The sequence below is a fragment of the Streptosporangium sp. LJ11 genome (assembly GCF_051918945.1).
Classification (GTDB): Bacteria; Actinomycetota; Actinomycetes; order Streptosporangiales; family Streptosporangiaceae; genus Streptosporangium.
In genome coordinates this window covers 1-55411 of the sequence record NZ_JBPXMB010000022.1, presented here as the reverse complement: position 1 = coordinate 55411, position 55411 = coordinate 1, and the positions used below count along the sequence as shown (strand labels likewise).

The 55411-nt window shown below is 70.6% G+C and carries 57 protein-coding genes (1 of these 57 cut by a window edge); 33 read left to right on the top strand and 24 right to left on the bottom strand.

Going from position 1 to position 55411, the window contains the following annotated elements:
- Positions 1 to 213, bottom strand: the 5' portion of a protein-coding gene (locus tag ACTOQ3_RS29540; RefSeq protein ID WP_440086709.1) for a dienelactone hydrolase family protein. It extends 501 nt beyond the left edge of the window; the window shows 213 of its 714 coding nt (coding positions 1–213); it begins with the start codon at positions 211 to 213; its stop codon lies off the left edge, out of view.
- A gap of 128 nt (positions 214 to 341) precedes the next feature.
- A complete protein-coding gene (locus ACTOQ3_RS29535; protein ID WP_362695205.1) occupies positions 342 to 1100 on the bottom strand; it encodes an IclR family transcriptional regulator in 759 nt (252 codons plus the stop codon).
- Positions 1101 to 1174: 74 nt separating this feature from the next.
- On the opposite strand from ACTOQ3_RS29535, the gene ACTOQ3_RS29530 reads away from it, so the two are divergent.
- The 9 genes from ACTOQ3_RS29530 (at position 1175) to kynU (ending at position 9625) form a co-directional block, all read left to right on the top strand.
- Positions 1175 to 2629 carry a 2-hydroxymuconic semialdehyde dehydrogenase gene (locus ACTOQ3_RS29530; RefSeq protein ID WP_440086708.1) on the top strand — a complete coding sequence of 485 codons (1455 nt, stop codon included), beginning with the start codon at positions 1175 to 1177 and terminating at the stop codon, positions 2627 to 2629.
- The gene (locus ACTOQ3_RS29525; RefSeq protein ID WP_440086707.1) at positions 2622 to 3419 is read left to right on the top strand and encodes a 2-keto-4-pentenoate hydratase; all 798 of its coding nucleotides are present in this window, start codon (positions 2622 to 2624) and stop codon (positions 3417 to 3419) included. Before ACTOQ3_RS29530 ends, ACTOQ3_RS29525 begins: the two co-directional genes overlap by 8 nt.
- Positions 3420 to 3495: 76 nt before the next feature.
- Positions 3496 to 4488, top strand: coding sequence for an acetaldehyde dehydrogenase (acetylating) (locus ACTOQ3_RS29520; protein ID WP_440086706.1), 993 nt, complete (start codon positions 3496 to 3498; stop codon positions 4486 to 4488).
- Complete coding sequence (gene dmpG, locus ACTOQ3_RS29515; protein ID WP_440086705.1) at positions 4485 to 5573, top strand: 4-hydroxy-2-oxovalerate aldolase; 1089 nt, start codon at positions 4485 to 4487, stop codon at positions 5571 to 5573. Before ACTOQ3_RS29520 ends, dmpG begins: the two co-directional genes overlap by 4 nt.
- Positions 5570 to 6409, top strand: a complete 840-nt coding sequence (locus ACTOQ3_RS29510) for a 2-keto-4-pentenoate hydratase (protein WP_440086704.1) — start codon at positions 5570 to 5572, stop codon at positions 6407 to 6409. Before dmpG ends, ACTOQ3_RS29510 begins: the two co-directional genes overlap by 4 nt.
- Positions 6406 to 6828, top strand: coding sequence for a RidA family protein (locus tag ACTOQ3_RS29505; protein ID WP_440086703.1), 423 nt, complete (start codon positions 6406 to 6408; stop codon positions 6826 to 6828). Before ACTOQ3_RS29510 ends, ACTOQ3_RS29505 begins: the two co-directional genes overlap by 4 nt.
- Positions 6825 to 7340 (top strand): 3-hydroxyanthranilate 3,4-dioxygenase, encoded by a 516-nt coding sequence (locus ACTOQ3_RS29500; RefSeq protein WP_440086702.1) that lies wholly within the window; start codon positions 6825 to 6827, stop codon positions 7338 to 7340. The genes ACTOQ3_RS29505 and ACTOQ3_RS29500 overlap by 4 nt, the downstream gene beginning before the upstream one ends.
- A gap of 3 nt (positions 7341 to 7343) precedes the next feature.
- Positions 7344 to 8378: an amidohydrolase family protein gene (locus ACTOQ3_RS29495; RefSeq protein WP_440086701.1), complete on the top strand. Its 1035-nt coding sequence runs from the start codon at positions 7344 to 7346 to the stop codon at positions 8376 to 8378.
- Between the two features lie 14 nt (positions 8379 to 8392).
- Positions 8393 to 9625, top strand: coding sequence for a kynureninase (kynU, locus tag ACTOQ3_RS29490; protein WP_440086700.1), 1233 nt, complete (start codon positions 8393 to 8395; stop codon positions 9623 to 9625).
- A gap of 88 nt (positions 9626 to 9713) precedes the next feature.
- Here the strand turns inward: kynU and ACTOQ3_RS29485 are convergent, their stop codons facing one another.
- The 4 genes from ACTOQ3_RS29485 to pcaD form a co-directional block, all read right to left on the bottom strand.
- The gene (locus ACTOQ3_RS29485) at positions 9714 to 10592 is read right to left on the bottom strand and encodes a hypothetical protein (RefSeq protein WP_440086699.1); all 879 of its coding nucleotides are present in this window, start codon (positions 10590 to 10592) and stop codon (positions 9714 to 9716) included.
- 186 nt (positions 10593 to 10778) lie between these two features.
- Positions 10779 to 11198, bottom strand: coding sequence for an MmcQ/YjbR family DNA-binding protein (locus tag ACTOQ3_RS29480; RefSeq protein WP_440086698.1), 420 nt, complete (start codon positions 11196 to 11198; stop codon positions 10779 to 10781).
- Between the two features lie 80 nt (positions 11199 to 11278).
- Entirely contained in the window at positions 11279 to 13012 is a 1734-nt protein-coding gene (locus ACTOQ3_RS29475; RefSeq protein ID WP_440086697.1) for a pyruvate dehydrogenase, read from the bottom strand.
- A gap of 62 nt (positions 13013 to 13074) precedes the next feature.
- Complete coding sequence (gene pcaD, locus ACTOQ3_RS29470) at positions 13075 to 13815, bottom strand: 3-oxoadipate enol-lactonase (protein WP_440086696.1); 741 nt, start codon at positions 13813 to 13815, stop codon at positions 13075 to 13077.
- A 155-nt stretch (positions 13816 to 13970) separates the two neighbouring features.
- Between pcaD and ACTOQ3_RS29465 the strand changes: the two genes are divergently transcribed.
- The 7 genes from ACTOQ3_RS29465 to ACTOQ3_RS29435 all read left to right on the top strand — a co-directional run bounded on the left by ACTOQ3_RS29465 (position 13971) and on the right by ACTOQ3_RS29435 (position 21642).
- A complete protein-coding gene (locus ACTOQ3_RS29465) occupies positions 13971 to 14783 on the top strand; it encodes a class I SAM-dependent methyltransferase (RefSeq protein ID WP_440086695.1) in 813 nt (270 codons plus the stop codon).
- A gap of 199 nt (positions 14784 to 14982) precedes the next feature.
- Positions 14983 to 16083, top strand: coding sequence for a YihY/virulence factor BrkB family protein (locus ACTOQ3_RS29460; RefSeq protein WP_440086694.1), 1101 nt, complete (start codon positions 14983 to 14985; stop codon positions 16081 to 16083).
- A gap of 134 nt (positions 16084 to 16217) precedes the next feature.
- Positions 16218 to 17591 carry an MFS transporter gene (locus tag ACTOQ3_RS29455; protein ID WP_440086693.1) on the top strand — a complete coding sequence of 458 codons (1374 nt, stop codon included), beginning with the start codon at positions 16218 to 16220 and terminating at the stop codon, positions 17589 to 17591.
- A 348-nt stretch (positions 17592 to 17939) separates the two neighbouring features.
- Positions 17940 to 20300, top strand: coding sequence for a sensor histidine kinase (locus ACTOQ3_RS29450; protein WP_440086692.1), 2361 nt, complete (start codon positions 17940 to 17942; stop codon positions 20298 to 20300).
- Entirely contained in the window at positions 20281 to 20706 is a 426-nt protein-coding gene (locus ACTOQ3_RS29445) for a roadblock/LC7 domain-containing protein (protein WP_362695154.1), read from the top strand. The genes ACTOQ3_RS29450 and ACTOQ3_RS29445 overlap by 20 nt, the downstream gene beginning before the upstream one ends.
- Before the next feature lie 20 nt (positions 20707 to 20726).
- Entirely contained in the window at positions 20727 to 21053 is a 327-nt protein-coding gene (locus ACTOQ3_RS29440) for a DUF742 domain-containing protein (RefSeq protein WP_440071312.1), read from the top strand.
- Positions 21034 to 21642 (top strand): GTP-binding protein, encoded by a 609-nt coding sequence (locus ACTOQ3_RS29435; protein ID WP_440086691.1) that lies wholly within the window; start codon positions 21034 to 21036, stop codon positions 21640 to 21642. Before ACTOQ3_RS29440 ends, ACTOQ3_RS29435 begins: the two co-directional genes overlap by 20 nt.
- On the opposite strand, the gene ACTOQ3_RS29430 is transcribed toward ACTOQ3_RS29435, so the two are convergent.
- Complete coding sequence (locus ACTOQ3_RS29430; RefSeq protein WP_440086690.1) at positions 21627 to 22424, bottom strand: TetR/AcrR family transcriptional regulator; 798 nt, start codon at positions 22422 to 22424, stop codon at positions 21627 to 21629. The two genes, ACTOQ3_RS29435 and ACTOQ3_RS29430, sit on opposite strands and share 16 nt — an antisense overlap.
- Before the next feature lie 157 nt (positions 22425 to 22581).
- Between ACTOQ3_RS29430 and ACTOQ3_RS29425 the strand changes: the two genes are divergently transcribed.
- Together ACTOQ3_RS29425 and ACTOQ3_RS29420 are read left to right on the top strand one after the other, a co-directional pair.
- Complete coding sequence (locus tag ACTOQ3_RS29425; protein WP_440086689.1) at positions 22582 to 23826, top strand: acyl-CoA dehydrogenase family protein; 1245 nt, start codon at positions 22582 to 22584, stop codon at positions 23824 to 23826.
- Positions 23823 to 24680 carry an SDR family oxidoreductase gene (locus ACTOQ3_RS29420; RefSeq protein WP_440086688.1) on the top strand — a complete coding sequence of 286 codons (858 nt, stop codon included), beginning with the start codon at positions 23823 to 23825 and terminating at the stop codon, positions 24678 to 24680. The genes ACTOQ3_RS29425 and ACTOQ3_RS29420 overlap by 4 nt, the downstream gene beginning before the upstream one ends.
- A 97-nt stretch (positions 24681 to 24777) precedes the next feature.
- Here ACTOQ3_RS29420 and ACTOQ3_RS29415 read toward each other — a convergent pair whose 3' ends face one another.
- On the bottom strand, positions 24778 to 24942 hold the full coding sequence (locus tag ACTOQ3_RS29415) for a hypothetical protein (RefSeq protein WP_440086687.1): 165 nt from the start codon (positions 24940 to 24942) through the stop codon (positions 24778 to 24780).
- Positions 24943 to 25023: 81 nt separating this feature from the next.
- Between ACTOQ3_RS29415 and sigJ the strand changes: the two genes are divergently transcribed.
- A complete protein-coding gene (sigJ, locus tag ACTOQ3_RS29410) occupies positions 25024 to 26073 on the top strand; it encodes an RNA polymerase sigma factor SigJ (RefSeq protein WP_440086686.1) in 1050 nt (349 codons plus the stop codon).
- A 114-nt stretch (positions 26074 to 26187) separates the two neighbouring features.
- Positions 26188 to 26541, top strand: a complete 354-nt coding sequence (locus tag ACTOQ3_RS29405) for a hypothetical protein (RefSeq protein ID WP_440086685.1) — start codon at positions 26188 to 26190, stop codon at positions 26539 to 26541.
- Between the two features lie 227 nt (positions 26542 to 26768).
- Here ACTOQ3_RS29405 and ACTOQ3_RS29400 read toward each other — a convergent pair whose 3' ends face one another.
- Genes ACTOQ3_RS29400 through ACTOQ3_RS29385 form a run of 4 tightly spaced genes read right to left on the bottom strand, consistent with a single transcriptional unit; the run spans position 26769 to position 28720 of the window.
- Positions 26769 to 27086 (bottom strand): hypothetical protein, encoded by a 318-nt coding sequence (locus ACTOQ3_RS29400; protein WP_440086684.1) that lies wholly within the window; start codon positions 27084 to 27086, stop codon positions 26769 to 26771.
- 2 nt (positions 27087 to 27088) lie between these two features.
- A complete protein-coding gene (locus tag ACTOQ3_RS29395) occupies positions 27089 to 27283 on the bottom strand; it encodes a hypothetical protein (protein WP_440086683.1) in 195 nt (64 codons plus the stop codon).
- A 4-nt stretch (positions 27284 to 27287) separates the two neighbouring features.
- The gene (locus ACTOQ3_RS29390; protein ID WP_440086682.1) at positions 27288 to 27503 is read right to left on the bottom strand and encodes a ferredoxin; all 216 of its coding nucleotides are present in this window, start codon (positions 27501 to 27503) and stop codon (positions 27288 to 27290) included.
- An 8-nt stretch (positions 27504 to 27511) separates the two neighbouring features.
- Entirely contained in the window at positions 27512 to 28720 is a 1209-nt protein-coding gene (locus ACTOQ3_RS29385; RefSeq protein WP_440086681.1) for a cytochrome P450, read from the bottom strand.
- Positions 28721 to 28824: 104 nt separating this feature from the next.
- Between ACTOQ3_RS29385 and ACTOQ3_RS29380 the strand changes: the two genes are divergently transcribed.
- Positions 28825 to 29445, top strand: a complete 621-nt coding sequence (locus tag ACTOQ3_RS29380; RefSeq protein WP_440086680.1) for a TetR/AcrR family transcriptional regulator — start codon at positions 28825 to 28827, stop codon at positions 29443 to 29445.
- A 198-nt stretch (positions 29446 to 29643) separates the two neighbouring features.
- Positions 29644 to 30930, top strand: coding sequence for an MFS transporter (locus ACTOQ3_RS29375; RefSeq protein ID WP_440086679.1), 1287 nt, complete (start codon positions 29644 to 29646; stop codon positions 30928 to 30930).
- Here ACTOQ3_RS29375 and ACTOQ3_RS29370 read toward each other — a convergent pair.
- From ACTOQ3_RS29370 to ACTOQ3_RS29350, 5 genes are all read right to left on the bottom strand, one after another.
- Positions 30927 to 32333, bottom strand: a complete 1407-nt coding sequence (locus ACTOQ3_RS29370) for a cellulose binding domain-containing protein (RefSeq protein ID WP_440086678.1) — start codon at positions 32331 to 32333, stop codon at positions 30927 to 30929. The two genes, ACTOQ3_RS29375 and ACTOQ3_RS29370, sit on opposite strands and share 4 nt — an antisense overlap.
- A gap of 40 nt (positions 32334 to 32373) precedes the next feature.
- Complete coding sequence (locus ACTOQ3_RS29365) at positions 32374 to 33669, bottom strand: beta-N-acetylhexosaminidase (RefSeq protein WP_440086677.1); 1296 nt, start codon at positions 33667 to 33669, stop codon at positions 32374 to 32376.
- 191 nt (positions 33670 to 33860) lie between these two features.
- Complete coding sequence (locus ACTOQ3_RS29360; RefSeq protein ID WP_440086676.1) at positions 33861 to 34751, bottom strand: carbohydrate ABC transporter permease; 891 nt, start codon at positions 34749 to 34751, stop codon at positions 33861 to 33863.
- Positions 34748 to 35803, bottom strand: a complete 1056-nt coding sequence (locus tag ACTOQ3_RS29355; RefSeq protein WP_440086674.1) for a carbohydrate ABC transporter permease — start codon at positions 35801 to 35803, stop codon at positions 34748 to 34750. The genes ACTOQ3_RS29360 and ACTOQ3_RS29355 overlap by 4 nt, the downstream gene beginning before the upstream one ends.
- Positions 35804 to 35886: 83 nt before the next feature.
- Complete coding sequence (locus ACTOQ3_RS29350; RefSeq protein WP_440086671.1) at positions 35887 to 37173, bottom strand: extracellular solute-binding protein; 1287 nt, start codon at positions 37171 to 37173, stop codon at positions 35887 to 35889.
- 137 nt (positions 37174 to 37310) lie between these two features.
- On the opposite strand from ACTOQ3_RS29350, the gene ACTOQ3_RS29345 reads away from it, so the two are divergent.
- Positions 37311 to 38045, top strand: a complete 735-nt coding sequence (locus ACTOQ3_RS29345) for a GntR family transcriptional regulator (RefSeq protein WP_440086670.1) — start codon at positions 37311 to 37313, stop codon at positions 38043 to 38045.
- A 56-nt stretch (positions 38046 to 38101) separates the two neighbouring features.
- Here the strand turns inward: ACTOQ3_RS29345 and ACTOQ3_RS29340 are convergent, their stop codons facing one another.
- Together ACTOQ3_RS29340 and ACTOQ3_RS29335 are read right to left on the bottom strand one after the other, a co-directional pair.
- Entirely contained in the window at positions 38102 to 39370 is a 1269-nt protein-coding gene (locus ACTOQ3_RS29340) for a TolB family protein (protein ID WP_440086668.1), read from the bottom strand.
- Positions 39367 to 39867, bottom strand: coding sequence for a SigE family RNA polymerase sigma factor (locus ACTOQ3_RS29335; RefSeq protein ID WP_440086667.1), 501 nt, complete (start codon positions 39865 to 39867; stop codon positions 39367 to 39369). The genes ACTOQ3_RS29340 and ACTOQ3_RS29335 overlap by 4 nt, the downstream gene beginning before the upstream one ends.
- 165 nt (positions 39868 to 40032) lie before the next feature.
- Here ACTOQ3_RS29335 and ACTOQ3_RS29330 point away from each other — a divergent pair, with 165 nt between their 5' ends.
- The 4 genes from ACTOQ3_RS29330 (at position 40033) to ACTOQ3_RS29315 (ending at position 43275) form a co-directional block, all read left to right on the top strand.
- Positions 40033 to 40719, top strand: coding sequence for a nucleoside/nucleotide kinase family protein (locus tag ACTOQ3_RS29330; RefSeq protein WP_440086666.1), 687 nt, complete (start codon positions 40033 to 40035; stop codon positions 40717 to 40719).
- Between the two features lie 186 nt (positions 40720 to 40905).
- Entirely contained in the window at positions 40906 to 41814 is a 909-nt protein-coding gene (locus ACTOQ3_RS29325) for an LCP family glycopolymer transferase (protein WP_440086664.1), read from the top strand.
- Positions 41815 to 41978: 164 nt separating this feature from the next.
- The gene (locus tag ACTOQ3_RS29320; RefSeq protein ID WP_440086663.1) at positions 41979 to 42218 is read left to right on the top strand and encodes a hypothetical protein; all 240 of its coding nucleotides are present in this window, start codon (positions 41979 to 41981) and stop codon (positions 42216 to 42218) included.
- A gap of 436 nt (positions 42219 to 42654) precedes the next feature.
- Entirely contained in the window at positions 42655 to 43275 is a 621-nt protein-coding gene (locus ACTOQ3_RS29315) for a TIGR04282 family arsenosugar biosynthesis glycosyltransferase (RefSeq protein ID WP_440086661.1), read from the top strand.
- A gap of 28 nt (positions 43276 to 43303) precedes the next feature.
- Here the strand turns inward: ACTOQ3_RS29315 and ACTOQ3_RS29310 are convergent, their stop codons facing one another.
- Entirely contained in the window at positions 43304 to 44590 is a 1287-nt protein-coding gene (locus ACTOQ3_RS29310) for an endonuclease Q family protein (protein WP_440086660.1), read from the bottom strand.
- 401 nt (positions 44591 to 44991) lie between these two features.
- Between ACTOQ3_RS29310 and ACTOQ3_RS29305 the strand changes: the two genes are divergently transcribed.
- Together ACTOQ3_RS29305 and ACTOQ3_RS29300 are read left to right on the top strand one after the other, a co-directional pair.
- Positions 44992 to 46215 (top strand): helix-turn-helix domain-containing protein, encoded by a 1224-nt coding sequence (locus tag ACTOQ3_RS29305; RefSeq protein ID WP_440086658.1) that lies wholly within the window; start codon positions 44992 to 44994, stop codon positions 46213 to 46215.
- 128 nt (positions 46216 to 46343) lie between these two features.
- The gene (locus ACTOQ3_RS29300) at positions 46344 to 46742 is read left to right on the top strand and encodes a hypothetical protein (RefSeq protein ID WP_440086656.1); all 399 of its coding nucleotides are present in this window, start codon (positions 46344 to 46346) and stop codon (positions 46740 to 46742) included.
- Positions 46743 to 46859: 117 nt separating this feature from the next.
- Here the strand turns inward: ACTOQ3_RS29300 and ACTOQ3_RS29295 are convergent, their stop codons facing one another.
- The 4 genes from ACTOQ3_RS29295 to ACTOQ3_RS29280 all read right to left on the bottom strand — a co-directional run bounded on the left by ACTOQ3_RS29295 (position 46860) and on the right by ACTOQ3_RS29280 (position 50398).
- Positions 46860 to 47396 carry an NUDIX hydrolase family protein gene (locus ACTOQ3_RS29295; protein ID WP_440086655.1) on the bottom strand — a complete coding sequence of 179 codons (537 nt, stop codon included), beginning with the start codon at positions 47394 to 47396 and terminating at the stop codon, positions 46860 to 46862.
- 178 nt (positions 47397 to 47574) lie between these two features.
- A complete protein-coding gene (locus tag ACTOQ3_RS29290; RefSeq protein ID WP_440086654.1) occupies positions 47575 to 48540 on the bottom strand; it encodes an acetylxylan esterase in 966 nt (321 codons plus the stop codon).
- A gap of 295 nt (positions 48541 to 48835) precedes the next feature.
- Entirely contained in the window at positions 48836 to 49354 is a 519-nt protein-coding gene (locus tag ACTOQ3_RS29285; RefSeq protein ID WP_440086652.1) for a flavin reductase family protein, read from the bottom strand.
- Positions 49355 to 49357: 3 nt separating this feature from the next.
- Entirely contained in the window at positions 49358 to 50398 is a 1041-nt protein-coding gene (locus ACTOQ3_RS29280) for an LLM class flavin-dependent oxidoreductase (protein ID WP_440086651.1), read from the bottom strand.
- 635 nt (positions 50399 to 51033) lie between these two features.
- Between ACTOQ3_RS29280 and ACTOQ3_RS29275 the strand changes: the two genes are divergently transcribed.
- The 4 genes from ACTOQ3_RS29275 to ACTOQ3_RS29260 all read left to right on the top strand — a co-directional run.
- A complete protein-coding gene (locus tag ACTOQ3_RS29275; protein WP_440086830.1) occupies positions 51034 to 52551 on the top strand; it encodes an acyl-CoA carboxylase subunit beta in 1518 nt (505 codons plus the stop codon).
- The gene (locus tag ACTOQ3_RS29270) at positions 52551 to 52739 is read left to right on the top strand and encodes an acyl-CoA carboxylase subunit epsilon (protein ID WP_440086649.1); all 189 of its coding nucleotides are present in this window, start codon (positions 52551 to 52553) and stop codon (positions 52737 to 52739) included. Before ACTOQ3_RS29275 ends, ACTOQ3_RS29270 begins: the two co-directional genes overlap by 1 nt.
- Positions 52740 to 52758: 19 nt before the next feature.
- On the top strand, positions 52759 to 53499 hold the full coding sequence (locus ACTOQ3_RS29265) for a thioesterase II family protein (protein ID WP_440086648.1): 741 nt from the start codon (positions 52759 to 52761) through the stop codon (positions 53497 to 53499).
- A 36-nt stretch (positions 53500 to 53535) separates the two neighbouring features.
- The coding region (locus ACTOQ3_RS29260) for a type I polyketide synthase (RefSeq protein WP_440086646.1) at positions 53536 to 55411 on the top strand (1876 nt) is incomplete at its 3' end.

Genomic DNA, 55411 nt, shown 5'->3' with positions numbered 1-55411 from the left:
CACCCAGTTGGGCCGGATCCGCCAGAACAGGTCGGGGGCGCCGACGACGTACCCGAGCGCGGCCAGGTCCTCGGCCACCTTCCTGATGTACGGCCCCACCCCGTAGATCTCCTGGACCAGCAGGACGACCGGACCCCGGCCGGCCGGGGGCAACCACAGATGCAGGTCGAACGAGCCGTCGGCGACGGTGACCGTCTCGGTGCGAGCTTCCACGTGTTCCTCCTGCTGACGTATGGCGACCGGCTGATGTGCGGCGACGGACGGGTGGTGAGACGAGCGAGCAGTGAATCGCATACCCGTCGAACGCGGACAGATGTGCGGGCGGGCGTACGGCCTGCCCGTCAGATGGTTCTGGCCAGGGCGCGGGAGATGCCCAGCGCGGCGGCCTTGACGGCCGGGGCCAGCCGGGTGGGCTGGAAGCGGGCCAGCGGCACCGAGACGGACAGCGCGGCCACGGCCACGCCGTCGCCGAACACCGGGGCCGCGATGCAGGCGCCGCCCAGCTGCGCCTCCTCCCGCTCGTAGGCCAGCCCCGCCGCCTGGATCTGGCCGATCGCCTCCTCCAGGCGGCGGGGGTCGACGATCGAGTGCGGGGTCAACCGGCGCAGCGGGCGGCCGAGGACCTCGTCGATCAGGTCGGGCCCGGAGTAGGCCAGCAGGGCCTTGCCGATCCCGGTGCAGGTCAGCGGGAGGCGCCCGCCGACACGTGAGGGCAGCGCGAAGGTCTCCTGGCCGCGGATCTTCTCGACGTAGACGACGTCGAGGCCGTCGCGCACGCCCAGGTGGACGGTCTCGTGGGTCGCCTCGTAAAGGTCGTGCATGAAGGGCAGCGCCGCGTGTCTCAGGTCGCGCTCCAGGGGCACGATGCTTCCGAGCTCGAAGAGGCGGCGGCCGAGATAGTAGCCGTCCGGCCGGCGGGTGACCGCGCCGATCGAGGTCAGTTCGGTGAGCAGCCGGAAGGCGGTGGTCTTGGGCAGGTGGCAGCGCTCGGCGACGTCGGCCAGGCGCAGCGGTCCTCCCGTGGGACGGAACGCGTCGAGTACGAGCCAGGATTTCTCCAGCACGGACAGCCGGTCGGGGTTCCGTTTCACGGAACGCATTCTTGCCTACGGGCCACTCACGGCTCTATACCCGTACATAGTGACCTTAAGGAGTACGTCACCGAGGAGCAGTCTTGTCTGACCAGGTGAACCACTTCATCGGTGGGGTGCCGGTCGCCGAGGGCGCGACGTTCAGCACCCATGACCCGGTGACCGGCCTGCCGGTGCGCGAGGTCCGCGAGGCGGACCGGGAGATCGTCGGCAGGGCGGTGGCCGCCGCCCGCGCGGCCCTGCCCGCGTGGGCGGCGCTGCCGGTGGCGGAGCGCGCCGCCTGGATGCGCCGCCTCGCCGACGCGATCGAGGAGCGGTTCGAGGACCTGGTGGCGGCGGAGATCGCCGACACCGGCAAGTCGGTCACCCAGACCCGCACCCTGGACATCCCGCGCGGGGCCGCGAACTTCCGGTCGTTCGCCGAGATCGCGGCCCAGCACCCGGAGGACGCGTTCCACCTGACGGACGTGCTGAGCTACACCGTCCGCAAGCCCCTCGGCGTGGTCGCGGTGATCGTGCCGTGGAACCTGCCGTTCCTGCTGGCGACCTGGAAGCTCGGTCCCGCACTCGTCGCGGGCAACACCGTCGTGGTCAAACCCTCGGAGCACACGCCGGGCTCGCTCGCGGTGCTCGCGGAGATCGCCGCGTCGATCGGCCTGCCCGCCGGCGTCCTCAACGTCGTGAACGGCTTCGGCGGCGGCTCCACCGGCCAGTTCCTGGTGGAGCACCCCGGCGTGGACGCGGTCACCTTCACCGGCGAGAGCCGTACCGGATCGACGATCATGAAGGCGGTCGCGGACCGGGTCAAACCCGTCTCGTTCGAGCTGGGCGGCAAGAACGCCGGGCTGGTCTTCGCCGACGCCGACCTGGACGCGGCCGTCGAGGGGAGCGTGCGGTCGGTCTTCACCAACGGCGGCCAGGTCTGCCTGTGCACCGAGCGGCTCTACGTGCAGCGGCCCGTCTTCGAGGAGTTCACCGCCCGGCTGGCCGCGCGCGCGGGGGAACTGCGGTTCGGCCGCCCCTCCGACGAGGACGCCACGATGATGCCGATGATCTCCGCCGAGCACCGGGACAAGGTGCTCTCCTACTACGAGCTGGCCAAGCACGAGGGCGCCGAGATCCGTGCCGGGGGCGGGGTGCCGCGCTTCGGCGACGACCGCGACGGCGGTTACTACGTCGAGCCGACCGTGCTGACCGGCCTGCCGCCCGGCTCGCGGGTGAACCGGGAGGAGATCTTCGGCCCGGTCTGCCACATCGCCCCCTTCGACACCGAGGCCGAGGCGGTCGGGCTGGCCAACGACAGCGAGTACGGCCTGGCGGCGACCGTCTGGACCTCCCACCTGAGCAGGGCCCACCGGGTCGCCAGGTCGCTGGAGGCCGGGCTGGTCTGGGTCAACACCTGGTACCTGCGTGACCTGCGCACCCCCTTCGGCGGGGTGAAGCTGTCCGGCATCGGCCGCGAGGGCGGTACGCGCTCGCTGGACTTCTACTCCGAGCCCACCACGATCACCATCAAGCTGGAGCCTGGACATGACTGAGTGGAGCGAGGCCACCGACGTGCACGCGGAGGCGGCCGACCGGCTGCTGGAGGCGGCCAGGAGCGGTAAGCCGTGCGCCCCGGTGCGCGAGACGCTGCCGAGCCGGAGCGCCGAGACCGGGTACGCCGTACAGGAGATCAACACCAGGCGGGCGCTGGACGAGGGCCGCAGGCTGGTCGGCAGGAAGATCGGGCTGACCTCCGCGGCGGTCCAGCGCCAGCTCGGCGTGGACCGGCCGGACTTCGGGATGCTCTTCGCCGACATGGCCTATCTCGACGGCCTGCCCGTGCCGACCGGCCGCTTCCTGCAGCCCAGGGTCGAGGCGGAGGTCGCGCTGGTCCTCAAGGACGACCTGGAGGGCGGCCCGTTCACGGTCGCCGACGTCATCCGGGCGGTCGACTTCGCGCTGCCGGCGATCGAGATCGTCGACAGCCGCATCGCGGGATGGGACATCACGCTCGTCGACACGATCGCCGACAACGCCTCCAGCGGCGCGTTCGTCCTCGGCAACACCCCGGTGAGCCTGCGCGGCCTGGACCTGCGCCTGGCCGGGATGACCATGAACCGGCGCGGCCAGGAGGTCTCCACCGGCGCGGGCGCGGCCTGCCTCGGGCATCCGCTCAACGCCGCGGTCTGGCTGGCCGACGCGCTGGGCGGCACGGACTTCCCGCTGCGCGCCGGGGACGTCGTGCTCACCGGCGCGCTCGGCCCGATGGTCGACGTCGAGCCGGGCGACGCCTTCGAGGCCCACATCGAGGGCCTCGGCTCGGTCAGGACGGTGTTCTCGTGACGGCCCACGCCGCGGGGGAAGGCGGTGTTCTCGTGACGGCTCGCACCGCGGGGTGCCTCGGGAAGGCGGTCCTCTCGTGAAAATCGCCATCATCGGTTCGGGGAACATCGGCACCGACCTGATGTTCAAGGCACTGCTGTCGGAGAAGGTCGAGGTCGTCGCGATGGCGGGCATCGACCCCGACTCCGACGGCCTGGCCCGCGCCCGCTCCAGGGGGATCGCCACCACCCACGAGGGCGTGGAGGGTCTGGTCGCGCTGCCCGGGTTCGCCGAGGTGGACGTCGTCCTCGACGCGACCTCCGCGGGCGCGCACCGGCACAACGACCGGGTGCTCCGGGCGCACGGCAAGCGCGTCATCGACCTCACCCCCGCCGCAATCGGCCCCTACGTGGTGCCCCCGGTCAACCTGGACGCCCACCTCGCCGAGCGGAACCTCAACATGGTCACCTGCGGCGGACAGGCCACCATCCCGATCGTCGCGGCGGTCGCCTCGCGGGTGCCCGTCCGGTACGCGGAGATCGTCGCCTCGATCTCCTCCCGGTCGGCGGGGCCCGGCACCCGGGCCAACATCGACGAGTTCACCGAGACCACCTCCCGGGCGATCGAGCGGGTCGGCGGGGCGGCGAGGGGCAAGGCGATCATCGTCCTCAACCCGGCCGAGCCGCCGCTGATCATGCGCGACACGGTCTACTGCCTGGTGGACGAGTGCGACGAGACGACCGTGGCGGAGGTGGCGGGCGCCGTGCTGGAGATGGTGGCGCGGGTCAACGACTACGTGCCCGGCTACCGGCTCAAGCAGGAGGTGCAGTTCGAGACGATCCCGGCCGGGGAGCCGCTGCCCGACGGCACCCGCGACGGCGGCGTCAAGGTGACCGTCTTCCTGGAGGTGGAGGGCGCCGTCCACTACCTGCCCGCCTACGCGGGCAACCTCGACATCATGACCTCCGCCGCGCTGCGCACGGCCGAGCGCCTGGCCGAGCCGCCGGACCGGGCCGTGGACGAGGGCCGTGCGGAGAACGCGAGCCGTTCGGGCCGGGCCGCCCGTACGGACGCGGAGGTGGGCGCGTGAAGCTGTACATGCAGGACGTGACACTACGGGACGGCATGCACGCCGTCCGGCACCGCTACACCGCCGCCCAGGCCGCCGAGATCGCCGCGGCCCTCGACGCCGCCGGGGTGGCGGCCATCGAGATCGCGCACGGCGACGGTCTCGCCGGGGGCAGCTTCAACTACGGCGCGGGCGCGCACACCGACGACGAGTGGATCGAGGCGGTCGCCGGGGTCGTGCGGCGGGCGAAGCTGACCACCCTGCTGCTGCCCGGCATCGGCACCATCCACGACCTCCGGCGTGCCCACGCCCTCGGCGTCACCTCGGTCAGGGTCGCCACCCACTGCACCGAGGCCGACATCTCCGCCCAGCACATCTCCACCGCGCGCGAGCTCGGGATGGACGTGGCCGGGTTCCTGATGATGTCCCACATGGCTCCGGCCGAGGAGCTGGCCCGGCAGGCCGCGCTCATGGAGTCGTACGGCGCCCACTGCGTCTACGTGACCGACTCCGGCGGCCGGTTGACCATGGACGGGGTCAGGGAGCGGGTCAGGGCCTACCGCTCGGTGCTCGGCGAGGGCACGGAGATCGGCATCCACGCCCACCACAACCTGGGTCTGGGCGTGGCCAACTCGGTCGTCGCGGTGGAGAACGGCACCTACCGGGTGGACGCCTCCCTCGCCGGGATGGGCGCGGGCGCGGGCAACTGCCCGATCGAGGTGTTCGCCGCGGTGGCCGACCTGATGGGCTGGGAGCACGGCTGCGACCTGCACGCCCTGATGGACGCGGCCGACGACCTGGTCAGGCCGCTGCAGGACCGGCCGGTCCGGGTGGACAGGGAGACGCTGACGCTCGGCTACGCGGGGGTCTACTCCAGCTTCCTGCGGCACGCCGAGGCGGCCTCGGCGCGGTACGGGGTCGACACCCGGACCATCCTGACCGAGGCGGGCCGCCGCCGGATGGTGGGCGGCCAGGAGGACATGATCGTGGACATCGCGCTGGACCTGGCGGGGGCGGGAGAGCAGCCGGACCCGGCGCGGGCGGAGGCGCGACCGGACCTGGCGGGGGAGCAGCCGGACCCGGCGCGAGAGGGGAGGCGGTCATGACCGACCTCCACAAGCTCGCCGCCGTCCTGGACGAGGCCGCCCGCACCGGTCACGCGGTGCCGAGGCCCGAGCAGGACTACGGGGTGGCCGACGCCTACCGGGTGCAGGAGGAGCTGATCCGGCTCCGCCTGGAGCGGGGGGACCGGCTCGCCGGGGTGAAGCTGGGCTTCACCAGCGAGGGCAAGCGCCGCCAGATGGGCGTGCGCGACGTCATCTTCGGCCGGATTCCGGAGTCGTCGGCCATCCTCGACGGTTCGTATGCCGATATGTCGATATATATCCATCCGAGAGTGGAGCCGGAGGTCGTCTACCTCGTCGGGCGGCGCATCGCGTCGCCGGGCGACGCGCTCGCGCCGGGCGCCATCGCGGCCGTCGCGACCGGCGTCGAGGTCATCGACTCGCGCTACGAGGACTTCAGGTTCTCGCTGCCCGACGTGATCGCCGACAACACCTCGGCCGCCGGGTACGCCGTCGGCCCCTGGCAGCCGTACGACCCGTCGCGCTGGAACCTGGGCGTCGTCCTGGAGATCGACGGGCGCGTGGTCCACGCCGGGTCGACCGGCGCGATCCTGGGCGACCCGCGCCGGGCCCTCGCGGAGGCCGCGCGCCTGGCCCTCCAGGCGGGGACGGTCCTGGAGCCGGGCTGGGTCCTCCTCGCCGGTGCCGCCACGCCCGCCGAGCCGCTCGTGCCCGGCGCGCGGGTACGGGCCGAGATCCAGCACCTGGGCTCGGTCTCGTTCACCGCCTCCGCACCGGAACCCGCTCCGGAGGTTCCAGGGGCTTCGAGGGCTTCGAGGGATTCGAGGGCTCCAGGGACTTCGGGGGAGGGATCATGAGCGACGGGCTCGTCGTCGCGGGGAAGGCCGCGCCGCGGGGCAGGTTCCCGCACGTCAAACGGGCGGGAGACTTCCTGTACGTGTCCGGGACCAGCTCGCGCCGGCCCGACAACACGATCGCCGGAGCCGAGGCCGACGAGTTCGGCACGGTGGCGCTCGACATCGCCGAGCAGACCAGGGCCGTGATAGAGAACATCGGCGACATCCTCCGGGCGGCCGGGGCCGACCTGAGCGATCTCGTGCAGATCACCACCTACCTGGTGAACATCAACGACTTCGGCGGGTACAACGCGGTCTACGCGGAGTACTTCGACGAGACCGGCCCGGCGCGCACCACCGTGGCCGTCCACCAACTGCCCCACCCGCACCTGCTCATCGAGATTCAGGCCGTGGCACACCGGCCGGAGGAGCGCCCGTGATCCCGCCCATCGACCTCACCACGTGGATCGACGAGCACGCCCACCTGCTCAAGCCACCGGTGGGCAACAAGATGGTCTTCGAGGACGCCGGCGACTTCATCGTCATGGTCGTCGGCGGCCCGAACGCGCGGACCGACTTCCACATCGACCCGTACGAGGAGCTCTTCTACCAGATCCGCGGCAACATGCACGTCAACGTGATGACCCCCGAGGGGCCGGAGACCGTGCACGTGCGCGAGGGCCAGATGTGGCTGCTCCCGGCGAACACGCCGCACTCGCCGCAGCGCCCCGAGGAGGGGTCGGTCGGCCTGGTGGTGGAGCGGATCAGGCCGGAGGGCGTGCTGGAGCGGTTCCTCTGGTACTGCCCTCGGTGCAGTGGCGTGGTCCACGAGGTCGAGCTGCAGGTCCGCGACATCGTGACCGACCTGCCGCCGATCTTCCAGGCGTTCTACGACGACGAGAAGGCGCGCACCTGCGAGAACTGCGGCACCGTCCACCCCGGCAGGGGATAGTCGTTGATCATCGACGTCCACACGCACCACGTCCCCAAGGGCTGGCCGGAGCTCGGCTGGCCGGGGGCGCCCCGGCTCAGGATCGACTCCGAGCGGGAGGCCGTGATCCTGCTCGGGGACCGGGAGTTCCGCCGGATCGCCGACGACTGCTGGAGTCCCTCGGTCCGCCTGGAGCGGATGGACGCCGACGGGGTGGACGTCCAGGTCGTCTCGCCGACGCCGGTCTTCTTCTCCTACGAGCGCCCGGCGGCCGAGGCCGTACGGGTCGCGAGGGTGTTCAACGACCTGGCGCTGGAGATCTGCGCCTCCGAGCGGCTGGTGCCGTTCTGCCAGGTGCCGCTCCAGGACCCCGACCTGGCCTGCGCCGAGCTGGACCGGTGCCTGGCCTCCGGCCACGCGGGCGTCGAGATCGGCAACCACGTCGGCGACCGCGACCTCGACGACGAGGGGGTCGTCCAGTTCCTCCAGCACTGCGCCTCGGTGGGCGCGCCCGTCTTCGTCCATCCCTGGGACATGGCGGGCGGCCCCCGGCTGGAGCGCTGGATGGCGCGGTGGCTGGTCGGCATGCCGGCCGAGACGCACCTGTCGGTGCTGGCCCTGATCCTGGGCGGAGTCCTCGACCGGGTGCCGGAGACGCTGCGCCTGTGCTTCGCGCACGGCGGCGGCTCGTTCGCCTTCTGGCTCGGCCGGTTCGAGAACGCCTGGCACCGCCGCAACGACCTGGTCGGGGTCTCGGAGTTCCCCCCGTCGCACTATCTCGACCGGTTCAGCGTGGACTCGGTCGTGTTCGACGAGCGGGCGCTGCGGCTGCTGGTCGACACGATGGGAGAGGACGGGGTGATGCTCGGCTCTGACTTCCCCTACCCGCTGGGCGAGTCGCCGGTGGGCTCGCTGATCCGCCGGGCGGGGTTCCTCTCCGACACCGCCCGCGCCAAGCTGCTCGGCGGCAACGCCACTCGTTTCCTCGGCCGCCAACCGGGGCGGAATGCCATGAAATCTGACATTGACGGCATTATGGGAGGGTTGCCAGGCGCCTAACCGGGAGACGATTCGTGGCCATCAGCCGTGCGGAGTGCATCGCGCTCGACGCCGCCGACCCCCTCAAGCACATCAGGGACGAGTTCGTCCTGCCCGACGGGACGATCTACCTGGTCGGCAACTCCCTCGGCGCCCCGCCGAAGACCGCGGCCGCGGCGGTGACGCGGACCGTGGAACAGGAGTGGGGAGGCCGCCTGGTCGGCGCCTGGAACACCTCCGGCTGGTTCGACCTGCCGCTGACCACGGGCGACCGACTCGCCCCGCTGATCGGCGCGGGCCCCGGCCAGGTGGCGGTGGGCGACAGCACCTCGATCTCCATCGTCAAGGCCGTGTCCGCCGCCCTGGGGCTGCGCCCCGGGCGCCGGGTCGTCATCTCGGACCTGGCCAACTTCCCCACCGACCGCTACGTGGTCGAGGGGCTGGCCGAGGCGCTGGGCGGCTACGAGATCCGCGACGTCACCGGCGTCGACGACCTCGCCGGCGCCCTCTCCGACGAGGTCGCGTGCGTGCTGCTGTCGGAGGTGGACTACCGGACCGGGGCCCGCCACGACACGGCCTCGGTCACCGCGCTGGTCCAGGCGGCGGGCGCGCTGATGATCTGGGACCTGTGCCACAGCGCCGGCGCCTACCAGGTGGACGTCTCGGCGGCCGACTTCGCGGTCGGCTGCACCTACAAGTATCTGAACGGCGGCCCGGGATCCCCGGCCTTCGTCTACGTCCACCCGCGCCACCAGGCCGAGGCGCGGCCCATGCTGACCGGCTGGCACGGCCACGCGGCGCCGTTCGCGTTCGAGCCCGGCTTCCGCCCCGCCGACGGCATCCGGCGCTTCACCGTGAGCACCCCGCACGTGATGTCCTTCGCCTCGCTCAACGCCTCGCTCGACATCTGGGAGCGCGTCGACCTGGCCGCCGTACGGGCCAAGAGCGTGGCGCTGGGATCGATCTTCATCGAGCTCGTCGAGGAGCTCTGCGCGCCGTACGGGCTGGAGCTGGTCTCGCCCCGCGACCCGGAGCGCAGGGGCAGCCAGGTCAGCTTCGGCCACCCCGACGGCTACCCGGTCATGCGCGCCCTGATCGACCGGGGCGTCCACGGCGACTTCCGGGCTCCCGACGTCCTCAGGTTCGGGTTCGCGCCGCTCTACATCCGTTTCGCGGACGTCCACGACGCTGCCGTGATCCTGACCGAGGTGCTGGAGAAGGAGCACTGGCGCGACGACCGCTACAACCACCGCCTCACCGTCACCTGAGATCACCGTCACCCGGGAGAAGGGGATCCCGCTGAGGGAAAGGCGTCCCGGCCGGGAGAAGGCGGGCGACGGCTGAGGGAAGCGGGCCTCAGCGCCTGCTCAGGCGGCGTCCCTTGTACATCGGGTGGTCGGTCTCCCAGTATCTCCAGCCCTCCACCCGCGCGGGGACGTTGGCCACTCCGGCGGCGATCTTGCGCACCCGGCAGCTGTAGATCTGCCGCCACGCCGAGAAGCCCACCCGGTAACCGAAAACGCGGTACCACATGTTTCCGTACTTGCCGTCGGTGATCTCCTGCACGTATTCGTGCCCGGTCTCGACGATGTACTCCTCGGCGAGCAACGGGTTCACCATGTTTCGCAACTGGCGGATCAGCTCGTCCCTGTCGATCTCGCCGATTCTTTCCCGCTCGATTTCCATCTCGGCGTACACGCGGTGCTGCCGGGTGACCGAAACCGTCATCGTGCCGCCGGGGCCGTCGATGAAGCGCGTACGGGGAACGAAGAAATTCCTCGGCCTGAAGGAGTGGAACCTGAAGAAGGACCTCGGCTTGCATTTCTTGCGCGCCTGCTCCAGAAGCGTGTGGCGGGGGCCGTCGTCATCGTCATCGTCATCGTCGGTGCCGAAGTCGGTGCCGGTGCCGGTGGTGGTCTCGCTGTTGGGACCGGTGTCGGTCTCGGAGTCGGTGTCGTCAGGGGCGGAATTGCTGGTGGAGGTGCTGGTGGAGGTGCTGGTCGACCTGACGGACGAGTCCGAGTCCGAGTTCGAGTCCGAGTCGGGTGGCGGGTCGCTGAGCGCGGACGCGGTGGCGGGTGAGGGGAGGGCGGGGGACGCGGGGGAAACGGGGGCGATGAGGGCCACGGAGAGGGATCCGGCCAGGGCCAGCATCGTCGGCCCTTTCGTCGGCCGGCGCCCCTTGTGCCGTTCACGCTTGGTCGCGGCACTTGTTTCAGGGGTGGGAGTGAGCATGGAGACACCATTCCCTTCAAGGCGTGGTCCGCGGCCGCGACCAATCCGCTGACCGAAAATACGGCTTTTGTCGGTACACCGAGCCACTCAGCGTGACAGTGATGATGCTTACAGTCGCGATTGAGGGTCATGTGGTGACACGCCGAGACCCCGTCCACTGAATAGGGAAAGGTGGGGGGAAGGGGGCTAGAGTGATTGCCCGCCGGTGCGCGCCGACTCGTCGCCGGGCTGCGAGGGCGCGTCGAGCCTGGCGACGAGCCTCTTGGGAGCGACGGCGCGGTAGCTCTCCTCGACCCAGTCGAGGAGCATCTCGGTCTCCGGGAGCGCGCCGGAACCCGTCAGGGGAATCGACACCCACCCCGCTCTGCCCAGCCCGTAGCCGGACGGCCTGGCGCCCTCGACCGCCAGCGCGTGACCGTTCGACTCGGGTAACTTCACCCCGATGCTCGGGCTCCACTTCTCGGTCGGCTCGTCGACGCCGAGGAAGAGGAAGATCTTCTTGTTGACCTTGACGACCGTGTCGCCCCAGGGGTGGTCCTCGTAGGCTTCCGGCAGGCGCAGCGCGAACTCGCGCAGCGTCTCGCGGATCTCACGCCAGTTGTCCATGGCGCCCATTGTGAACCTCGGCACCGACGATTCCTGCCGGATCCGGCACGGGCCGGCCCGGGTGCCCGGGACCGTGCGGTTCAGGGGCGCGGGATGCTCCGCAGGTTCGCCTTCGCCATCTCGATCATGCGCCCGACCCCGCCGTTTAGCACGATCTTGCCCGCGGCCAGGGCGAACCCCTTCACCTGCGCCCGGCTGATGTTCGGCGGCATGGCCAGCACGTCCGGGTCGGTGACCACGTCCAGGAGGAAGGGCCCGGGGGTCGCGAAGGCCGTGGCCAGGGCCTCCCGTACGTCCGCGGGATCCTCCACCCGCAGCGACCCGATCCCGGCCGCGGCGGCGATCGCCGCGTAGTCGACGGGAGCGTGGTCGGTGCCGAAGTCGGGCATCCCGTCCACCATCATCTCCAGCTTCACCATGCCGAGCGAGGAGTTGTTGAACACCACCGTCTTCACCGGCAGGTCGTGCAGCCGGACGGTGAGAAGCTCCCCGAGGAGCATGCCGAGCCCGCCGTCCCCGGAGAGCGAGACGACCTGCCGGCGCCGGTCCGTGAACTGGGCGCCGATGGCGTGAGGGAGGGCGTTGGCCATGCTCCCGTGCACGAACGAGCCGATCACGCGGCGGCGCTCGCCGGGACTGATGTAACGGGCGGCCCAGACGCTGCACATCCCGGTGTCCACGGTGAACACCGCGTCGTCGGCGGCCAGCTCGTCCACCAGGTTCGCGACGTACTCGGGGTGGATCGGGAGGTGGTGCTCGATGTCGTGGGTGTACGCCTCCACGACGTTCTCCAGCGCCTTGAGGTGTTTACCCAGCATCCTGTCGAGATGGCGGCGGTCCGTCTTCTGGGCGACATGGGGCAGCACCGCGCGGATCGTCGCGCCGACGTCGCCGTGCACGGCCAGCTCCAGCGGGGTCCTGCGGCCCAGCCGCGCCGCGTCGTGGTCGATCTGGACCGTACGCGCGCCCGGCAGGAAGTCGTCGTAGGGGAAGTCGGTCCCGGCCAGCACCACCAGGTCGGCCTCGTGCATCGCCTCGTAGCAGGCGCCGTACCCGAGCAGCCCGCTCATCCCCACGTCGTACGGGTTGTCGTACTGGATCCACTCCTTGCCGCGCAGCGCGTGCCCGACCGGGGCCAGGACGCGTCCGGCCAGCGCCATGACCTCGTCGCGGGCGTGGCGCGTCCCGGCGCCGCAGAACAGCATCACCTTCTCGGCGCGGTTCAGCGCCGCCGCCAGCTCGGCCACCTGGTCGGGGTGGGGGACGACCGTGCCGGTCCTGGTCAGGACGTCGTGCTCGCCGGTGGGGCGGGCGGCGGGCAGGTGCGCCACGTCGCCGGGAAGCACCACGACCGAGACGCCGCCGAGGCCGATCGCCTGCTGGACGGCGATACGGAGCACCCGGGGCATCTGCTCGGGAGTGCCGATCATGTCGCAGAAGTGGCTGCACTCCACGAACAGGCGCTCGGGGTGGGTCTCCTGGAAGAAGCCCGTGCCGATCTCCGAGGAGGGGATGTGCGAGGCCAGCGCGAGCACCGGTGCGCCGCTGCGGTGGGCGTCGTAGAGACCCTGGAGCAGGTGGGTGTTGCCGGGCCCGCAGCTGCCCGCGCAGACCGCCAGCCGCCCGGTGACCTGTGCCTCGGCCGCGGCGGCGAACGCCCCGGCCTCCTCGTTGCGCACGTGGATCCACTCGATGCCGCCGGCCTTCCTGACGGCGTCGACCACCGGGTTCAGGCTGTCACCCACCACCCCGTAGATCCGTTCCACCCCGGCCTGGCGGAGAACCTCGATGAACTGCTCGGCAACGGTCGCCATGGTGCCCCCCTGTTTCCGGCGTCACGGGGGTACCTCACCGTATTTCGCCGGATCACTCCGGATCACTCGTGGAGGAAGTGCCCGACGAGGTGCTCGGAGACCGCTTCCGGGCGCTCGACGTTCGCCAGGTGGGCCGCTCCGGGCAGGACGACCAGCCGGGAGCCGGCGATCCCCTCGGAGATCCGTTCCGCGTGCTCGGGCGGCGTGGCGGGGTCGTCGGCCCCGGCGAGCACGAGCGTGGGCGCCGAGATCAGGGGCAGTTCGGCGCGGAGGTCCATGGCCCCGACGGCCTCGCAGCAGGCGGCGTACCCCTCGGCGGAGACGCCGCCGAGCATCGTCGCGTAGGGTTCCCGCCCGGTGAAGGCGGGGGTGAACCACCGGGCCATGGCCGTCTCGGCGATCGACGCGGTGCCCGCCTCGCGGACCGCGCTCGCCCGCTCGGCCCAGGACTCGGGGGTGCCCAGCTTCGCCGACGTGCACAGCAGCGCGAGCCGGTCGATCCGCTCGGGCGCGTGCGCGGCCAGCCACATGCCGACCATGCCGCCGAGCGAGAGCCCCGCGAGGGACACCTTCGGCAGTTCCAGCAGGTCGAGGAGGTCCAGCACGTCACCGGCCAGGTCGGCGATCGAGCACCTCCCGGTCGCGGGGGACCGTCCGTGGCCCCGGTGGTCGAAGCGGACGACCCTGAAGTGCCCGGTCAGCGCCTCCATCTGCGGATCCCACATCTCCAGCGTGGTGCCCAGCGAGCCGGCCAGCACGACCGGCCGCCCGTCGGCGGGTCCTTCGATCTCGTGATACAGCACTGTTCACCTATCGCACATATGTTCTTTATTCGGACATACTGTAGCCGCGAGGATATGTTCTCCAGAGAAGATGGCCAGGTCCGGCCGGAGGTCTGTCACTTCCCGTGGCGCCCTACCTACCATGCGGCGAGGTAACCGCTCATGGAAGGGTCCAGATGACCGGGCAGAACTCAGCGACCGCGTCCGACTACGTGTTCGACAACGACGGGGACCACTCGTCCGACCAGCACCACTATCTCGCTCGGCTGCTGGATCCGCTGACCTTCGAGCGCCTCGCCCTGACCGGCGTCGGCGCCGGCTGGAACTGCCTGGAGGTCGGGGCCGGCGGGGGCAGCGTGGCCCTCTGGCTGGCCGATCGGGTGGCGCCGGGCGGGCGCGTGCTGGCGACCGACATCAAGCCGGGCCTGATCCCGTCCAGGCCGGGGCTGACCGTGGCCCGCCACGACATCGTCACCGACCCGCTGCCGGAGGCCGCGTTCGACCTGATCCACGCCAGGCTCGTGCTCAGCCACCTGCCGCGGCGCCGCCAGGTCCTGCGACGCCTGTGGGCCGCGCTGCGGCCCGGTGGCTGGCTGCAGCTCGACGAGATCGACATCACCCGCTGGGTGGCGCCGCCCACCTCCGGCGGGCGGGCGGGGGAGGTGTACGGGGCCTACGTCACGGCGATGGCCCGGGTGCTGAGCGCGGCCGGCAGCGATCCGACCTGGGGGGGCTCCGCCGCGCGGGACATGGCGGCGGCGGGTCTGGTCGACGTCGACCAGACCAGCTGGACCGAGGTGTGGGAGCGCGGTTCCGCCGGACTCGGCCTCCTGATCAGCAACAGCCACCACCTGGAGGACCGTCTGGTGGAGGCGGGGATGACCCTCGGGCAGCTCCGGGAGGTCCGGGAGATCATGTCGGCTCCCGATTTCAGCGCCCCCTCCTTCGAGATCCACTCGATCCTCGGCCGCAGGGCGGGCGACGACTGAGTGTCTCGCGGGACGCGCGACGGCCGGGCGTCCCGTGAGTCCCGTCGCTGCCGAACGTCGCGTGAGCCTGTGGCGGCCCGGCGTTCCGCGGGCGGTGTGGCGGCCGGGTGTCACGCGGGACACGTGACGGCAGGAGGCGGGGCGCGGGCGAGGTGCGCCGGTTGTGGTAGGTGGGAGGGCCGGGGGTAGAGACCCTGGTATGACGGTCACGGGTCTCACCGCGCGTATCGCCGGGGCGTGGACGCGTGCTCGTCATCGTCACGGCTGGCTGGACCACCTGGTGCGCGCCGGAGTGCGCTACGACGAGGTGGACGCCGGACGGCTCTCGGCGGCGCTCACCTACTATTCCTTCTTCGCCGTGTTCGCGCTGGGGCTGCTCGGCTTCGCCGTCATCGGGCAGGTCCTCGACGACCCGCAGGTGGTGCGCGCCGTCGAGGGCTACCTCTCGGAGAACTTCCCCCGCCTGGACGTACGGGCGCTGCAGAGCGCCAGGGCCACGGCGGGGGCGATCGCCTTCGTCGGCCTGCCGCTCACCGGCCTGTTCTGGATGGACGCCCTGCGCTCGGCGATCAGGGCCATCTGGCGGATCGAGGAGTATCCGGGCCGCTTCGTGATGCGCCAGGTCGTCGACCTGGGGGTGATGGCCGGTCTGGGACTGCTGCTGTCCGCCTCGCTCGCGGTGGCCTTCGTCGCGGAGACGGCGCTGAACTGGTTGTTCCTGCACACGGTGGGCGTCGACGACGCGTTGTCGCGGTGGCTGCTGTCGGCCGCCGCGTTCGTGATCGGACTGGCCGTCAACACCATGCTGGCGATCGCCCTGCTCTGCGCTCCGCCGCGCCTGCGGCTGTCGTCGCGCCGGGTCATCTGGCCCGCCCTGCTCATCACCGCGGGGCTGGAGGTGCTCAAGTCCCTGGGCCAGGTCTACCTGGAGATGACCGTGGGCAATCCCGCCTACCACGTCGTCGCCGGTGCCGTGGGGATGCTCGTCTTCCTCAAGATCCTCAACCAGCTGATCCTCTTCGCGGCGGCGCTCACCGCCACCGGCGAGGGCACCGTGATCGACCTGGCCGCCCGCCGTGCCCGTTCCGAGGCCGCCCGCGAGTCCGATGCCGTGCGCGAGTCCGAGGCCGTGCGCGAGCCCGAGGCCGCGCGGGAGGACTACCGGGTCGCGAATGACGGCTTCCGGTCCGCCGGTGTGGGTTCCCGGGACAGGCCCGAGGGTCCCGTTCCGGACGGCTCGCGGGGTCCGGCGGGCGGTCCTTCCCCGTCCTCCCTGTCCGCCCCTCGCGACGGTCCGTAGGAGAACCGGGCTCCGCGACGCGCCGAATCTCACATCTCGTATTTCGGCCATTTACCGGCGCTGTGATCTGTGCCACCCTCCATAACAAAGCTCTAGAAGCGGATTCTAGATTTTGGCTACAGGAAGGCCGGCGCATGGTCGACACGCCCACCACCCCACGACTGAAACTCGGAGCGCCTCGCAACGGAGAGGTCGACGCCGGGTCTCGTGCCCCCTACGGCTGGGCCCCCCTGGTCGTGCTCTTCATCGTCGGGCTGGTCGACCGCATCGAGTTCAACCTGCTGTCCGGAGTGCTGCCGCTCATCCAGGCCGAGTGGGGCTTCAGCGACACCGTCGCCGGTTCCATACCGACCGCCTCCGCCCTGGCGGCCGCGCTCGTCGCGCTGCCCGCCGGGTACTTCGCCGACCGGCGCAGCCGCACCCGGATCATCGCCGTCGTCGTCTTCTGCTGGGCCCTGGCCACGCTCGGCTCGGGGCTGGCCACCGGGTTCGCGATGTTCTACGCGATGCGCGTCTTCCTCGCCGCCGCCGAGAGCATCGACAATCCGGCCGCCGGCAGCCTCCTGGCCGACTACTACCCCCCGGTCACCCGGGCCCAGGCCTACGGCTGGACCCGGGTGACCGCCTACCTGGGGGGCGTCGGCACGCTGCTCGGCGGCGTGCTCGCGGAGGCGTTCGGCTGGCGCAGCGCGTTTCTGATCATGGTCGTGCCGGGCGTGCTCACCGCACTCCTCGCGTGGCGGCTCCACGAGCCCGTCAGAGGCAACCTCGACCGGCTCGTCGCCAACGCGGCCCCCGCCGGTCCCGGCACCGTCCTCGACGCCGGTTCCGGCCTCGCCACCGCCGAGGCGCCCGCTCCCAAGCCGCCGTTCGCCCGCCAGTTGCGCGAGGTCCTCACCATCCGCACCCTGCTCGCGGTCTCCATCGGCCTGATGCTGCTCAGCCTGGGCCTGGCCGGAATCTTCTACTGGCTGCCCTCGCTGCTGGTGCGCAACTTCGGCATCGGCCCCGCCGCCGCGGGTTCGCTGGGCGGTCTCATGACCATCGTCGGCGTGGTCTCGGGCACCCTGATCGGCTCGTGGCTCGGCCGGCGCTGGCACGGCACCCGCAAGGGCGGCAGGCTCCTGGCGGGCGGCGGGGGCATCACGGCCGGGTCGCTCGTCCTGGCCGTCGCGCTCACGATGGACTCCCTGGCGGCCTTCTGCGTCGTGGTCACGGCCTCCAGCGTGCTGACGTCGATGGCCATCCCCAACATGACCGCCTCGCTCGCCGACGTGATCGGCGCGGCCTCCCGCGGCCTCGGCTTCGCCGTCCTGCAGGTCCTCATCACCGCCGGCGCGGCGTTCGGACCGCTGGTCGTCGGCATCGCCTCCGACGGCACCGGCTCGCTCATCTCCGCCATGTACGTCCTCATCGTGCCCATGGTGATCGGCGGCCTGCTCACCCTGTCCGCGCGCGGCTTCTTCGAGAGCGACGCGCGGCGGGTTCTCGAAGACGCCCGCCGCTGATCCAGGCCCGCCGGCCCGGTCGCCCATCGCCGGATGGGCGACCGCCGGCCGGCGGCGAATGGTGACGGAATGATGTCAATCCGTGGCGAGGGGCGAGGGGTGCCCGCTCTCGACGGCACCCGGTGTGAGCTGGGTGATTGCCGAAAATCCTGGTTTGCACGATAAAGCGGTCACCCGGCTCACCGCGAACATTGATACCCAATATTCGCTCTGGTGGCTTGAAGCTCGATATGTCCCATGGGCATAGTGTGTCGAATCACACACGCACCAGTCGCGGCGTGCGACCGCGGGGCACTTCTCGCCCGCGGCTGTCGGCCACGCACAGGAACCGCGGATTGGACACGTCGAATGAGTTCCCCCCCTCCGATTCGCTGGAAGATCCTCCGGATCCTCCTGCTTCCCGTGCTCTCGCTGATCGTCCTGTGGGTGTTCATCGCCTACTCGACCATCGCGCAGGTCGCCGGCATCGCCCAGACCCAGAACCGCTGGCAGGTGATCGGGGCGCCGATCCGGCAGCTGATCGTCGAGATCCAGCGGGAGCGCCAGTTCTCCGCCGACGCGGCCGGCGCCACCGCCCACAGCAGGGCGCTCACCGAGCAGCGGCGGGCCACGAACACCAAGCTGGACCTGGTGCGCCAGGCGATCACGTCCGCCGAGGCCTACGAGCCCGACAACGCCCCGACGGACGTGCGGGCGCTGCTGGCGGCCATGGACGGGCTCATCCAGATACGCACCTTCGCCGACAGCGGTGCGATCAAGCCCGTCCAGGTCACCGACGGCTACAACGAGTTCGTCAGCGTCGCCAACCGGCAGTTCGGCGACTCCGACGCGATCGCCGAGGTGTCGTCCTTCCGCGTCGTCCGCGGCATGGGCGCCTACAGCACCGCCGGCGAGTACGCGAGCAGGGAGCACGCCGTGCTCACCGCCGCGATGAAGCGTGGCGAGATGACGCCCGCCGAGCACGCGGCCTTCGTCTCGGCGATGGCCAGCCGGAGAAACCACCTGGCCTACGCGGAACGGGACATGGGGCCCGAGCTGCGGGCGGGGTACGAGACGTTCGTCGAGAGTCCGGCCTACCTGCGATTCAAGGCCAACGAGGACAGGATCTTCTCCTGGAACCTCATCGGCAAGCCTCCGCTGGACGCCGGCGAGTGGAAGCGCGACGCCGAGGCCGTCATCGGCGCCGTCGCCAAGCAGAGCGTGCAGGAGCTGGCCCGCGCCGCGGCCAAGGGCGAAACGCTCAGGAACGACGCCTACCTGCGGGTCGCGCTGATCCTGGGACTGGGCCTGCTCGCGATCATCATCTCGATCATGGCCTCCTACCGGTTCGGCCGCTCCCTGATCTCCGAGCTGAAGCGGCTCCAGGCGTCGGCCGTGGAACTGGCCGAGGAGCGGTTGCCCCGGCTGGTCGAGCGGCTGCGCAGGGGCGAGGACGTGGACCCGGCGACCGAGGCCCCCGAACTGGCCCCGGCGAAGACCGCCGAGGTCGACCGCGTCGTGAACGCCTTCTCCGCCGTGCGGCGTACCGCGGTGGAGGCCGCGGTCGGCCAGGCGACGCTCCGCAAGGGCGTCGGCCAGGTCTTCCTGAACCTCGCCTGGCGCAACCAGGCGCTGCTCCACCGCCAGCTCACGCTCCTCGACACGATGGAGCGCCGCGTCGAGGAGCCGGAGACCCTGGAGGGTCTCTTCAAGATCGACCACCTGACCACCCGCATGCGGCGGCACGCGGAGAACCTGATCATCCTGTCCGACGCGGCCCCGGCCCGCAGGTGGCGCGACCCGGTGCCGATCTTCGACGTGGTGCGCAGCGCCGTGCTGGAGGTCGAGGACTACACCCGCGTCACAGTGCTCCCCATGCCGCAGGCGCCGCTGCTGGTCGGCGCCGCGGTCACCGACGTGATCCACCTGATCGCCGAGCTGGTGGAGAACGCCACCATCTTCTCGCCGCCGAACACCGTGGTGCACGTACGGAGCATGATCGCGGCCAACGGCTTCGCGCTGGAGGTCGAGGACCGGGGACTGGGACTGAGCCAGGCCAACCTCGACGAGCTCAACGCCAAGCTCGCCGATCCGCCGGAGTTCGACCTGGCCGACAGCGACCGGCTCGGCCTGTTCGTCGTGGCCAGGCTCGCCGCCCGGCACGGGATCAAGGTCGTGTTGCGCCCCTCGCCGTACGACGGCACCACCGCGATCGTGTTGCTGCCGCAGAACCTGCTCGCCACCTGCGCGTCGCTGGCCGCGGAGGCCACGCCGCACCGGGCGCGGCAGGGAGGCGCGCACGCGGGCGGGTCCGTCCGGGCGCTGAGCGCGACACCGGAGGAGTGGCCCAAGGTTCTCTCCGGCGCGCAGGACGAGGTGACGGCCAACGCCTCCGAGACCACGCAGAACTGGTTCCCCGCCCAGGAGCGGCGCGAGGTGCCCCCCGACCCCACCCCCCCGACGCCCGTGCGGCGGGCCGTGTTCGTACCGGACACCGACGACGACCTGGACGGGCTGCCGATGCGGGTACGGCAGGCTAATCTGGCCCCCCAGCTCCGCCAGACGCGTTCCCCCGAGAAGCGCGACGTCAGCGCGCGCACTCCCGAGGAGCTCTCAAACCTCATGTCGTCCATGCAACAAGGCTGGCAGCAGGGCCGCAGCCAGGCCGAGCAGGAACTGGACGTGTGGAAGCGAAAGGATGGCCACTCCGATGCCCGACCCCAGATCTGAACTGAGCTGGCTGCTCGACGACCTGACCCAGCGGGTCACCGGTATCCGGCACGCCATCGTGCTGTCCGCCGACGGCCTGGCGATGGGCGGCTCCCGGGAGCTGACCCGGGAGGACGCCGAGCATCTGTCCGCCATCTCGGCGGGAAGCCACAGCCTCGCGCTGGGCGCGGGGCGGCACTTCGGCCTCGGCGGCGTGCGGCAGACCATCATCGAGATGGAGGGCGGTTTCCTGTTCGTCACCGCGGCGGGGCAGGGGGCCAGGCTGGCCGTGCTGGCCGCGGGCGACGCCGAACTGGGCATGGTGACCTACGAGATGGCGCTGCTGGTCAAGCGCGTCGGCGAGCACCTGTCCGCGCAGCCGAGGGGAGCTGCCCCGGCGCCCGCCTGGAACGGTGCGAGGACGTGACGGGAGAGGATCCCGGGCCTTTGATCAGGCTCTTCGGGGTGACCGGCGGCAGGGCGCGCCCGGTCGGGGAGAGCTTCGATCTGGTGGCCATCGTCACGACCGTCGAGATGCCCGTCGAGCCGGTCGGGCTGGTGCCCGAGCATCTCGACGTACTGTCCACGTGCCGCCGGCCCACCCCCGTGGCGGACGTCGCCGCGCACCTCAAACTGCCGCTCAACATCACCCGCGTACTCCTCAGCGAACTGCGCCGTGAGGGCCTGGTCACCATCGACAGGCCCCGGCCGATGGGGAAGACGATCGACGAACGCATCTACAGGGAAGTGCTGCATGGAATACGCGGCCTCTGAGCCGGAGATGGCCCCGGTGGACAGCCCGGCCATGGCCATCAAGATCCTCGTCGCCGGCGGTTTCGGGGTCGGCAAGACGACCATGGTCGGCACGATCAGCGAGATCAGGCCCTTGCACACCGAGGAACTGCTGAGCGAGCGCGGCATCTACGTGGACGACACCGCGGGCGTGGAGTCCAAGATCACCACGACCGTCGCGCTGGACTTCGGCCGGATCACCATCCGCGACGGGCTCTGGCTCTACCTGTTCGGCACCCCGGGCCAGGACAGGTTCTGGTTCATGTGGGACGAGCTGTCCGTCGGCGCCCTCGGCGCGGTCGTGCTCGCCGACACCCGCCGCCTGCAGGACTGCTTCCCCGCCGTGGACTACTTCGAGCAGCGCGGGCTCCCGTTCGTCGTGGCGGTCAACTGCTTCGACGGCGCGCGGCGGCACGACCCGATCAAGGTACGGCGGGCGCTGGGCCTGGACGGCGTGGCCCCGATCGTCCTCTGCGACGTGCGCAGGCGCGATTCGGTCAAGGAAGTGCTGACCACGCTGGTCACCTACTCGGCGGGAGGTGCCTTCCAGGCGGCTCACGCGGGCGCCTGACGCCCGAGCCCTCCGCCCTCCCCGCCGAGCCCGTTCTCCTCGCCGAGCCCGGCGGTGCCGTGGGCCGTGTTCTCGGGGTTCTCCGAGACCTCCCCGGCCCTGCCGTCGCGTTCCCTGTCCCGCTCGCCGCGCCTCCTGTCGCGCTCTCCCAGGAGCCGCGCGGTCTCCTCGGAGACCTCGGTGGCCAGCACGGCCGACACGACGTCGATCAGGTGGCTGGTGAAGAGCCGGTCGTCCTTTCCCTCGGGCCCGGCGGCGCGGCGGGCCAGCTCCACGTACGTGACCCGGATCGCCATGAAGCGCTGGTGCAGCCGGCGCAGGGCGACCTCGGACAGCAGCGGGGCCACGAGCTCGCGCCAGCGGTCGATGCTCTGCCCCGGGTCCGTGCTCCGCGTGGCGGGGAGGGGCGTGCGCTGGACGAGCTGCTCCATGATCCGCAGGTAGTACCGGCCGCCGTCGGGGTCGGCCAGCTTGGCGGCCATCGGCCGGACCAGTGCGGCGGCGAGGGTGCGGCGGGCCTCGGCCTCCGGCAGGTCGCCCCGGGACTCGTACTCGTCGAGCAGCTGGTGGCGGCGCGCCTCGATCTCGGGGTGGTGCTTGGTGAGCACCGCGCCCAGCAGGCCCGCGCGGTCCCCGAAGTGGTACTGCAGCGCCGTCGAGTTGCGCTGCCCGGCGGCGCCGTTGATCTCGCGGAGTGACACGCCGTCGATCCCGCGCTCGGCGAACAGCCGCTCGGCCGCCGCGACCAGGCGCCTGCCGGTCGCTTCCGGGTTAGGGGGCATGCCGTGCTCCTGCCTTGCCGGTGAACGCACCGGTCGCTAGGGTAATAATGCATGTGTATCAAATCATGAAGCAGTTGCATCAAGGTCGCGGCACACAGCGGGGAGTCCCCGCCCGGCGGCCCTTCGGACCTGTCAGCCGCCGCAAGGGGAGGACCCCATGGCCATCGACTTCACCCTCGCCCCCGAGCACGAGGAGATCCGCCGCCGCGTGCGGGCCTTCGTGCAGGGGACCATCATCCCGGCCGTCAGCGGCTTCGACGACCTCGACGACACAGGGAAGGTCACCGCGCGCGACGAGTACATCCGCGTCATCTTCGACCTGCGGGCGAAGGCGCAGGCCGAGGGACTGTGGCTGCCGCACATGCCCAAGGAGTGGGGCGGCATGGGCCTCGGCCACGTCGAGCTGGCCATGGTGCAGTCCGAGGCGGCCAAGACCCGGCTCGGGCCGTGGGTCCTCAACTGCTCGGCGCCCGACGAGGGCAACATGCACACGCTGCTGCACTGGGGGACCGACGAGCAGCGGGAGAGGTATCTCAAGCCGCTGCTCAAGGGCCACAAGATGTCGTGCTTCGCGATGACCGAGCCGGAGGTGGCCGGTTCCGACCCCACGCTCATCCGCACCCACGCCGTCAAGGACGGCGAGGAGTGGGTCATCAACGGCCACAAGTGGTTCATCTCCAACGCCCGCCGGTCGAGCTTCGCCATCCTCATCGCCAAGACCGAACTCGACGTGCCCGAGGGCTCGCGCGGCGGCAACACGGCCTTCCTCGTCGACCTCCCGCAGGAGGGGTGGAACGACGTCCGAGAGGTCGAGACGATGCACGGCTCCACCGGCCACAGCGAGATCGTCATCACCGACCTGCGGGTGCACGACAGCCAGATCCTCGGCGGGCGCGGCAACGGCCACCGGCTCGGCCAGTACCGGCTGGGCCCGGCACGGTTGGCGCACTGCATGCGCTGGATCTCCCAGGCCGAGACGGCGCTCGACATGATGGTCGACCGCGCGCTCAACCGCTACAGCCACGGGTCGCTGCTCGCCGAGAAACAGGGCATCCAGTGGCTGATCGCCGACTCGGCCATGGAGCTGTACCAGTGCAAGCTGATGGTCCTGCACGCCGCCTCGAAGATCGACAAGGGTGAGGACTTCCGGACCGAGGTCTCGATGTCGAAGCACTTCGTGGCCAACAGCCTCAACCGGATCGTCGACCGGGCGATCCAGGTGCACGGCGCGCTCGGCTACTCGACCGACACCCCGCTGGCCAAGATGCTCCAGCACGCCCGCTGGGCCCGCTTCGCGGACGGGGCCGACGAGATCCACCAGATGCGCATCGCCGAGCGTACGATCGCGGCGTACCGGAGTACGGGCTCGACCAACGCCGCCACCGGAGGGTTGCCGCTGTGAGTACGGAGAAGACGGGCGGGTTCACCGCGGGCGGCGGCGGTGGCGGACTGCTCAGCGGGCTGGGCGCGAAGGGGCCGGAGATCTCGGCGGAGGCGTTCAACGTGGTCCGCGGCGACGATCTGGAGGGCAGGGTCGCCCTCGTCACCGGCGGCGGCAACGGCATCGGCGCGGGCGTGGCCCGGCGGCTGGCCGAGGGCGGGGCCCGCCTCGTGCTCGCCGACATCGACGACGTCGCGGGCGGGAAGCTCGCGGACGAGCTGGGCGCGACGTACGTCCACTGCGACGTGTCGCGGCTGGAGGACAACGAGGCGGCGGTGGCGACCGCGGTCGAGCGGTACGGCAGGCTCGACCTCGCCTTCCTCAACGCGGGCATCGCCACGGGCTTCGGGCTGGGAGAGGACTTCGACGTCCGGCGCTACCGCCAGGCGATGGGCGTCAACCTCGACGGCGTCGTCTTCGGGGTGCACGCCGCGATCCCGGCCCTGCGCGCGGCGGGCGGCGGCACGATCGTGGCGACCGCGAGCATGGCGGGCATCGTCGGCATCCCGTCCGACCCCGTCTACGCCGCCAACAAGCACGCCGTCGTCGGCCTCGTCCGCTCGCTCGGCGAGGACCTCCGGCCGCAGGGGATCAAGGTACAGGGCCTCTGCCCGTCGTTCGCCGACACCGCGATCCTCGGCGGGGGAAAGGCGGTGCTGGAGCAACTCGGCTTCCCGATCCTGGACGTCTCGTCCGTCGTCGACACGTTCGTCCGGCTGCTCGACAGCGACGGCACCGGCGAGTGCTGGTTCGTGATCCCGGGCCGCGAGAGCGAGCCCTTCACCTTCCGCCGCGTTCCGGGCCCGCGCGCCTGAGGCGGGCGGGCGGGTGGCCACCCGGCCCAAGACCCAGACCCGCACCCGGCACGAAGCGGCCCGATACGCCCGCGAGTACGACCGGGTGTAACCGTTTTTACCGGTCAGGGGCGGCGATCTCGATGATGTGCAGCGGGTTGTCCAGGGCGCAGGACGGCTGCACCCACTTGGCGGCGTCGAGCGTGAGAATCGGGCAGACCGCCACGTCAGCGATAGAGGCAACGTGCGCGTCCCACTGGTCGAGCTGGGTGACGGACATCATGTCGGCGAGCTTGGCGGCCCGATGGATGCCGTCGAGCGAGGCCGCCGGCCTCACATTCCGGGGGGCTGTCTCGTCGTTCCGGTGAGAACAGACATGACCGAGGGAGCCGCCGACACCGTGACCACCCCATCCGAGCCGGAAGACGACCGGCTCGATCCGAACCTGAGCGCGATCATGAGCGAGCGGCGTCAGCTGATCAATCTCTCCTACCGGCTCCTCGGCTCCCTGGCCGACGCCGAGGACGTCGTACAGGAGACCTACGCCCGCTGGTACGCCATGTCCCCGCAGCAGCGGGAGGCCATCGAATCGCCCGGCGGCTGGCTGACGAGGGTCGCCGGCCGCGTCTGCCTCGACCTGCTCGGCTCGGCGCGGGCCCGGCGCGAGAGCTACGTGGGTGAGTGGATCCCCGAGCCGCTGCCCGACCGAGGGGAGTGGACCGGCGGGCGGCCGGGCGGCACCACGGCCGACCCGGCCGACCGGGTCACCCTGGACGAGTCGATCAACATGGCCTTCCTCGTCGTGCTCGAATCGATGACCCCGGCCGAGCGCGTCGCGTTCATCCTGCACGACGTCTTCCGCTACCCCTTCGCCGAAGTGGCCGAGATCGTCGGCCGTACCCCGGCGGCCTGCCGCCGGCTGGCCTCCTCGGCCCGCCGTCGCGTTCGCGCCTCGCACGCTCCCGCGACCCCGGCGGCCCGGCGCGCCGACATCGTCAGGGCCTTCAAGCAGGCGTGGGAGGCCAAGGACATCGACGCCCTCGTCGGTCTCCTCGACCCCGACGTCACGGTGATCGCCGACGGCGGCGGCCTGGTCAGCGCCGTGCTCCACCCTCTCGAAGGCGGTGAGCAGGTCGTGCGCTACGCCGTCGACCTCGCCGGCAGGGCGCCCGACCTGACGTTCCTGGAGCGTACGGTCAACGGTCAGCCCGGTCTGGTGGCCCAGCAGGACGGCGTCGTCGTGATGGTGATGGCGTTCGACATCGCGGGCGACCGGATCAAGCACATCTGGGCGGTGCGCAATCCCGACAAGCTCCGGCCCTGGACAGCGGGGCCACAGCATCGGCGTCAGGTCCGCGACGCGCCCGGCCGGGGTCGTCGACCCGAGCACGACGAGGGAGGCCGTGTCGTGTGAGGCCGGCGCGGCGCCTCACGTTCCCGGCGGTCGTGTCGCCGGACTGCCGGGACGCCCTCCAGCACGCGGATCGTCGCCGTTTCACCCCGTCCCGCAGCCGTCAAGGAGTCACCCGTGCTGTTGCGTGTCGCGATCACCCTGCAGACCCTGGCCCTCTTCGCCGCGCCGGTCACCGCCGGACTGTTGCTGTCCTCACCCGGCGGACAGGCGTTGCACAGTGCCGCGGCGTACGGGGTGTTCACCGTGGCGGTGTTGCACCTGGTCGCCGCGATCCTGGTGTGGCGGCCGGGCGGCGGCTCGCCCAGGCCCATCCTGTACGCGGCCGGGTTCCTGGGGCTCACGCTGGCGCAGGTGGCGCTGGGCATCGCGCACATGAAGGCCCTGCACGTCCCCTTGGGCGTGCTGATGTTCGGCATGAGCGTCCTTCAGCTCAGCCAGGTCTCGTCCGGCCGCCGCAGGTCGGCATAGCTTTGTCTCGGGGTCGGGAAACGGCGGAGCCGCCGTTGACCGGCGTCACGCGGCGCTGTGGGGCGTCGCGCCAGTCGGGTCACGTCCAGGAGCTGCCCACTGCCTCCATGGGTATTCTCCGACGCGTCAACCTGGGCGATCACCTGTCATCAGCGTATGGATGCCCTGAGTGGCAGATCTGCCGAAGTCGATATGGCAGGTCTGCCGAAGCCGACGTGGCCTGCCGATCAGCGTGGACGGCTGAGGGCGGCCTCGGCCAGATCCGTCCATTTCTCGGCCGAGGAGTGGGGCACGACCACCCAGTCCTTCATCGCCCTGCCCCGCCCCGAGGGGTCGAACAGGGACGCCCCGGCCAGCTGGAGCGCGGCTGCGTGTTCGGGGGTGTCCCTGACCAGCCGGAACACCATCGCGCCGTCGCGCTGCAGGCTCGCGAACACCTTACCCGCCTGATCTTTCAGCGCGGGACTCCCCATCATCTTGGAGATCCCCACACCCAGGTCGGCCAGCTCGGCGCCGACCTGCCTGAAATCCTCTTCCGCGCTCATCGTCAGTCGGTCCCCAACTCCGTGGCTGCCTGGTCGAGCGGCTCGTCGTGGCCGGGACCCTTCCCACGTGACGCGATCGCCTCGGCCCCGCCCTCCGGCAGCACGGCGATCAGGCTAGCCGTCCTGGCGGTACCGATCAAGGCCGGATGCGGGGTGCCGAAGCCGGCCCGGCCGGCCACGACGGGCTGACCGGGCAAAGCACTACCGGGCCGGGGAGGCGTCCGGATCGCTCACCGAGATGGCGCCCGAGGGGCACAGCTGCCGGGCCCGGCGGGCGGCGGCGTGCAGCTCGGGCGGGGGCGTCTCGTCGAGGAGCACGACGGTGCCCTCGTCCTCGCTCTGGTCGAAGACCTCCGGCGCGGTGAGCACGCACATGCCCGCTCCGATGCACCGCGCCACGTCCGTGGTGACCTTCATGTCCCCTCCTACCATCTGACCGGCAGCTCCCGTACACCGTAGATGGACATCGTGTCCCGCATCGGGACCTCATCCGCCGGCACGGCGAGGCGCAGGCCGGGGAAACGGTCGAACAGCATCGGGAACGCGGTGCGCATCTCCACGCGGGCGAGCTGCTGGCCGAGGCACTGGTGCAGCCCGTGCCCGAACGTCAGGTGCCCGGTCGCGGGGTTGGTGATGTCCAGGTGGTCGGGGTCGGAGAAACGCGCGGGATCGCGGTTGGCGGCCAGGAGCGAGAGGGTTACCGGGTCTCCGGCCCTGATGAGCTGCCCCTCCACCTCGACGTCCTCCAGGGCCGCGCGGAGCGGGCCGACGTGGATGATCCCGAGGTAGCGCAGCAGCTCCTCGACCGTGTTGTCGATCAGCGAGGGGTCGGCGCGCAGCGCGGCGAGCTGGTCGGGGTGCTGGAGCAGGGCGAACGTGCCGAGGCCGAGCATGTTCGCCGTCGTCTCGTGCCCGGCGGCGAGCAGCAGGAACCCGATGTTGCTCAGCTCCTCGTCGGTCAGCTCGCCGCTCGTGATCAGCCCGCTGAGCAGGTCGTCGGCCGGGTCGGCCCGCTTGGCCTCGATGAGCCGGAGGAAGAACGCGCCGAAACGGACGATCGTCGCGCGGATGTCCTCGACGGAGGACTCCAGGTTCAGCAGCACCGCGGTGGACCGCTGGAACTCGTCGCGGTCGGCGTACGGGACGCCGAGCAGTTCGCAGATCACCAGCGAGGGGATGGGCAGCGCGAACTCCCGCACCAGGTCCTGGGGAGGTCCGGCCTTCTCCATCGCGGCGAGCCGCTCCTCGGTGATCTCCTGGATCCTGGGCTCCAGCTGCTTCATCCGCCGCACCGTGAACTGCGCGGTGAGCGGTTTGCGGTAGCGGGTGTGGTCGGGCGGGTCCATCCGGATGAACAGGCCGGGGTCGGCCGGGCGGCGCATCTCCTGCATCAGCGGAAAGGGCACCGGGACGTTCAGCAGCTCGCGCCGGGAGCTGAACCGGGGGTCGGCGAGGATCGCCCGTACGGCGGAGTAGCCGGTCACCAGCCAGCCCGTCGTGCCGTCCGGGTAGGCCATCGGGGCGACGGGCCGCTCCTCGCGCAGCGAGGCCAGGCGCTCGGGCGGTTCGAAGGGGCTGGGGCGTCCGAAGGGGAAGGTGACCGCTTCCGGGTGGGCGGGGTGGGACTGTGTCATCTCGCGCTCCTCTGCGGTGATGCGCTTCGTCCCGTCCAGAAAACTACATCAAGTGCAAAATTACAATACATGCAAAGTATGCTCAGATGTATTAAGCTGCCCGCATGAGTGAGGTCCCGGGACTGCGCGAACGCAAGAAGCTCCGCACCCGGCACGCGCTCGTCGCCGCCGCGCTGGAGCTCTTCATGGAGAAGGGCTACGAGCAGACCACCGTCTCGGAGATCGCCGCGGCCGCCGACGTCTCGACGCGCACCTTCTTCAGCTACTTCGCGAGCAAGGAAGACGTGATCTTCTCCAACACGCGCGACGGCCTCGATCGCGTGCTGAAGGTGATCGCGGAGCCCCGTCCGGGAGACCGGGCGATCGACCTGCTGACCCGCGCCGTCGCCTCCGGCTTCGCCACGCTCGCCCTCGACGAGCAGCTCCAGAGCGAGATAGGCCCGGCCAACTACCTCGTCATGACCGTCCCCTCGCTGCGGGCGCGCGGCCTGCTGCTCCTGTTCGAGAGCCAGCGGGAGCTGGCCGAGGCCCTGCAGCGGGCGTTCCCGGAGGAGCTGAGCCTCGTCGAGGCGTCGGCGCTCGTCGGCGCGGTGGTCGGCGGGGGCAAGCTCGCCGCCTTCGTCAGCATGAGCAACGGCGCCTCACCGGAGGAGATGCTGGAGTCCGGTCGCCGGGCCATCGAGTACGCCCTGTCGGCCCTTCGCGCCGCCTCGCGAGTGTCCTGACCTCGCTCTGTCGGTCTTCCGCGCCGCCTCGCGGGTGTGTCCCGAGCTCGCTCCGCAGGCCTTCCGCGCCGTCCCCCTTCGCCGTCTCGGCCTCGCCCTTCTCCCCGCGTCGCGTACGGCCACGCCGCTCCATACCTCGGACCGGCAGGTCTCCCTGGTATGCCGCCGGTGACGCTTTCGCGTCTACGCTGACGTGACATGGCGACGCTCTCTCCCACCGCGGCCCTGCTGGGAGAGAGGCGCTTCGTCCTGCTCGCCTCGGCTCGGACGATCTCCGTGCTGGGGGACGGTTTCGCCCGGGTGGCCCTGGCGTTCGGCGTGCTCGCGATCCCCGGGAGCACCCCCGCGCAGCTGTCGCTGGTGCTCGCCTGCCAGGCCGTGCCGCAGCTGCTGCTCATCCTCGTCGGCGGCGTGCTGGCCGACCGGTTCTCCCGGTCAGGCCTGATGGTGATCGCCGACGTTCTGGGCACCGCCGCGTACGGCGGGCTGGCGGTGATGCTCCTGACCGGCGACGCGCCGATCCCGGCGGTGGCGCTGCTGGCGACCTTGGCGGGGGTGGCCACCGCCCTGTTCGTACCGGCGATGACCGGCGTGGTGCCGGAGGTCGTGCCCCGGGAGAGGCTGCAGGAGGCCAACGCCCTGCTCGGGGTCGCGAGGAACGGCGCCATGGTGCTGGGGCTGGCGCTGTCCGGTGTCGCCGTCGCCCTGGTCGGCGCCGGGTGGGCCCTGGCGCTCAACGCCGTCTCGTTCCTCGTCAGCGCCGTGCTGATCCGCGCCATGCGCCTGCCCCGACGCCTCCGGGTGTCCGTGGGATCCGGCTGGTCCGACCTGCGGCACGGCTGGCGGGAGTTCGTCTCACGCCAGTGGCTGTGGGTCGTGGTGCTCCAGTACGCCTTCGTCGTCGCCGCCGTCGGGGCCAACGTCGGCGTGCTCGGTCCCCTGATCGCCGAGCGGGACCTGGAAGGAGCGGGCTCCTGGGCGCTGATCGTCACGGCCCAGGCGCTGGGAACCGTCGCGGGCGCGGGCCTCGCCGCGCGCCTGCGGCCCCGGCGCCCCATGCTCCTCGCGGTGCTGGCCACCTTTCCCACGGCGCTGCCGATGGTGCTCCTCGGGGCCGGGGCGCCGCTGTGGACGATCGTGGTCGCGATGTTCGCCGCCGGGGTGGCCGGGGACGTGTTCGGCGTGCTGTGGACCACCACCATGCAGCGCGAGGTGCCTCCCGACGCGCTCTCCCGCGTCAGCTCCTACGACTGGTTCGGGTCCCTGGCCCTGGCGCCCCTCGGCATCCTCGTCGCCGGTCCCGTCGCCGCCGCGATCGGTCCCGGCACCGCCCTTCTCGGCTGCTCCGGTCTCGTCGTGGTCGCCACGTTCGCGGCGCTGCTCTCCCCCCAGGTCCGGACTCTCCGGGCGCCGGTCACCGAGGAAGCCGTACGGCCCGCGTCTGGGGAGACCGCGGGCCGTACTCGCACTCGGGAGGGCGGTTAGGGGTTGGGGACGGTGTCGACCCAGGTGGTCGAGGCGGAGCGGTAGTTGTTGACGCGGCTCAGGACGGTGGCCGGGGCGACGACCTCGTTCTTGGAGTGGTAGAACCAGTCGACCTGCTGGATGTAGTCACGCGAGGTCGAGCTGCCGACCAGGCCGCCGCTGATGAACCAGAGGTTGAAGTTCACCGACTGGACCGTCTCCGGGTAGTAGTCGCCGCCGTGCTCGGCGAAGAGGGCGCCGTCGATGTAGTACCTGATCTGGCCGCCGGAGACCTGGAGGACCAGGTCGTGCCAGCCCGCGTAGCTCTGCCTGACCTCGGTGTGCACGTTCACCGCCTGCCAGGGCTCGTTGCGATAGGTCTCCCACGACGTGGCGTACATGATGTTGGCGGGCTCGCCCCAGCCGCCGTTGGGCAGATACTCGAAGTCCTGCTCGCTGTAGTCGGGATCCATGTCGGCGGCGAGCGGAGTGATCGTGAAGAAGGTCTGCACGATGTGGTCCCCGTCGGGGCCGCTGACCGGGGTGTCGGAGAACTTCACCCGGGCCGCGTAGGTGCCCTCCAGGAACTTGCGCTGGTGCAGCACCTCCGACTGCTGGGTGCCCGAGGCGGTGCCGTCGGTGACGGCCTTGAGCTGCAGCGCCTTGTTCGTCCCGGAGACCGTGGGGAAGGTCACGTTCTGCTTGGGCCAGCCGGCGCCGGGCACGCCGGGGCCGCCGGTGTTGGTGCGCACGGTCCAGTTGTGCGCGGAGATGTTGGGGTCGTCGGCGTTGTTGTACGTGAAGTCGTCGAACACCACCCCGCTGCCTCCGGGAGAGGGCGTGATCGTCGGGGTGGGCGTCGGCGTCGGGTCGCCGCCACCGCCCACGGGAGAGGTGCCCCAGACCAGGGCGCCGTTCTGGTGGACGGTCACCTTGGTCCAGTCGCCGTACGTCGTGCGGGCCGGGCCGAAGGAGTAGTCGTCGCTCTGGGTCAGCCGCTGCCAGTCGGAGCGGTGGAAGCGCAGCTGCAGGTCACCGGTCTGCGCCCCGACCGCGAGGTTCCCCGAGGTGAAGCCCACCTCAAGGTAGCGGTCGGCGGTGGCCGTACCGGGGGAGAGCGTGCCGAAGGTCCCGGTGACCGTGGAGCAGGAGACCACCGCCCACGAGCACGCGAAACGGTACTGCGGCGATCCGGCGTCCGCCTTGAAGTAGTAGCGGATCTTCACGCCGCTCAGCGACACGGCCGAGGTGCCGCCGTTGACCAGGTTGAACCACGGCTCGACCTGGTCGGCGGTCGCTCCGGTGGCGCTCGTCTTGTACTGGAGCCTGAGGGACTGCTGGGCGCTGGCCGGGTTGGCCGCGACGCCCACCATCGCGAGCAGCATGGCGGACACTAGTCCGCCGAGTAACAGCTTTCTGCGCACTTTCTTTCCTTTCCTGGGTGCTTCCCGGGAGGTGCCGGATCTAGGGGATGAGCGGGCCGCCGCGGACGCCCTGGGCGCTGAGCCGGGCGAGGTGCGGGCCGAGCCGCCGGAGGAAGTCGGGATAGTCGCCGGGCGAGCCCCAGGCGACCTCGGCGAAGGCGCATATCCTGGGCAGGGCCATGAACTCGACCCGTTCCGGTGTGGGCATGTACTCGGTCCACAGCTGGCACTGCACGCCCCGCGCGGCCGGGTCGGGTGCGAACGCGTAGGTGTCGGCCAGGGTGAGGACGCTCTCCTGGACGGTCGGCCGGTCCGGATCGGCCGGCTGGTCGTCGAAGGGCGCGGCCGAGGGGCGGTAGTCGAAGTAGGTCCGCGTGTGCGGCGCCAGGATGATGTCGTTGCCGCCGCGCTCGGCCTGCTCGTCGCGCCAGACCATGACGGTCGTGCCGGGAGTCGGTTCGCGCTCGGGCTCGTCCCAGCAGACCAGCTTGCGCGAGTGCTTCTCCAGGTGCGCGGCCATCCGGCCGATGAACCAGGCGCACGCGTCCCGGGGGCCCGCCAGCCCCAGCTCCGCCAGCCGCTGCCGCGCCCGGAGGCTGCGCTCCCACTCGGTGGTGGGGCACTCGTCCCCTCCGACGTGCACGTACGAGCTCGGGAAGAGCTCGCAGACCTCGTCGAGCACGTCCTGGCAGAAGCGGACGGTGGACTCCTCGAGGTTGAGGACGTGCTCGCTGATCCCCCACTCCGACCAGACCTCCACCGCGCGGGACGGGTCGTTGCCCAGGTGCGGGTAGGCGGCGATGGCGGCCTGGGCGTGGCCGGGCATCTCGATCTCGGGCACCACGGTGACGAAGCGCTCCGCCGCATACGCGACGATCTCCCGTACGTCGTCCCGCGTGTAGAAGCCGCCGCGCCGCGCGCCGACCTCGGTGAGCAGGGGGTAGCGCTCGATCTCCAGGCGCCATCCCTGGTCGTCGGTGAGGTGCAGGTGCAGCACGTTGAGCTTGTGCTCGGCGAGCAGGTCGACGAGGCGCAGGATGAACGCCTTGGGCATGAAGTGCCGGGCGACGTCCAGCATCACCCCGCGCCAGGCGAACCTCGGCCGGTCCTCGATCGTCCCGTACGGGATCAGCGGCCCCAGCTGGGAGAGGGTCCGCGTGCCGTAGAAGCGGCCGGCCGGGCCGCCGGCGGTGAGCTCGACGCCGGAGGGGGAGACGTCGAGGCGGTAGCCCTCCTCGTCGAGGGACGGGTCGTCGGGCATCAGCCGCAGGAGGTCCCGCCGGAACGCGACGGAGCCTCCGTCGACGGCCACTTCCCGTGGCCTCGGAATGATCACGTTGGTCTTCCCTTCGCGGCGTCCCGGGAGGGCACGCCTGTGGACGGTGGGAGGGAGGGCATGGCTGTGAGGGGGGGCATGGCGGTGGGGAGGGGCACGGCTGTGAGAGGGCATGGCGGCAAGAAGGCGCGGCGGTGGGAAAGCGGGGCGAGGAGCAGGGCGTGGCGGGGAGAGGGCCGGGGGAGGGCCGCTCACCCCTTGACGGCGCCGGCGATCATTCCCGAGGTGACCCTGCGCTGCAGGACGAGGAAGATCAGCAGCACCGGAAGCATGAAGAGGGTCGAGGCGGCCATGGTGGCTCCCCAGTCGGTGCCGAAGACGTTGCTGAAGGAGGAGAGCCAGACCGGCAGGGTCCGATCGTCCTGGTTCTTGATGATCAGTGCGTTGGCGAAGGCGAACTCGTTCCACGCGGTGATGAAGCCGAACAGGCAGGTGGACATCAGGCCGGGGGCGAGCAGCGGCAGGACCACCCGGCGGAAGGCGGCCGCCCGGTCGCACCCGTCCATCAGCGCCGCCTCCTCCAGTTCGGGGGGGATGGCGGCGAGGAACCCGCGCAGGGTCACGATGGTGAACGGCAGTGTCGTCATGAAGTAGATCAGGGTGAGCATCGACAGTTTGTCGAGCATGTTGGTGTCGCGGGCGATGATGAACATCGACACCAGCAGCGCCTCCCAGGGGGCCATCTGGGCGATGAAGACCATCAGGATGAACGCCTTGCGCCCGCGCCAGCGCATCCGGGCCACCGCGAACGCGGCGAGCAGCGCGACCACCAGGGCGAGAAGCACCGCGCTCGCGGTGACGGTGAGGCTGTTACGCCAGAACGTCCAGAAACCGTCCGCGCTCACCGCGGTGGCGAAGTGATCCAGGGTGGGGTTGGCGGGCCAGAAGGTCGGGGTCTGCGACTGGATGTCCCTGGTGGGCTTGAACGCGGTCAGCACCATCCAGTAGACGGGGAAGACCGAGACGGCCAGCACGGCCAGGGCCGCCAGGTTCAGCGGCGCGCGGCGCAGCAGGCGGCCCGGTGTCAGGCGGCCGGGCGGTGTGCGGCCCGGTGTCAGGCGGCCGGGCGTCAGGACTGTCACGGTTCCTCCCCTTCGTGCTTGAGCATCCGCCGGAGGTGGGTGATCAGCAGGGCGATCAGGATCAGCACGGTGAGGGTGGAGATCGCCGAGCCGAGGTCGTACTTGTGGAGCGACTGCGCGACCTGGAACGCGTAGACGGGCAGCGTGGTGGTGGCCTCTCCCGGGCCGCCCTTGCTGATCGCCCAGATCTGGGCGAAGCACTTGAACACCCAGATCACCTCCAGCGAGGCGATCAGCCCGAAGAGCGGTCGCAGGATGGGGAAGGTGACGGCGGTGAAGACCTGCCGCCCGCTCGCGCCGTCGATCCGCGCGGCCTCGTACAACTCGGAGGGGATGGTGGTCAGCCCCGCGTAGAGGGTGAGGGCGGCGAACGGCACGGACTGCCAGACGACCAGGGCGACCAGGATGGCGAAGGTGGACGTGCCGTCGGCGAACCAGGTGTAGTCCCTGAAGGACTCGAACCCCAGCGTGACCAGCAGCCAGTTGACCACCCCCAGCCGCGACTGGAACAGCCACTGGAAGATCGTGGTGGCGGCGAGGACGGGGGTGGCCCAGGTGAGCACCAGGCCGCCCAGCACGGCCAGGCGCATCCCCCGGCCCAGGCGGGCGATCATCAGGGCCACCGCGGTGGAGATGACCATGATCAGGACGACGTTGACGGCCGTCCAGACCAGGGTCCTGCGCACCACGGCCCAGAACTCCGCCCCGCCGAGCACCTCCGCGTAGTTGCCCAGGCCGACGAACTCCGCGCCGCCCCGGATGAGTTCACCGGTCCTGAAGTGCTGGAAGGAGATGACGACGCTGCGGATCAGCGGGTAGAGCAGCAGGTAGGCGGTACCCGCCAGGGTGGGCGCGATCAGCAGGTAGGGCCAGAGACCGGCGATCCGGGACGGCCGCGCCCCGGATCGCGCCGAGGACGGTCCCGGCCGCCCGGGCGGTCCCGGTCGTCCGGACTGCCCGGACTGTTCGGGCTGCTCGGGAGCGGAGGCGTCCCTGTCGCGGGCGCGCCGCCGTGTCGGGCGCCCCGCCGGGGCCTGGGGGGCAGCGGGCATGGCACTCCTCGGAGCGGGCGAGCGGTACGGACGGGTGGGGGTCCGGTGCGGTTTCCCGCGGGCCGGTGTGCGGTGGACGGGTGTCAGGACTTGGTGTTGAGGATCTCGGCGATGCCCTGGTCCACCGCGGCGGCCTCGGTGGCGGGGTCGCCTCCGGTGAGCACCCTGGTCAGATACTCCTTGATCAGGTTCTTGGCCTCGACCGCCGCCCAGTTGGGGGAGTTGGGGGTGGCGTGCCCGTTGGCGGCGCCCGCGGCCATCGCGGCTGTCGCCTCGTTGTCGCTCAGCACGCCGGCGAGGGAGACGCGGTTGGGTACATAGCTCATCTCCTTGGCCATGTCGGTCTGGAACTTCTCGCCCGCGAGCGCCTTGACCACCTCGTACGCCGCCTCGGGGTTTTTCGACGCCTCGGGGATGACCAGGTCGGAGCCGCCGGTGAACACCGCGCCCGGCTTGTCGGCGGTCTTGCCGGGGATGGGGAAGAACCCGAGCTTGCCCTTGAGGTCCGGGTTGGCCTTCTCGATCGCCACCGCGCCGCCCGGGGCGGAGATGAGCTGGGCGACGTCGCCCTTGGCGAAGACGTCGGCCTGCGGCGGCTTGGCCTCGTCGGAGTCCTTGGGGCCCTTGCCCAGCACCTGGAGCTTCCGGTAGAACTCGACCCCGGCCTGCGCCTGGGGGGTGCCGAGGCCGCCCTTCCAGGTGCCGCCCTCGTTGACGGCGAGGTCGCCGCCCTCGTCCCAGATGAATCCCGCGAGGGTGTACCAGTTCTGGCCGGGCAGATAGATGCCCTGGTCACCGCCCTTGTTGAGCTTGGCCGTGACCTCCAGCCACTCGTCCCTGGTCTTGGGCGGCGAGGTGATCGAGGCCTTGGCGAACAGGTCCTTGTTGTAGATGACCACCCGGTTCGCGGCGTACCACGGGATGCCGTACTGGCGTCCGTCGATCTTGCCGGGTTCCGCCAGGCCGGGCAGCCAGTCGGCGCCGCCCAGGTCGGTGATCTTGCCGGTGAGGTCCTTCACCCCGCCGCTGGCGGCGTACTCGGCGACCTGGGTGTTTCCGACCTCGATGACGTCCGGGGCGTCGTTGCTGGCCAGGGCGCTGGTGACCCGCTGGCCGATGCCGTCCCACTCCTGGATCTGGATGTCGAGGGCGACGCCGGGGTGGGCCGCCCGGTAGTCGGCGCGGAAGCGGTCGAGCAGGGCGTCGGAGAAGCTGTCGCGCATGACCCACACGGTCAGGTTCGTGGTGCCCTGCCCGGTGCCGGCCGAGCCGGGCGAGTCCGTGGAGGGGGACGGCTCGGAGGAGCCGCATGCGGTGAGGCCTGCGGCGAGTGTCAACACTGCCGCGGTGGCGCGGAGGCGGTACCCCATCGGTACTCCCAGAGGTCAGATATTGGTAAGTAATTGGCCTGCTTCGCATAGGGTGGCTCTTACCACTTCTGCCGTCAAGGCCTGTTTTTTCGAGGACGACAGGTAACAAATAGGTAAGGTCTTGGTAAGCTGGGGCGGTGACTCTAAACATGAGGTCCGGGCTCAAGCGCGACCGGGTGCGCGACGTCCTGCTCGACTTCATCGCCGACATGAAGCCGGGCGAGGCGATCCCCTCCGAGCGGGATCTCTGCAAGGAGCTCGGGGTCTCCCGGCCCACGGTGCGCGCGGCGATCGACGATCTGGTCATGTCGGGGCTGCTCGTCCGCGAGCACGGGCGCGGCACGTTCACCGGACCGCACCGGGTCACCCAGGCGCTGGCCTCGACCACGGGCAACTCGTTCTACGCGCCGCCCGCCGAGGGCAACTGGCTCAGCCGGATCCTGGAGTTCGGCTCCACCCCCGCGGGCGCCAGGCTCGCCACCCGCCTCCAGCTCTCTCCCGCCGACCCCGTCCTGAGAGTCGTGCGGCTGCGCGTCGTCGACGACGAGCCCATGGCGATCGAGCGCATCCACCTGCCGTACGCCCTGGTCGACGGCCTGGTCCCGGCCGACATGGAGTCGGGCTCGTTCTACCGGCTGCTACGGGAACGTTTCAACGTCGACGTCCGCAGCGCCGTGCAGACGATAGAGCCCACCGTCACCGACGAGACCGAGGCCGAGCTCCTCCACGTCCCCCAGCACGCCCCGGCCCTGCTCTTCGAGCGCACCACCCGCGACGTCGGCGGCCGGATCGTCGAGTTCACCCGCTCGATCTACCGCGGCGACCGCTACCGGGTGACCTCCGAGCTGTCCTTCAACGCCGACTCTGGCTGATCCCCGGATGCTCCCCGAGAGGCGGGGCCGGGCACGAGCCCCGGCCCTTCCCTCCCTCACCTGATGGCGGCCAGGTCCACGACGTACATCCTCTTCCCGACCCGGTATGTCATCAGCCGGTCGAAGCCGCCGTCGGGGATGAGCATGCCTCCCCTCTTGTCCTGGCGTACGCCCAGATCGGCGGACGTGCCGGTGACCAGGTCGTAGAGGAAGACGCCGCCGTCCATGGGCATTCTCTTGTAGAACCGCTCCAGGCCGGGCTGGTCGTCCAGCTGGACATCGGGAGGCAGCGTCCGCTCCCGGGAGCCGTCGCGGTCGCGGACGAAGTTGCGTGGGCCGGCCCCCGTGGGCAGACTCTGGCCGTAACACCGGTTGACCCCGCACCTGACGAATTTCTCGTCGGGCTTGACCACGGCGTCACGCCGCTCCCCCGTCTCGACGTTGAACAGCTCGGCGAAGACGATCAGCTTGGCCAGATCGCCCTGCTTGAGCAGATTGTCACGATCGGTGTGGCGGCCCACCCAGGGCCACCGCAGGAGGTACCGCCCCTCGGTCCCCGGCACCGCCCGCGGCTCGCCGCCGCGCAGCGGCACCCGGTACACCCCGCCGCTCTCGCGGGAGAAGACCACGTCCCGGCCCACCACCTCCAGCTTCCCGATGTGGCCCTTCTTCATGATGTTCTCCAGCGGGACGTCGGCCACCTTCCGAGGGGTGCCGCCGCCGACGGGCACCGTCCAGATCCGGGCGACCCGCTGCCTGCCCGGATCCTTGTACGACGCCCACCAGACGACGTCCCCGCCGCCCGCGGTGACGTCTTCGGCGTAGAGCGTCGAGTTCCTGGTCGGGATCTCGGCGATCCGCCGGGGGCCGCCGCCCTCCAGGCCGTAGGTCCACAGGAACTGCCTCGTCCCGTCGCTCCTCCCCGTCATGACGAGCATCGTGCGGTCGTCGAGAAGCGACTGCGGGTGGTGAACGCGGCCGTCGGGCAGCTTGGCGGGGATCTTGTGCAGGGCCCGTGGCCATACCCGCTCGATGGGCGGCGGCAGCTTCTCCTCGGGTGCCGGAGTCGGCTGTGGCGTCGGCCCCTGCGCGTCGGTGGAGTTCACCGCGGGCTGCTTCACGGCCGACGGGCCCAGAGTCCGCACCGCCGTACCCGCCCCACCGGCCACCACGACCACGGCCGCCGCCGCGAGCAGCGCGGCGGGCGCCCGCCGGGGGCGGCGGCGTGCCCTGACCGCCGCGGACAACGTGACCCGCGCCCGCTCGGGCACCTGGTCCGCCGCCCCGGTCAGAACGCGGGTGAGCTTGTCTTCGATGTCGGTCATCGCGTGCTCCCGTGGGCCACAGGTGAGGTGGAGAGGGAGGACCGCAGCTTGTCCAGGCCGCGGGAGGCCTGGCTGCGCACGGTCCCCTGCGAGATGCGGAGCACCTCGGCGATCTCGGCGTCGGCCAGCTGCTCGTAGTAGCGGAGCACCAGCACGGCGCGCTGTCTGCGGGGCAGCGCGGCCAGCTCCTGCCATAGCCCCTGGTCCTCCTCGGAGGGGAAGACCGCCTCCCAGGCCCGCTCGGGCGGCTCCCCGGTGAGATGCTCGCGCCTGCGTCGCCGCCAGATGCTGACGTGCAGCCGCGCCATCGTCGTCCGGGCGTAACCGTGCGCGTCGCTCTTGCGCCGCACCCTCGGCCAGGCGCCGCGCAACCGGGTCAGCGCCTCCTGCGCGAGATCGGCGGCGTCGTGGGGGTTACCGGTCAGAACGTACGCGTAGCGGAGCAGCGCCTCACCCCGCTCGGCCACGAAGTCGTCGAAACCGGGTTCTTCGTCCACATGCCGTCCCTTCTTCCTCGTCATGGCCTAGACGCCGAAGAACCCGGAAATGTTGCACCACGCCGTCGATGCGTACAGGCCGCGCTGGATGTCGGCGGGTGGCTCGGCTACGTTCTTTCAGATGACGACCACCTCGGCTGTCCCGGTTCGGGGCGGTCTGCCCCGATGACATCCCTCGACGACCTGGTGGTCCGGGCGCGTTCCCTCGTACGGGAGGGGCACCGCGCGCTGCTCGGCGTCACCGGAGGTCCGGGGGCGGGCAAGACCACCCTCGCCGAACACCTGGTCCGCCTGCTGCGGCCGGCGCCTCCCGACGGGCTGCCGGAGCGGGAGTGGGTGGCGTACGTGCCGATGGACGGCTTCCATCTCGCCGACGTCGAGCTCGACCGGCTCGGGCGCCGCGACCGCAAGGGGGCCCCGGACACCTTCGACGCCGCCGGATACGCGGCCCTCCTGCGCCGCCTGCGCGAGGACGAGGACGATCCGATCTACGCGCCGGCCTTCGAGCGCGACCTGGAGCAGCCGATCGCCGGCAGCATCCCGGTCCCGCGGGCCGCCCGGCTCGTCGTCACCGAGGGAAACTACCTGCTGCTCGACCAGGGCGACTGGGTGCGCGTGCGGTCCTGGCTGCACGAGGTCTGGTACTGCGACCTCGACCCGGACGAGCGCGTGCGCCGTCTCGTCTCCCGGCACGAGCGCTTCGGCAAGGACCCCGACGCGGCGGTGGCCTGGGCGCTGGGAACCGACCAGCGCAACGCCGACCTCATCGCCACCACCCGTTCCCGCGCCGACCTCGTCGTCCCCGACGCCGTCCTGCGCTCGATCGGCGACGGCGAGACGGGGTCCGGCTGACGCGGACCGGTTGAGGCAGGCCGGTTGACGGAGACCGGTCGGCCCGGCGAGGCCGGGTCCGGTGAAGCCGGCGCGGTCCGCGGGCAGGCCGTCTCGCGGACCGTGAACCCGGTCGGGGGGTCATGGCGATACATCGCTGATCACTTTTCCGACGGGAAGGCCGGCCTTCATGCCATGGTGCCCGCGATGACCGCGCCACTCACCGCCCAGACTCGCGACTGCGACCTCATCGACGAGTCGCGGACCCACCCGGAGGCGTTCGCGGCGCTGTTCGACCGCTACTCCGGGATGCTCTACCGGTACGTCTCCCGGCGGCTGGGCCCGGAGATCGCCGAAGATCTCGTCGGCGAGACGTTCCTGGTCGCCTTCGCCCGCCGGAGCCACTACGACCTGGCCTACGCCGACGCCCGGCCGTGGCTCCGGCGGAAGACCCGGGTCGTCAACATCCCCAGGGACTCGATCGTCCGCATCCCCGCCTGCGAGTCCCCGGGCGGGTCGGCGCTTCCGGCCAGAACCGACATGATCAACTCGGCGTTCCACGCGGGCGGGCTGTCCTGCGCGTGGAAGACGGTCGAGTCGACCACGGGAATCCACGTCGACCACGCGGTGGAGATCCATTTCTCCGGGTTCAAGGGCATGGTCGACGCGCTCGGCGGGGTGGAGGTCACGCTGCCGCGGCCGGTGGACGATCGCAAGGCGAAGCTGCGGCTGCCCGCGGGTAGGCACATGCTCAACGGCGAGCAGGCGCTGGGTTACGTGCGGCTCCGCAACTTCGGCGACGGGACCGACCTGGAGCGGATCAAGCGCCAGCACCGGTTCATGAACGCGCTGGTCATGAAGGCGAGCGGTCTGCTGGACGAGCCCACGACGCTCTCCGCCTTCCTCGCCGAGGTGAAGAAGTCGATCAGGACCGACGCCGGGCTCGACCTGGGGACGATGTACGCCATCGCGCGGGGCATGGCGAAGTTCGAGCCCGGCTCGGTGACGTTCTCCACGGTTCCCACCCGTCCGCACCCCGAGGATCCGAACCGTCTCGCGTGGGACGGGGCCACCGCCGAGCGGCTCTTCGCGGGGATCAGACGTGACGCCGGGTGAGCCGGAGGGCTTCTCGCCGCCGAGTGTCGGCGAGGACATAAGTGGATAAAAGGGATAGTCGTGCCGAATGTGGCTCGGTGTGAGTCTTGATGGTCGATGTGGTTCGTCTTTCCGGAAATAAGGCGATATCTCCGTGGAAACATCCGCACGTCATGGGAGAACCCATGTCCGTTGCCCGCTGTATCACCACCGCCGCCCTCGCCGCCCTCACGGTGGCGCTCACCGCGCCGATCGCGTCCGCCGCCCTCATCCCGCCCCGGCCCGCCGTGCCGGGCGAGTGCTCGCTCTTCGGGGCGGTGACCGTCAGGAAGGGCGATCGTACGGAGACCTGGACGTGGGGGCCGGGCTACCAGAGCTACCTCAGCAGTGAGAGCAGTTCCCGGACGTTCACGCAGACCATGTAGGAGTTGACGCAGGCCATGTGAGGGAGGGCCGGCCGGGGGGCCGCCGGCACCCGGCCGCCCGAATTTCCGATCATTCTCTGACCATGGGTCTGAACTGGTCATTTCTTGGCAGCACGCCGCCGTCCCTCAAGGGTGAGCTCGTCCGGCGGTCTTAGCGTCGAACAATGGAGATCGACGTGGTGTCGCCCCGCCCGGACGAGCGGGCGGCTCTGACGCGCCGGGTCATGGCCGATCGAGCGGACGCATGAGCGGCGCGGGGAACGGGCGGTACGGCACCGGCCCGTTTCCGTACACCCGGGCCGAACTCTCCCGGGACGAAATACTCCATGGTTCCCGGGACGAAACACTCCGTGGCGAGGCGTCCCGGAACCAGAGAGCCTGGGGTGAGCCATCGCGGCGCGTACCGTCCCAGGGCGGGCTGCCCAGGGGGCAGGTCGTGGTGATCGCCGGAGAGCCGGTGGCAGGGAAGGCCAAGATCGGGCTGATCCCGCCCTTCACCGCGCATGAGGCCGCGGCACTGGCCGCCGCCGCCCTCGAGGACACGCTGCGCGCGGTCGCCCGCGTCCCGGTCGCCCGGCGCGTGCTCGCGCTCGACGGCGCCCCGGGACCCTGGCTCCCGCACGGGTTCACGGTGCTGCCGCAGCGCGGGAACGGGCCGGACGAGCGGCTCGCCGCGGCCCTCGACGACGCCCACCGGCTCCTGTGCGGGCCGGTCGTGCTCATCGGCATGGACACCCCGCAGGTCACCCCGGACATGCTGGTCTATGCGCTGTCCCTGCTCAGTGCCTACGACGCGGTGTTCGGCCCGGCGACGGACGGCGGGTTCTGGCTGCTCGGGCTGCGCGCCCCCGACCCCGCTCTCCTGCTCGGCGTCCCGATGTCGGAACCGACCGCCGGCGAGATCCAGCTGCGGAGGCTGGGGGAGGCCGGGTTGAGCGTCGCCCTGATGCCCCGTCTCACCGACGTGGACACCGCGGCGGACGCGTTCGTGGTGGCCGCGCAGGCCCCGCGGTCCTTTTTCGCCGCCACTCTCGCCAGGATGAGCGCGCTCCGGTGAGCGGGGCGCCGGGAGGCGGTACGGAAGCCTAGAAAAGCGTTGGGGCGGCGGCCTCGTCCGCCCGCTCCAGCTCGCCCGGCTCGAAGAGCCTGATCACGCCGTACGTGCCGTCGTACCCGGGTTCCCGGATCACCTCGCCGCGGCGCAGCCGCCCGACGGCCTCCGCGAGCGGCGGTGAGTGGGCCGCGATGTCGTCGACCGGTACGTCCTCCAGAATGCCCAGCTCGGGCCCCAGGGCGGCGGTGAGCCTGTCGACCTCCTTGAGGACCTTCTTGCTCTTCGACCCCACGTCGAGGATCTCGCCCACGATCTCCGGCAGCGGTACGAGGTTGCGGAAGCCCGCGACGCCCTCCGGCCGGAAACCGTCGGGCCGGTCGGCCAGTTCCTGGACCCGGTTCAGCACGCCCACCGTGAGCGGCTTCCCGCACACGGGGCAGATCCCGTCGCGCCCGCGCGTCTCCTCGGGCTCCATCCGGATGTCGCACTTGCGGTGCCCGTCGACGTGGTACTTGCCCTCCTCGGGGAAGAACTCGGTCGTTCCCGCGTACCCGGCCCCGGTCTGGAGCGCTCGCAGGACGGCGAAGTAGTCGAGGTCGGTCTCGAACACCGTGGTCTCGCGGCCGAGCATGGGCGGCGAGTGGGCGTCGGAGTGGCTGACCAGCCGGTAGCGGTCGAGGGCGGAGACCCGCCAGTTCATGGCCGGGTCGCTGGACAGCCCGGTCTCCAGCGCGAAGATGTGTTCGGAGAGCTCGCCGTAGCACTCCTCGATCGTGTCGAACCCGGACTTCGAGCCGAAGACGCCGAACCACGGCGTCCAGACGTGGGCGGGCACCAGGTAGGCGCCGTCGCCGCTGCTCAGGGTGATCTCCAGCAGGGCGCGCGAGTCCATGCCGAGGACGGGCCGCCCGTCCGCGCTCAGGTTGCCGATCCGTTCGAGCCTCGCGTTGAACGCCGCGGCCTCGTCGAAGCCCGGCATGTAGACCAGGTGGTGGATCTTGCGGGTGCGCTCGCCGCGCCGGTAGACCGTGGAGACCTCGGTGGACAGCATGAACCGCACCTGGTCGGAGGCCACCCCGGCGGGCGGCGGACCGAGGACGTCCGGAGCGCGTTCCTCGCGCAATCGGAACAACCCCGGCTCCGCCGGTACGAGGTTCTCTCGCAGCTGCTCGAACCACACCGGATGTGTGAAATCACCGGTGCCCATCAGCGCGACGCCCTTGCGCCGCGCCCACCATGTCAGATGTTCCAGATCACTGTCTCTGCTGCAGGCCCGGGCGTATTTCGAGTGAATGTGCAGGTCAGCATGAAACCGCATTCATCACATTCTGCCACAGGCCATATATGGAGCTCAGTGAGCAGCCGAACCAGCTCAGATCGGTGACGGTCTCCCACTCCGCACCGCACGGACCCGCCGCGCACCACGGGTCCGCCGCGCTCCCCGGATTTCACGAGCTGTGGCGCGAAACCTCGGGAGGGCCGTGGAAGCGGGGCCGTCACCGCAGCGGCCGTCCCCACCGGCCCGGGTCCCGCGCGCTCGGCGCCCCCCCGGAAGATCGATCCGGCGGAACCCGGGCAATCCGATGATCGTTTTCCTGTGAAAAAGACCGGCGGGTGATTTCACGCCGGAAAGGGAACCGCTCAGCGGGAATGTTCATCTCGGCGGAGCCGGTGGGCCGTTATCGTGGAGATGTCGCGCGAGCGCGGGGAGGTGCCGGGATGACAGGGCAGGAATGGGATCCCGATCCGGATGGTGAGAGCGAATCCACCGGTCGTCGAATCGCCAGGGCGCGTAAACGCAGAGGGCTCACCCAAATCGGTCTCGCGGCGAAAGCGAATGTTTCTCGTAGCTTGATCGCGCAGGTGGAGGCGGGTCACAAGCGGGCCACCCCATCGCTTGTCGCGGCCGTGGCGAGAGCGTGCACGGTCGACGCCGCCGAGATCGTCGGCCGGCCCCCCGGAGGGCCGGACAGGGGGGTGGACAGGCGCACCGAGGCGATGCACGCGGCGATGCCCCCCATCAGGCGGGCTCTGGCCTACGCCGACATCTCCCCCGAGCTGGAGGTTCCTCCCAGGTCGCTCGACGAGCTCGCCGCGGAGCTGGTCAAACTCCAGAAACTACAGGGGGCCGCCGCGCACGTCCGCCTCGGTGCCCGCCTGCCCGCGAGCATCGAGGAGCTGACGGTCCACGCGGTCGAGTCGGACGCTCCGAGGGCGTGGCGCCTGCTGAACCACGCGTACGCCATAGCGGTGTCCCTGACCCGGCGTCTGGGCTACAGCGACCTGGCGCAGGTCGCCATCGAGCGGGCCGCGATCGCCGCGCCGCGCGCCGACGACCCGCACCTGCGGCATTTGGTCTCCCTGTCGCGCGCGTTGTTGCTGCTCACACTGGGGTCCGGTGACATCGCGTTGACCATGGTGAAGCGGGCGGCGGGTGAGGTGGACCGGTCGGAGACGGCGGGGCTGCAGGTCTACGGCTCCCTCCACCTGCGCGCCGCCGTCTCCGCCGCGCGGATGGGGCACGGAGCGGACGCCTGGGAGCACCACGGCCTCGCGGCGGAGGCGGCGGCGCGGCTCGACGCGCGGCCGAGACGCGACCCGTACGGGCTGCAGGTGAATCCCGTCAACGCGGTGATCCACGGATGCGCGGTGGCGACCGAACTCGGTGACCACGACACGGCGATTCGCCTCGACTCGGGGTTCACGCCGTCCTCCAGGCTCTACGCCGAACGCAGGGCGCATCACGAAATCGACATGTCCAGGACGCACCTGTTACTCAAAGAACACGACAAAGCGCTCAGACGAGTGCTCAACGCCGAGCGAATCGCCCCACAGATGGCGCGATTCCACCCCACGGCCAGAGAGGCCGTCAGGCAGTTGGGAACCTATTACCGGACCGTTCCCGAACAGCTGCGCGGCCTGGAAAGTCGAATGGCCTTCTAGTCTTATCCGGCGTTTTGTTCACGGGAAATCGTGAACACTGGTGGTGGCGATTCTTCATAAGGTCGTCGCGATGGTGAGAACCGCGACCCTCGCCGTCCGGATCCGGTGAGTCCGACCTTGGAGGATGGGTGACACGGCGTGTGGTGCGGGCTGAGTCCCGGGGGATGGTCGACGAGGCGACGGCGGAACGCCACGACAGGGCGCTGGCGGTCGTGCAGCGACTGCTGATCGAGCGGGGAATCCGCGCCCACCGCCACCACACGATGAGCCTGGGGTTCTTCGCCGCCCGCCCGGGGGCTCCCGCCTGGCCCGGACGGGCCGGCCTGCGCTCGCGGACGGACCGGCGTCCGCCCGAACTGGCCGTGATCGCTCAGGGGCGGCGCGCCGCCACGGTGACCATAGGCCCACGCTCCGGCTGCTACCTGGTGTCCGTCCGTGACGGCCCCAACCTCCACGCCGTCAGGCGGGAGCAGCCCCACCGGGTCGTGGAGCTGATCGTCACCGACCGGCTGGGCGAACCGTCGTGATCGTCAGGCCGTTCACCGGTCCCGAGGGCGTTCCGCCCCGAGGTCGGGTCGGACGGCACCGACCACTCGAGGGGCGCCCGCGCGGGAGGGCGGCCGCGCAGGGACGGGAGCGACCGGTCAGGAAAGGCAGCCGACGTGGGCGAGGGCCTGCTTCAGCAGGACGCCCTGCCCGCCGAGCATCTCCTGCTGCACCAGCGGGGACGAGGCCTCCTCGGGGGTGAACCAGACAAGGTCGAGGGCGTCCTGCCGGGGGCGGCAGTCACCCGCGACCGGGACGACGTAGGCGAGGGAGACCGCGTGCTGCCGGGGATCGTGGTAGGGGGTGACGCCCTGGGTCGGGAAGTACTCGGCGATGGTGAACGGCTGCGGGGAGGCCGGGACGCGGGGCAACGCCGTCGAGCCGAGATCCTTCTCCAGGTGGCGCATGAGCGCGTCACGGACGCGCTCATGGTGAAGCACGCGGCCGGAGACGAGGGCGCGGCTGACCGCTCCGTCCGCCCCGATGCGCAGCAGCAGGCCGACACGCGTGACCACTCCCGTCTCGTCGACCCGCACCGGTACGGCGTCGATGTAGAGAATCGGCATCCGCGCGCGGGCCGACTCCAGTTCCTCGGGAGCGAGCCAGCCGGGCGTGGTTTCGGTCATTTCGGTCATTGACCGATCGTACGTCGCGGCCGGCTCGAAAACGCGTTCCCTCCCCGCAACCGGCCGTCGAAAGCCGGTACCGGCAGGCGCGGTACTTCAAGATCTCCTCGTCGACCGACGATCTTCCCGTTCCCGCACGGGTCCGGACCACGGAACGCCCGCACGCCTTCCCCGGCGGGGCTCGGGGTCAGAAGAGCCGTGAGAGCCACTCGGCCTGTTCGCGCTGCAGGAAGGCCTCGCCTCCCTCGTGGTCGTTCCACTCGTAGGCGATCATCTTTTTCCGGCCGCCGTAACGGTTGAAGGCCGCGTAGCCCCCCGAAGGCGGACAGGTCTCGTCACGCAACGCCACGCTGAACAGTGCCGGGCAGCTCGCACGGGGCGCGAGGACCGCGAGGTCGAAGTACGCGGTCATGGTCAGGGCCGCGTCGGCCTCGGCGCGGTGGGTGCGGCACCACTTCACCAGCTCGGCGTAGGGGCCCTGCGTGGCGAGATGAGCCGAACGTCGGATGTCGCAGAGAAAGGGGACGTTGGGCATCGTGCCCGTGACCGTCGGGTGCAGGGCCGCGGCGGCGAGTGCCAGCGCGCCACCCTGGCTGGTTCCGGTCGTCACGAGCCGCTCCCGATCGGCGAAGGGAAGCAGCGCGGCCGCGTCCACCGCGCGGACCGCGTCGGTGAAGAGACGGCGATAGTAGTAGGAGTCGCGGTCCGGCAGCCCGTCGGTCAGGAACCCCGGGACGCGCGGACTCCCCGAGGTGCCCGTGTCGGGGGTGTCTCCCGTACGCCAGGCGCTGCCCTGACCGCGGGTGTCCATGACCAGGTGCGGATGGCCGACCGCGGACCAGTAGAGCCACTCGTGGGGGAGGCCGCGGCCGCCTCCGTAGCCGATGTACTCGATGACGGTCGCCCGGGTGCCGTCGGCGTCCTTCGGCACGAGATACCACGCGCGGATCGGCTGGCCGCCGAACCCCGCGAAGGTGACGTCGTAGACGGCCACGGACCGCAGGGGGGTGTCCTCGACCGGCTCCGCCGTCACGTTCAACGGGTGGCCGGCGGCCTCGTCCAGAGTCTTCTGCCAGAACTCGTGGAGATCTTCTGGTGTGTACAGGTTCGGTAAGTAGTTCGCGATGTCGTCCAGGGGTAGTTCCCAGCCCATGGGCCGCCCTCCGTGTTCCTCTCAGAATGTCGCCCGACCCCGGTCGCGACCGTACAGGATCGATGTGGCCGAGGCGATCGCGCCGACGTCCGGGAGGGACCGGAGCATCGCGCGGGGAAGGCGGTCGGCGCCGCCGCTCGCGGCGCAGAGGAAGCGCGCGTCGTATCCGACGCCGCCCTGCCTGAGCCCCCGGCGCCTGCGGGGTGCTCATCGTGTCAAGGACGCGGGCAGGGGGCGGGCCGCACGGCAAAAGCCCAGGTCCGGATATGGGCCTGGGCTTTGTGCGGGGTAGGGGTCACGAGACCGTCTGGAGGGTCCGGCAGGGCGTGGTCAGGGCGTCGGCGCACACCCGGTGCAGCTGTCCCTGATGGAAGACCAGCGGCTCCCCGTCGCCGTCGTTCGTGGCCAGTGAGGTCACCCTGGCGAGGATCAACTCGTGGTCTCCCACCAGGTGGCTCGTCTCCAGGACGCAGTCGATCCACGCCAGCGCGCCGTCGATCGCCAGATGGCCGCTCTCCTTCGTGGACCAGCCGATGCCGGCGAACCGGTCGGCGCCCCTGGTCGCGAACGATCGGCACACCCCCGCCTGCTCGACGCTCAACAGGCTGATGGTGAAGGCGCCCACGGCCCTGATCCGCGGCCACGTGGTCGAGGTGTGAGCGGCGCAGAAGGCCACGATCGGCGGGTCGAGGGAGACCGAGGTGAAGGAGTTGACCGTGAAACCGCACGGCTCGCCGTCCGACATCGCGGCGATCACCACCACCCCGGTCGGGTACTGGCCGAGCACGCGCCGCATTCTCAGGCTATCGATCATCACTCACCGCGCTTCCCACGTCCGCTTGAGCCGGTCGAGATGGTTGAGGCTGTCGAGCACGGTGTCCGTGTCGGGGACGAAGTCGACGAGACAGCCGATCTCGTCGACGCCGATCTTCTCGAGGGAGTGCAGCAGGGTCATGCCGTCGTCGACGGTGCCGAAGAGGCCACCGGTGTCGAAGTAGCGGTCGAAGGAGATCTCGAGGAGGAACTCGATGTCCTCGGAGTCCATCGATTCCGGGTCCAGACCGGGAATCAGCTCCTCGGCCGCCTTCATGACCAGCCCGATCGAGCTGCGCAGGTAGTCGGTGAACGGCTGGTGGACCACCTCGCGCACGCGGGCCCGGTCCTCGCCGAGGAAGGTGTGCAGCATCAGCACGACATGGCCGGTGCCGCCGTGGTTCCTGGCGAAGTGCTCGCGGTAGTCGGCGACCTTGTGCGCCAGCTCGTCCAGGCTCTGGCCGAGCAGGTGCGTGAGGATGCCGACGCCGAGCTCGCCCGCCTGGCGGAACGTCTGGGGGTTGCCCGAGCTGGTGAGCCACGTCGGCAGTTCCGGCTGGATCGGAGCCGGATGGGTCCGGAGCTTGACCGGCTCGCCGGCGCCGTCGTTCACCTCCACCGACTCCTGGCGCCACAGGCGCCGCACGGTGTCGACCGTCTCGGTCGTCACCTGCCTGCGGTTGCCGTAGTTCTCCGGCCGGAGCGCGAAGTCGTCCAGGTGCCAGCCGGTCGCGAAGGCGATGCCGGCGCGGCCGCCGGACAGGTTGTCCACGACCGCCCATTCCTCGGCGATGCGTGCCGGATGGTGCAGCGGGGCCACGACGCTTCCGGCGCGGATCGCGACGTGCTCCGTCACGGCCGCGATGGCCGCGCCGGTGACGGCGGGGTTGGGGTAGCGGCCACCGAACTCATGGAAGTGCCGTTCCGGCGTCCACACCGCGGAGAAACCGTGGGTGTCGGCGAATCGGGCCCCTTCCAGCAACAGCCGGTACTGATCGGTTCCTGCCCTTGCCTCGTCAGCGAAATAGAAAAGGCCAAAGTCCAACGGTTTCTCCCAACGTGCTGTAGGGCTCGCATGGAGCACACGCTCGTATACGGCCAAGCGGCACCATTATTTGCCGGATCGGAGAAGCCGAGTAACCCCTAGGATCCACTAAACGGGCGGGGCCGTGCGCGGCGCGAGCCCGGTGGCCTCCGGTTTCCATCCGCCCCCATCCGCGCGGGCAGCCGGCGCGGACCTCTTCCGAGCACGCGTCGTCGCGGACGGTGCCGCGCGAAACACCCAGGTGACCGCATCACGGCTGTGGCGCCGCACCCGGGTCGCGGCCGGCGACGAGTTCGGCCGCGCGGTCGCACCGGATCGGCGGCAGGGGTTCACCCCGCTCACGGCACCCCGTGCCGCCCGCCGCCGGGCACCGGCCCCTTACCCCACCGGCCGGTGTAGGGGACTTCGTAGGGGAATACCGGCCCGATCTTTAGGGGCGAGCCCCGGTAGCTACGCCGCTGTCTCATGGGCTGGAATGAGGCGTGAATGAGGCGGGGCATCCGTTCACGAAATGAATGGCGCATTGTCGAATATCCCTGCTTATTGGCCGAGAGGATATACGCAACGTGACTCTTACCACAGAACGCGGCCTGGAAACACCTCTCTCGCTGCGGGAGAGGGTCGCCGAACTCGGGATGCTCAAGGATCAGGCACGCGGCGGTGATGTTCAGTCGGCCACGGAGCAGCAGCGAGCCAAGGGCAAGCTCACCGTCGACGAACGGCTGGAACTGCTCTTCGATCCCGGTAGCTTCACCGAGATCGAGCAGCTGCGCAGGCACCGGGCGAGCGGCTTCGGCATGGAGAACAGGCGACCGTACACCGATGGCGTCGTGACCGGGTGGGGCACCGTACACGGACGCACCGTTTTCGCCTACGCCCACGACTTCCGGATCTTCGGCGGCTCGCTCGGTGAGGCGCACGCCCAGAAGATCCACAAGCTGATGGACCTCGCGGCGGCGACGGGCGCGCCGCTCGTCAGCCTCAGCGACGGGGCCGGCGCCAGGATCCAGGAGGGCGTGACCGCTCTGGCCGGCTACGGCGGGATCTTCCAGCGCAACGTACGGGCCTCCGGGGTCATCCCGCAGATCAGCGTGATGCTCGGCCCGTGCGCCGGTGGCGCCACCTACTCGCCGGCGCTCACCGACTTCACCTTCATGGTCGACGGCATCTCGCAGATGTACATCACCGGCCCGAGCGTGGTCGAGGCCGTGACCGGCGAGAAGATCAGCCACGACGGGCTCGGCGGCGCCCAGGTGCACGGAACGCTCTCCGGGGCCGCCGGATTCGTCTACGACAACGAGGTGGACTGCCTCGAGGAGGTCCGCTACCTGCTGTCCCTCCTGCCGGCCAACAACCGCGAGGCGCCGCCCGACCTGCCGACGGACGACCCGGCCGACCGGCGCTGCGACGCCCTCCTCGACATCGTGCCCGTCGAGCTCAGCAGGTCGTACGACATCCGCGAGGTCATCAGGGAGATCGTCGATCTCGGTGACTTCTTCGAGGTGCACACCCTGTGGGCGACCAACGTCATCTGCGCCCTGGCCAGGATCGACGGCCACGTGGTGGGAATCGTGGCAAACCAGCCCTCCTCGCTGGCCGGCGCGCTGGACATCGACGCCTCGGAGAAGGCGGCGAGATTCGTCCAGTTCTGCGACGCGTTCAGCATCCCGCTGGTCACCCTGGTCGACGTGCCCGGCTTCCTGCCGGGCAAGGACCAGGAGCACGCCGGCATCATCAGGCACGGGGCGAAGCTGCTGTACGCGTACTGCAACGCCACCGTTCCCCGTATCCAGGTCATCCTGCGCAAGGCGTACGGCGGGGCCTACATCGTGATGGACTCCCGTTCCATCGGTGCGGACCTGTCCTTCGCCTGGCCGACGAACGAGATCGCCGTCATGGGCGCCGAGGGCGCGGCGAACGTCGTGTTCCGCAAGGAGATCGCCGCGGCCGACGACCCCGAGATGATGCGCGCCGAGATGATCAAGGAGTACCGGCAGGAGCTCATGCACGCCTACTACGCCGCGGAGCGCGGCCTGGTGGACGACGTGATCGACCCGGCCGAGACCAGGGCGGTCCTGGCCCGGTCGCTCGCGATGCTCCGCGCGAAGAACGCGAAGGTCCCGTACCGCAAGCACGGAAACCTGCCGATGTGATGGCCGGCGACGACGTCATGTTCCGGTTCGTACGCGGTGAGCCCGACCAGGAAGAGGTGGCCGCGGTGATGGCGGCCCTGTCGCGCACCTTCGCGAGCCGGCCCCAGGACGGCGACGCCTCCGCTCATCTCCCTTCCTGGAATGAGCCGGAAGTCTTCGAGGCGCCGAATTCATGGTCCTCCCGGTGAACCAGGAGAAGGAGTACAAATGATCACCGAAACCGGAACGTGGCTGCGGTCGTTCCAGGCCGCGCCGCCGTTCGCCACCCGCCTGATCTGTTTCCCGCACGCGGGCGGCTCGGCCTCGTATTTCCACCCCGTCGCCAAACAGCTCTCCTCGCTGGACGTGCTGGCCGTCCAGTACCCGGGCAGGCAGGAACGCCGCCACGAGCCGTGCATCGACGACATCGCGACGCTCGCGGACCGGCTCGTCGAGGAGATCATCCCACTGGCCGACCGGCCGATGGCCTTCTTCGGCCACAGCATGGGCGCCGTGGTCGCGTTCGAGGTGTCCAGGAGGCTGCTGACACATGGCATCTCACCGCTGGTGCTGTTCGCCTCGGGCCGGCGCGCGCCCTCCTGCACGCGCAACGAGACGGTGCACAAGGAGGGCGACCAGGCGCTCCTGGCCGAGGTGCGGCGACTCGGCGGGACCGACCTGCGCATGCTGAACGACCCCGAGGTCGTGAGCATGATCCTGCCCTCGCTGCGCGGCGACTACAAGGCGATCATGACCTACCGATGCCAGCCCGGAATCAAGATCGACGCGCCCGTCATCGCGTTGGTCGGTGACAACGACCCCCATGTCTCGCTGGACGAGGCGATCCGCTGGAAGGAACACACCAGCGGCGCCTTCGACATGCAGGTCTTCCGCGGCGGCCACTTCTACCTGAACTCCCACGCCCCAGCGGTGATGCGGACGATCACCGAAAGCATCCCGAGCGCGTAGTCCCACTTTCGATAGCGCGAAGAGTACGAGGCGAGCATGACTGCGAACGACACCAAGCTCATCGAGGCCCTGCGTTCCTCGCTGAAGGAGACAGAACGGCTGCGCGCGCAGAATCGTTCTCTCACCGACGCGGCGCGCGAGCCGATCGCGATCGTCGGGATGGCCTGCCGGTTCCCCGGTGGGGTGTCCTCGCCCGAGGGTCTGTGGGATCTGGTGGACGCCGGTGCCGACGCGATCGGCGAGTTCCCCGGCGACCGCGGCTGGGATCTGGAGCGGCTCTACGACACCGACCCCGACAACCGGGGCACCTCGTACTCGCGGTCCGGCGGGTTCCTGCACGACGCCGGCGAGTTCGACGCGGGCTTCTTCGGGATCAGCCCGCGTGAGGCGCTCGCGATGGATCCGCAGCAGCGGTTGCTGCTGGAGACCTCGTGGGAGGCGGTCGAGCGGGCGGGCCTGGATCCGGTGGGGCTGCGCGGCAGCCGGACCGGTGTCTTCGCGGGTGTGATGTACCACGACTACGCGCCCCAGCTCTCGGACGTGCCGAGTGAGCTGGAAGGCCTGATGGGCACCGGCAACTCGGGCAGCATCGCCTCCGGCCGGGTGTCGTACACGTTCGGGTTCGAGGGCCCTGCGGTCACGGTCGACACCGCGTGCTCGTCGTCGCTGGTGGCGCTGCACCTGGCCGTCCAGGCGTTGAGGTCGGGCGAGTGCGACCTGGCGCTGGCCGGCGGGGCGACCGTGATGGCGACTCCGGCGACTTTTGTGGAGTTCTCCCGCCAGCGTGGCCTGTCGGTGGACGGTCGGTGCAAGGCGTTCTCCGCGGAGGCCGACGGCACCGGCTGGGCCGAGGGCGTGGGCATGCTGCTGGTCGAGCGGCTGTCGGACGCTCGCCGCAACGGCCACCGGGTGCTGGCCGTGGTCCGCGGCAGCGCGGTCAACCAGGACGGTGCGAGCAACGGGCTGACGGCGCCGAACGGTCCCTCGCAGCAGCGGGTGATCCGTCAGGCGCTGGCGAACGCCGGTCTGTCGACGGCGGATGTCGACGCCGTGGAGGCGCACGGTACGGGTACCAGGCTGGGTGACCCGATCGAGGCGCAGGCCATCCTGGCCACGTACGGCCAGGACCGTCCTGAGGATCGGCCGCTGTGGCTGGGGTCGCTGAAGTCGAACATCGGTCACACCCAGGCCGCCGCCGGTGTCGGCGGTGTGATCAAGATGGTGATGGCGATGCGGCACGGGACGCTGCCGCAGACGCTGCACGTCGACGCGCCGTCGCCGTACGTGGACTGGTCGGCGGGCGCGGTGGAGCTGCTGACCGAGCCTCGGTCGTGGGATGTGGATGACCGTCCGCGCCGGGCCGGTGTCTCATCCTTCGGGGTGAGCGGGACGAACGCGCATGTGATCATCGAGCAGGGTCCGGTGGAGGCCGAGGTCGAGGCCGGTGTTGTCGAGCTGCCGGTGACGCCGTGGCTGATCTCGGCCAAGACCCCCGAGGCGCTGCGGGGGCAGGCTTCCCGGCTCGCCTCCTGGGTGGAGGAGCGGCCGGAGCTGGACGTGGCCGATGCCGCTTGGACGTTGGCGAGCGGTCGTTCGGTGCTGGAGCAGCGTGCGGTGGTGGTGGGCGCCGACCGGGTCGAGCTACTGACCGGGCTGCGTGCCCTGGCCGAGGGCACGGCGACGCCGGAGGTGGCCGGTGGCGGGTTGGCGATGTTGTTCGCCGGTCAGGGCAGCCAGCGGGTGGGCATGGGCCGTGAGCTGGCCGCCGCGTTCCCGGTGTTCGCCGACGCCCTGGACGAGGTTTGTGCGTTGTTGCCGGGGTCGGTGCGTGAGGCGATGTTCTCCGACTCCGACGGCGTGTTGAACGAGACCGGGATGACCCAGCCGGCGCTGTTCGCCTTCGAGGTCGCCC

Coding starts and splice junctions, on each gene's coding strand:
- ACTOQ3_RS29535 (WP_362695205.1), bottom strand. CDS start 1,100: ATGCGTTCCGTGAAACGGAACCCCGACCGGCTGTCCGTGCTGGAGAAA.
- ACTOQ3_RS29525 (WP_440086707.1), top strand. CDS start 2,622: ATGACTGAGTGGAGCGAGGCCACCGACGTGCACGCGGAGGCGGCCGAC.
- ACTOQ3_RS29510 (WP_440086704.1), top strand. CDS start 5,570: ATGACCGACCTCCACAAGCTCGCCGCCGTCCTGGACGAGGCCGCCCGC.
- ACTOQ3_RS29505 (WP_440086703.1), top strand. CDS start 6,406: ATGAGCGACGGGCTCGTCGTCGCGGGGAAGGCCGCGCCGCGGGGCAGG.
- ACTOQ3_RS29485 (WP_440086699.1), bottom strand. CDS start 10,592: ATGCTCACTCCCACCCCTGAAACAAGTGCCGCGACCAAGCGTGAACGG.
- ACTOQ3_RS29480 (WP_440086698.1), bottom strand. CDS start 11,198: ATGGACAACTGGCGTGAGATCCGCGAGACGCTGCGCGAGTTCGCGCTG.
- ACTOQ3_RS29475 (WP_440086697.1), bottom strand. CDS start 13,012: ATGGCGACCGTTGCCGAGCAGTTCATCGAGGTTCTCCGCCAGGCCGGG.
- ACTOQ3_RS29465 (WP_440086695.1), top strand. CDS start 13,971: ATGACCGGGCAGAACTCAGCGACCGCGTCCGACTACGTGTTCGACAAC.
- ACTOQ3_RS29460 (WP_440086694.1), top strand. CDS start 14,983: ATGACGGTCACGGGTCTCACCGCGCGTATCGCCGGGGCGTGGACGCGT.
- ACTOQ3_RS29455 (WP_440086693.1), top strand. CDS start 16,218: ATGGTCGACACGCCCACCACCCCACGACTGAAACTCGGAGCGCCTCGC.
- ACTOQ3_RS29450 (WP_440086692.1), top strand. CDS start 17,940: ATGAGTTCCCCCCCTCCGATTCGCTGGAAGATCCTCCGGATCCTCCTG.
- ACTOQ3_RS29445 (WP_362695154.1), top strand. CDS start 20,281: ATGCCCGACCCCAGATCTGAACTGAGCTGGCTGCTCGACGACCTGACC.
- ACTOQ3_RS29435 (WP_440086691.1), top strand. CDS start 21,034: ATGGAATACGCGGCCTCTGAGCCGGAGATGGCCCCGGTGGACAGCCCG.
- ACTOQ3_RS29430 (WP_440086690.1), bottom strand. CDS start 22,424: ATGCCCCCTAACCCGGAAGCGACCGGCAGGCGCCTGGTCGCGGCGGCC.
- ACTOQ3_RS29425 (WP_440086689.1), top strand. CDS start 22,582: ATGGCCATCGACTTCACCCTCGCCCCCGAGCACGAGGAGATCCGCCGC.
- ACTOQ3_RS29415 (WP_440086687.1), bottom strand. CDS start 24,942: ATGATGTCCGTCACCCAGCTCGACCAGTGGGACGCGCACGTTGCCTCT.
- ACTOQ3_RS29400 (WP_440086684.1), bottom strand. CDS start 27,086: ATGAGCGCGGAAGAGGATTTCAGGCAGGTCGGCGCCGAGCTGGCCGAC.
- ACTOQ3_RS29390 (WP_440086682.1), bottom strand. CDS start 27,503: ATGAAGGTCACCACGGACGTGGCGCGGTGCATCGGAGCGGGCATGTGC.
- ACTOQ3_RS29385 (WP_440086681.1), bottom strand. CDS start 28,720: ATGACACAGTCCCACCCCGCCCACCCGGAAGCGGTCACCTTCCCCTTC.
- ACTOQ3_RS29380 (WP_440086680.1), top strand. CDS start 28,825: ATGAGTGAGGTCCCGGGACTGCGCGAACGCAAGAAGCTCCGCACCCGG.
- ACTOQ3_RS29375 (WP_440086679.1), top strand. CDS start 29,644: ATGGCGACGCTCTCTCCCACCGCGGCCCTGCTGGGAGAGAGGCGCTTC.
- ACTOQ3_RS29355 (WP_440086674.1), bottom strand. CDS start 35,803: ATGCCCGCTGCCCCCCAGGCCCCGGCGGGGCGCCCGACACGGCGGCGC.
- ACTOQ3_RS29350 (WP_440086671.1), bottom strand. CDS start 37,173: ATGGGGTACCGCCTCCGCGCCACCGCGGCAGTGTTGACACTCGCCGCA.
- ACTOQ3_RS29340 (WP_440086668.1), bottom strand. CDS start 39,370: ATGACCGACATCGAAGACAAGCTCACCCGCGTTCTGACCGGGGCGGCG.
- ACTOQ3_RS29330 (WP_440086666.1), top strand. CDS start 40,033: ATGACATCCCTCGACGACCTGGTGGTCCGGGCGCGTTCCCTCGTACGG.
- ACTOQ3_RS29325 (WP_440086664.1), top strand. CDS start 40,906: ATGACCGCGCCACTCACCGCCCAGACTCGCGACTGCGACCTCATCGAC.
- ACTOQ3_RS29320 (WP_440086663.1), top strand. CDS start 41,979: ATGTCCGTTGCCCGCTGTATCACCACCGCCGCCCTCGCCGCCCTCACG.
- ACTOQ3_RS29310 (WP_440086660.1), bottom strand. CDS start 44,590: ATGCGGTTTCATGCTGACCTGCACATTCACTCGAAATACGCCCGGGCC.
- ACTOQ3_RS29305 (WP_440086658.1), top strand. CDS start 44,992: ATGACAGGGCAGGAATGGGATCCCGATCCGGATGGTGAGAGCGAATCC.
- ACTOQ3_RS29295 (WP_440086655.1), bottom strand. CDS start 47,396: ATGACCGAAATGACCGAAACCACGCCCGGCTGGCTCGCTCCCGAGGAA.
- ACTOQ3_RS29290 (WP_440086654.1), bottom strand. CDS start 48,540: ATGGGCTGGGAACTACCCCTGGACGACATCGCGAACTACTTACCGAAC.
- ACTOQ3_RS29285 (WP_440086652.1), bottom strand. CDS start 49,354: ATGATCGATAGCCTGAGAATGCGGCGCGTGCTCGGCCAGTACCCGACC.
- ACTOQ3_RS29275 (WP_440086830.1), top strand. CDS start 51,034: ATGCTCAAGGATCAGGCACGCGGCGGTGATGTTCAGTCGGCCACGGAG.
- ACTOQ3_RS29270 (WP_440086649.1), top strand. CDS start 52,551: ATGGCCGGCGACGACGTCATGTTCCGGTTCGTACGCGGTGAGCCCGAC.
- ACTOQ3_RS29265 (WP_440086648.1), top strand. CDS start 52,759: ATGATCACCGAAACCGGAACGTGGCTGCGGTCGTTCCAGGCCGCGCCG.